General features: G+C 66.8%; 59 protein-coding genes, 3 tRNA genes and 2 pseudogenes (1 of these 64 running past the window's edge). 22 read left to right on the top strand and 42 right to left on the bottom strand.

Annotated elements, in window-relative coordinates:
* From QM019_RS06715 to QM019_RS06695, 5 genes and pseudogenes are all read right to left on the bottom strand, one after another.
* Window positions 1-226, bottom strand: the 5' portion of a protein-coding gene (locus QM019_RS06715) for a hypothetical protein (RefSeq protein ID WP_282852361.1). 89 nt of this gene lie to the left of the window's left edge; the window shows 226 of its 315 coding nt (coding positions 1-226); the start codon lies at window positions 224-226; the stop codon falls past the left edge of the window.
* A 106-nt stretch (window positions 227-332) separates the two neighbouring features.
* Window positions 333-1,503 (bottom strand): annotated as a pseudogene (locus tag QM019_RS06710) (IS3 family transposase).
* A 60-nt stretch (window positions 1,504-1,563) separates the two neighbouring features.
* Complete coding sequence (locus tag QM019_RS06705; protein WP_282852360.1) at window positions 1,564-1,890, bottom strand: cyclic nucleotide-binding domain-containing protein; 327 nt, start codon at window positions 1,888-1,890, stop codon at window positions 1,564-1,566.
* Window positions 1,891-2,095: 205 nt separating this feature from the next.
* Window positions 2,096-2,533, bottom strand: coding sequence for a cupin domain-containing protein (locus QM019_RS06700; protein WP_282852359.1), 438 nt, complete (start codon window positions 2,531-2,533; stop codon window positions 2,096-2,098).
* Between the two features lie 174 nt (window positions 2,534-2,707).
* Entirely contained in the window at window positions 2,708-3,367 is a 660-nt protein-coding gene (locus QM019_RS06695; RefSeq protein WP_282852358.1) for a helix-turn-helix transcriptional regulator, read from the bottom strand.
* Window positions 3,368-3,499: 132 nt separating this feature from the next.
* Here QM019_RS06695 and QM019_RS06690 point away from each other — a divergent pair, with 132 nt between their 5' ends.
* Window positions 3,500-3,832 (top strand): cupin domain-containing protein, encoded by a 333-nt coding sequence (locus QM019_RS06690; protein WP_125106404.1) that lies wholly within the window; start codon window positions 3,500-3,502, stop codon window positions 3,830-3,832.
* Between the two features lie 149 nt (window positions 3,833-3,981).
* Here QM019_RS06690 and QM019_RS06685 read toward each other — a convergent pair.
* The 6 genes from QM019_RS06685 to galU form a co-directional block, all read right to left on the bottom strand.
* Window positions 3,982-4,054 (bottom strand) — tRNA-Ala (locus QM019_RS06685).
* A 211-nt stretch (window positions 4,055-4,265) separates the two neighbouring features.
* Window positions 4,266-5,231 carry a hypothetical protein gene (locus QM019_RS06680; protein ID WP_282852357.1) on the bottom strand — a complete coding sequence of 322 codons (966 nt, stop codon included), beginning with the start codon at window positions 5,229-5,231 and terminating at the stop codon, window positions 4,266-4,268.
* 81 nt (window positions 5,232-5,312) lie between these two features.
* Complete coding sequence (locus QM019_RS06675; RefSeq protein ID WP_282852355.1) at window positions 5,313-6,572, bottom strand: hypothetical protein; 1,260 nt, start codon at window positions 6,570-6,572, stop codon at window positions 5,313-5,315.
* Between the two features lie 9 nt (window positions 6,573-6,581).
* Window positions 6,582-7,358 (bottom strand): YwaF family protein, encoded by a 777-nt coding sequence (locus QM019_RS06670; protein WP_282852354.1) that lies wholly within the window; start codon window positions 7,356-7,358, stop codon window positions 6,582-6,584.
* A 14-nt stretch (window positions 7,359-7,372) separates the two neighbouring features.
* Window positions 7,373-8,008 carry a GNAT family N-acetyltransferase gene (locus QM019_RS06665; protein WP_282852353.1) on the bottom strand — a complete coding sequence of 212 codons (636 nt, stop codon included), beginning with the start codon at window positions 8,006-8,008 and terminating at the stop codon, window positions 7,373-7,375.
* 2 nt (window positions 8,009-8,010) lie between these two features.
* Window positions 8,011-8,952, bottom strand: coding sequence for a UTP--glucose-1-phosphate uridylyltransferase GalU (gene galU / locus QM019_RS06660; protein ID WP_282852352.1), 942 nt, complete (start codon window positions 8,950-8,952; stop codon window positions 8,011-8,013).
* A gap of 43 nt (window positions 8,953-8,995) precedes the next feature.
* Here galU and QM019_RS06655 point away from each other — a divergent pair, with 43 nt between their 5' ends.
* Together QM019_RS06655 and mscL are read left to right on the top strand one after the other, a co-directional pair.
* Window positions 8,996-9,577, top strand: coding sequence for a 5-formyltetrahydrofolate cyclo-ligase (locus tag QM019_RS06655; protein ID WP_282852351.1), 582 nt, complete (start codon window positions 8,996-8,998; stop codon window positions 9,575-9,577).
* 169 nt (window positions 9,578-9,746) lie between these two features.
* Window positions 9,747-10,142, top strand: a complete 396-nt coding sequence (mscL, locus tag QM019_RS06650; protein WP_282852350.1) for a large conductance mechanosensitive channel protein MscL — start codon at window positions 9,747-9,749, stop codon at window positions 10,140-10,142.
* Window positions 10,143-10,149: 7 nt separating this feature from the next.
* Here mscL and QM019_RS06645 read toward each other — a convergent pair whose 3' ends face one another.
* From QM019_RS06645 to QM019_RS06635, 3 genes are read right to left on the bottom strand one after another with little or no spacing between them, the layout of a single operon-like run.
* A complete protein-coding gene (locus QM019_RS06645; protein WP_282852349.1) occupies window positions 10,150-11,460 on the bottom strand; it encodes an MFS transporter in 1,311 nt (436 codons plus the stop codon).
* A gap of 6 nt (window positions 11,461-11,466) precedes the next feature.
* On the bottom strand, window positions 11,467-11,658 hold the full coding sequence (locus QM019_RS06640) for a hypothetical protein (RefSeq protein ID WP_282852348.1): 192 nt from the start codon (window positions 11,656-11,658) through the stop codon (window positions 11,467-11,469).
* Entirely contained in the window at window positions 11,655-15,713 is a 4,059-nt protein-coding gene (locus QM019_RS06635) for an AAA family ATPase (RefSeq protein WP_282852347.1), read from the bottom strand. Before QM019_RS06635 ends, QM019_RS06640 begins: the two co-directional genes overlap by 4 nt.
* Window positions 15,714-15,800: 87 nt before the next feature.
* Between QM019_RS06635 and QM019_RS06630 the strand changes: the two genes are divergently transcribed.
* Window positions 15,801-15,872 (top strand) — tRNA-Arg (locus QM019_RS06630).
* Between the two features lie 59 nt (window positions 15,873-15,931).
* Here the strand turns inward: QM019_RS06630 and QM019_RS06625 are convergent.
* On the bottom strand, window positions 15,932-17,350 hold the full coding sequence (locus QM019_RS06625; RefSeq protein ID WP_282852345.1) for an aldehyde dehydrogenase family protein: 1,419 nt from the start codon (window positions 17,348-17,350) through the stop codon (window positions 15,932-15,934).
* A gap of 155 nt (window positions 17,351-17,505) precedes the next feature.
* On the opposite strand from QM019_RS06625, the gene QM019_RS06620 reads away from it, so the two are divergent.
* A complete protein-coding gene (locus QM019_RS06620; RefSeq protein WP_125106416.1) occupies window positions 17,506-18,174 on the top strand; it encodes an AIM24 family protein in 669 nt (222 codons plus the stop codon).
* Between the two features lie 9 nt (window positions 18,175-18,183).
* The gene (locus QM019_RS06615; protein ID WP_282852344.1) at window positions 18,184-18,693 is read left to right on the top strand and encodes an SRPBCC family protein; all 510 of its coding nucleotides are present in this window, start codon (window positions 18,184-18,186) and stop codon (window positions 18,691-18,693) included.
* On the opposite strand, the gene QM019_RS06610 is transcribed toward QM019_RS06615, so the two are convergent.
* From QM019_RS06610 to QM019_RS06595, 4 genes are all read right to left on the bottom strand, one after another.
* Window positions 18,690-19,184 (bottom strand): HNH endonuclease, encoded by a 495-nt coding sequence (locus tag QM019_RS06610; RefSeq protein ID WP_282852343.1) that lies wholly within the window; start codon window positions 19,182-19,184, stop codon window positions 18,690-18,692. The genes QM019_RS06615 and QM019_RS06610 overlap by 4 nt on opposite strands.
* A gap of 356 nt (window positions 19,185-19,540) precedes the next feature.
* On the bottom strand, window positions 19,541-20,593 hold the full coding sequence (locus QM019_RS06605) for an NlpC/P60 family protein (RefSeq protein ID WP_282852342.1): 1,053 nt from the start codon (window positions 20,591-20,593) through the stop codon (window positions 19,541-19,543).
* Between the two features lie 205 nt (window positions 20,594-20,798).
* Window positions 20,799-21,824: a C40 family peptidase gene (locus QM019_RS06600; protein ID WP_282852341.1), complete on the bottom strand. Its 1,026-nt coding sequence runs from the start codon at window positions 21,822-21,824 to the stop codon at window positions 20,799-20,801.
* A gap of 226 nt (window positions 21,825-22,050) precedes the next feature.
* Window positions 22,051-22,740 (bottom strand): metal-dependent transcriptional regulator, encoded by a 690-nt coding sequence (locus tag QM019_RS06595; RefSeq protein ID WP_125107402.1) that lies wholly within the window; start codon window positions 22,738-22,740, stop codon window positions 22,051-22,053.
* Between the two features lie 99 nt (window positions 22,741-22,839).
* Between QM019_RS06595 and serC the strand changes: the two genes are divergently transcribed.
* Complete coding sequence (gene serC / locus QM019_RS06590; RefSeq protein WP_282852340.1) at window positions 22,840-23,949, top strand: phosphoserine transaminase; 1,110 nt, start codon at window positions 22,840-22,842, stop codon at window positions 23,947-23,949.
* Here the strand turns inward: serC and QM019_RS06585 are convergent, their stop codons facing one another.
* Window positions 23,950-24,432 carry a DUF3027 domain-containing protein gene (locus tag QM019_RS06585; RefSeq protein WP_282852339.1) on the bottom strand — a complete coding sequence of 161 codons (483 nt, stop codon included), beginning with the start codon at window positions 24,430-24,432 and terminating at the stop codon, window positions 23,950-23,952.
* Window positions 24,425-24,808, bottom strand: coding sequence for a cold-shock protein (locus QM019_RS06580; RefSeq protein WP_125106423.1), 384 nt, complete (start codon window positions 24,806-24,808; stop codon window positions 24,425-24,427). Before QM019_RS06580 ends, QM019_RS06585 begins: the two co-directional genes overlap by 8 nt.
* Before the next feature lie 90 nt (window positions 24,809-24,898).
* Between QM019_RS06580 and QM019_RS06575 the strand changes: the two genes are divergently transcribed.
* From QM019_RS06575 to QM019_RS06560, 4 genes are all read left to right on the top strand, one after another.
* Window positions 24,899-25,159 carry a hypothetical protein gene (locus QM019_RS06575; protein WP_164509715.1) on the top strand — a complete coding sequence of 87 codons (261 nt, stop codon included), beginning with the start codon at window positions 24,899-24,901 and terminating at the stop codon, window positions 25,157-25,159.
* Window positions 25,160-25,227: 68 nt separating this feature from the next.
* Window positions 25,228-26,835 (top strand): helicase-associated domain-containing protein, encoded by a 1,608-nt coding sequence (locus QM019_RS06570; protein WP_282852338.1) that lies wholly within the window; start codon window positions 25,228-25,230, stop codon window positions 26,833-26,835.
* 11 nt (window positions 26,836-26,846) lie between these two features.
* Entirely contained in the window at window positions 26,847-28,490 is a 1,644-nt protein-coding gene (locus tag QM019_RS06565; protein ID WP_282852337.1) for a DNA repair helicase XPB, read from the top strand.
* Between the two features lie 7 nt (window positions 28,491-28,497).
* Window positions 28,498-29,496 (top strand): LLM class flavin-dependent oxidoreductase, encoded by a 999-nt coding sequence (locus QM019_RS06560; RefSeq protein ID WP_282852336.1) that lies wholly within the window; start codon window positions 28,498-28,500, stop codon window positions 29,494-29,496.
* Window positions 29,497-29,507: 11 nt separating this feature from the next.
* On the opposite strand, the gene QM019_RS06555 is transcribed toward QM019_RS06560, so the two are convergent.
* Window positions 29,508-30,317, bottom strand: a complete 810-nt coding sequence (locus QM019_RS06555) for a class I SAM-dependent methyltransferase (RefSeq protein ID WP_282852335.1) — start codon at window positions 30,315-30,317, stop codon at window positions 29,508-29,510.
* 80 nt (window positions 30,318-30,397) lie between these two features.
* Between QM019_RS06555 and QM019_RS06550 the strand changes: the two genes are divergently transcribed.
* From QM019_RS06550 to QM019_RS06540, 3 genes are all read left to right on the top strand, one after another.
* On the top strand, window positions 30,398-31,099 hold the full coding sequence (locus QM019_RS06550) for a response regulator transcription factor (RefSeq protein ID WP_125106428.1): 702 nt from the start codon (window positions 30,398-30,400) through the stop codon (window positions 31,097-31,099).
* A gap of 5 nt (window positions 31,100-31,104) precedes the next feature.
* Complete coding sequence (locus tag QM019_RS06545) at window positions 31,105-32,856, top strand: sensor histidine kinase (protein WP_282852334.1); 1,752 nt, start codon at window positions 31,105-31,107, stop codon at window positions 32,854-32,856.
* Window positions 32,857-32,948: 92 nt separating this feature from the next.
* Window positions 32,949-33,239 (top strand): WXG100 family type VII secretion target, encoded by a 291-nt coding sequence (locus QM019_RS06540; RefSeq protein WP_282826637.1) that lies wholly within the window; start codon window positions 32,949-32,951, stop codon window positions 33,237-33,239.
* 64 nt (window positions 33,240-33,303) lie between these two features.
* On the opposite strand, the gene groL is transcribed toward QM019_RS06540, so the two are convergent.
* From groL to QM019_RS06520, 4 genes are all read right to left on the bottom strand, one after another.
* Window positions 33,304-34,923 (bottom strand): chaperonin GroEL, encoded by a 1,620-nt coding sequence (gene groL, locus QM019_RS06535; RefSeq protein ID WP_125106431.1) that lies wholly within the window; start codon window positions 34,921-34,923, stop codon window positions 33,304-33,306.
* A gap of 110 nt (window positions 34,924-35,033) precedes the next feature.
* Window positions 35,034-35,246 carry a cold-shock protein gene (locus QM019_RS06530; protein WP_282852333.1) on the bottom strand — a complete coding sequence of 71 codons (213 nt, stop codon included), beginning with the start codon at window positions 35,244-35,246 and terminating at the stop codon, window positions 35,034-35,036.
* 68 nt (window positions 35,247-35,314) lie between these two features.
* Window positions 35,315-35,890 (bottom strand): LytR C-terminal domain-containing protein, encoded by a 576-nt coding sequence (locus tag QM019_RS06525; protein ID WP_282852332.1) that lies wholly within the window; start codon window positions 35,888-35,890, stop codon window positions 35,315-35,317.
* Window positions 35,891-35,919: 29 nt separating this feature from the next.
* Window positions 35,920-36,207, bottom strand: coding sequence for a DUF3263 domain-containing protein (locus QM019_RS06520; protein ID WP_282826641.1), 288 nt, complete (start codon window positions 36,205-36,207; stop codon window positions 35,920-35,922).
* A 112-nt stretch (window positions 36,208-36,319) separates the two neighbouring features.
* Here QM019_RS06520 and msrB point away from each other — a divergent pair, with 112 nt between their 5' ends.
* Window positions 36,320-36,724 carry a peptide-methionine (R)-S-oxide reductase MsrB gene (gene msrB / locus QM019_RS06515; RefSeq protein ID WP_125106435.1) on the top strand — a complete coding sequence of 135 codons (405 nt, stop codon included), beginning with the start codon at window positions 36,320-36,322 and terminating at the stop codon, window positions 36,722-36,724.
* Here msrB and QM019_RS06510 read toward each other — a convergent pair.
* The 3 genes from QM019_RS06510 to QM019_RS06500 form a co-directional block, all read right to left on the bottom strand.
* Complete coding sequence (locus QM019_RS06510) at window positions 36,714-37,259, bottom strand: YceI family protein (protein WP_282852330.1); 546 nt, start codon at window positions 37,257-37,259, stop codon at window positions 36,714-36,716. The two genes, msrB and QM019_RS06510, sit on opposite strands and share 11 nt — an antisense overlap.
* Window positions 37,260-37,316: 57 nt before the next feature.
* Window positions 37,317-37,392 (bottom strand) — tRNA-Thr (locus QM019_RS06505).
* Window positions 37,393-37,437: 45 nt separating this feature from the next.
* Entirely contained in the window at window positions 37,438-38,190 is a 753-nt protein-coding gene (locus tag QM019_RS06500; RefSeq protein WP_282826645.1) for an SDR family NAD(P)-dependent oxidoreductase, read from the bottom strand.
* 83 nt (window positions 38,191-38,273) lie between these two features.
* Between QM019_RS06500 and QM019_RS06495 the strand changes: the two genes are divergently transcribed.
* Window positions 38,274-39,272, top strand: coding sequence for an ABC transporter ATP-binding protein (locus QM019_RS06495; protein WP_282852328.1), 999 nt, complete (start codon window positions 38,274-38,276; stop codon window positions 39,270-39,272).
* Here the strand turns inward: QM019_RS06495 and rlmB are convergent.
* The 4 genes from rlmB to QM019_RS06475 are packed head-to-tail and all read right to left on the bottom strand — an operon-like array spanning window position 39,269 to window position 43,362.
* Window positions 39,269-40,240, bottom strand: a complete 972-nt coding sequence (gene rlmB, locus QM019_RS06490; protein ID WP_282852327.1) for a 23S rRNA (guanosine(2251)-2'-O)-methyltransferase RlmB — start codon at window positions 40,238-40,240, stop codon at window positions 39,269-39,271. The two genes, QM019_RS06495 and rlmB, sit on opposite strands and share 4 nt — an antisense overlap.
* Complete coding sequence (gene cysS / locus QM019_RS06485) at window positions 40,237-41,643, bottom strand: cysteine--tRNA ligase (RefSeq protein ID WP_282852326.1); 1,407 nt, start codon at window positions 41,641-41,643, stop codon at window positions 40,237-40,239. Before cysS ends, rlmB begins: the two co-directional genes overlap by 4 nt.
* Before the next feature lie 5 nt (window positions 41,644-41,648).
* Window positions 41,649-42,863 (bottom strand): 2-C-methyl-D-erythritol 4-phosphate cytidylyltransferase, encoded by a 1,215-nt coding sequence (gene ispD / locus QM019_RS06480; RefSeq protein WP_282852363.1) that lies wholly within the window; start codon window positions 42,861-42,863, stop codon window positions 41,649-41,651.
* 16 nt (window positions 42,864-42,879) lie between these two features.
* The gene (locus tag QM019_RS06475) at window positions 42,880-43,362 is read right to left on the bottom strand and encodes a CarD family transcriptional regulator (RefSeq protein WP_282826654.1); all 483 of its coding nucleotides are present in this window, start codon (window positions 43,360-43,362) and stop codon (window positions 42,880-42,882) included.
* Window positions 43,363-43,524: 162 nt separating this feature from the next.
* Here QM019_RS06475 and QM019_RS06470 point away from each other — a divergent pair, with 162 nt between their 5' ends.
* Complete coding sequence (locus tag QM019_RS06470) at window positions 43,525-44,064, top strand: hypothetical protein (protein WP_282852325.1); 540 nt, start codon at window positions 43,525-43,527, stop codon at window positions 44,062-44,064.
* Window positions 44,065-44,133: 69 nt separating this feature from the next.
* Here the strand turns inward: QM019_RS06470 and QM019_RS06465 are convergent, their stop codons facing one another.
* Together QM019_RS06465 and QM019_RS06460 are read right to left on the bottom strand one after the other, a co-directional pair.
* Entirely contained in the window at window positions 44,134-44,817 is a 684-nt protein-coding gene (locus QM019_RS06465; RefSeq protein WP_249387464.1) for a response regulator transcription factor, read from the bottom strand.
* Window positions 44,818-44,882: 65 nt separating this feature from the next.
* Window positions 44,883-46,067, bottom strand: coding sequence for a sensor histidine kinase (locus QM019_RS06460; RefSeq protein ID WP_282852324.1), 1,185 nt, complete (start codon window positions 46,065-46,067; stop codon window positions 44,883-44,885).
* A gap of 180 nt (window positions 46,068-46,247) precedes the next feature.
* Here QM019_RS06460 and phoU point away from each other — a divergent pair, with 180 nt between their 5' ends.
* Entirely contained in the window at window positions 46,248-46,907 is a 660-nt protein-coding gene (gene phoU, locus QM019_RS06455; protein ID WP_282852323.1) for a phosphate signaling complex protein PhoU, read from the top strand.
* A 70-nt stretch (window positions 46,908-46,977) separates the two neighbouring features.
* On the opposite strand, the gene QM019_RS06450 is transcribed toward phoU, so the two are convergent.
* From QM019_RS06450 to QM019_RS06420, 7 genes are all read right to left on the bottom strand, one after another.
* On the bottom strand, window positions 46,978-47,733 hold the full coding sequence (locus QM019_RS06450; protein WP_282852322.1) for a phosphoglyceromutase: 756 nt from the start codon (window positions 47,731-47,733) through the stop codon (window positions 46,978-46,980).
* An 18-nt stretch (window positions 47,734-47,751) separates the two neighbouring features.
* Entirely contained in the window at window positions 47,752-48,369 is a 618-nt protein-coding gene (locus tag QM019_RS06445; RefSeq protein WP_282852321.1) for a response regulator transcription factor, read from the bottom strand.
* Window positions 48,366-49,463: a sensor histidine kinase gene (locus QM019_RS06440; protein WP_282852319.1), complete on the bottom strand. Its 1,098-nt coding sequence runs from the start codon at window positions 49,461-49,463 to the stop codon at window positions 48,366-48,368. The genes QM019_RS06445 and QM019_RS06440 overlap by 4 nt, the downstream gene beginning before the upstream one ends.
* 25 nt (window positions 49,464-49,488) lie before the next feature.
* Complete coding sequence (locus QM019_RS06435; protein ID WP_282852318.1) at window positions 49,489-50,316, bottom strand: ABC transporter permease; 828 nt, start codon at window positions 50,314-50,316, stop codon at window positions 49,489-49,491.
* A 9-nt stretch (window positions 50,317-50,325) separates the two neighbouring features.
* A complete protein-coding gene (locus QM019_RS06430) occupies window positions 50,326-51,261 on the bottom strand; it encodes an ABC transporter ATP-binding protein (RefSeq protein WP_282852317.1) in 936 nt (311 codons plus the stop codon).
* An 89-nt stretch (window positions 51,262-51,350) separates the two neighbouring features.
* Window positions 51,351-52,412 (bottom strand): CAF17-like 4Fe-4S cluster assembly/insertion protein YgfZ, encoded by a 1,062-nt coding sequence (gene ygfZ, locus QM019_RS06425; protein WP_282852316.1) that lies wholly within the window; start codon window positions 52,410-52,412, stop codon window positions 51,351-51,353.
* Window positions 52,409-53,032 (bottom strand): heme-binding beta-barrel domain-containing protein, encoded by a 624-nt coding sequence (locus QM019_RS06420; protein ID WP_282852315.1) that lies wholly within the window; start codon window positions 53,030-53,032, stop codon window positions 52,409-52,411. The genes ygfZ and QM019_RS06420 overlap by 4 nt, the downstream gene beginning before the upstream one ends.
* Window positions 53,033-53,268: 236 nt before the next feature.
* On the opposite strand from QM019_RS06420, the gene QM019_RS06415 reads away from it, so the two are divergent.
* The 4 genes and pseudogenes from QM019_RS06415 to QM019_RS06400 all read left to right on the top strand — a co-directional run.
* Window positions 53,269-53,850, top strand: a complete 582-nt coding sequence (locus QM019_RS06415) for a hypothetical protein (protein WP_282852314.1) — start codon at window positions 53,269-53,271, stop codon at window positions 53,848-53,850.
* A 248-nt stretch (window positions 53,851-54,098) separates the two neighbouring features.
* A complete protein-coding gene (locus QM019_RS06410; RefSeq protein ID WP_282852313.1) occupies window positions 54,099-54,647 on the top strand; it encodes a hypothetical protein in 549 nt (182 codons plus the stop codon).
* A 272-nt stretch (window positions 54,648-54,919) separates the two neighbouring features.
* Window positions 54,920-55,174 (top strand): hypothetical protein, encoded by a 255-nt coding sequence (locus tag QM019_RS06405; protein ID WP_282852312.1) that lies wholly within the window; start codon window positions 54,920-54,922, stop codon window positions 55,172-55,174.
* Window positions 55,175-55,203: 29 nt separating this feature from the next.
* A pseudogene (locus QM019_RS06400) lies at window positions 55,204-55,529 on the top strand (M3 family metallopeptidase); the annotation flags it as partial.

The raw sequence follows: 55,529 nt of genomic DNA, 5'->3' as shown, positions 1-55,529 counted from the left end.
AAACATCCCGAGCGATGCCCATTCCTGCCGGCGCAGGACGGATTCCGTCCTCCCGCGTCATCCCCGGCGTCTTCAGATACACCCGCATCAGGGCCCCCGAGAACCCGGCCAGACCGGCCGCAGCCGCCCACGTGGGCACTACCGGCGCGATCAAAGCCGCACCCAGGAGGATCTCACCACCCGATAGCAGCTTCCCGAAAAGCACCGGGTCGACTCTCTTGAGCACAGGAAACGCGTTGGCCGCCTGGTCCCGCAGACCGGTCGCCCCCTCCACATCCAGTGAACGCTTCGTTAATCCGGGGGTCTGCTGAGGGTTTAGTTGGGTCCGGGGTTTATGCCGCCAGAGCGACGGCATCCATCATTATGGTCTCGAACTCGACCGGTGTCAGCTTCCCGAGCCGGCGCTGTCTCCGTTTCCGGTGATACTTCCCCTCGATCCACGACACGATCGCGAGGCGCAGCTCCTGCCGGCTCCGCCAGGGCCGCCGGTCGAGCACGTTCTTCTGCAACAGCGAGAAGAAACTCTCCATCGCCGCGTTGTCCCCACACGCCCCGACTCTGCCCATCGACCCCTGAAGCCCATACTGTTTCAGAGCCTTCTGGAATTTCCGGCTTCGAAATTGGCCCCCACGATCAGAATGTACGATCACACCCTTCGGGTAGCCGCGCTGCAAGAGCGCATTCTCGAGCGCACGAACCGCGAGCGACGCCTTCATTCGCTTATCGATCGCGTACCCCACGATCCGGTTCGAACAGACATCCTTGATCGCGCAGAGGTAGAGCTTGCCCTCCCCGGTCCAATGCTCGGTGATGTCGGTCAACCACTTCTGGCCGAGAGCATCTGCGGTGAAATCACGCCCCACAAGATCGTCCCCCACGGGCTCCCCGGCCTTCTGATAGCGGCGCTTCCGCCTCGAGATCACGGACTGGATGCCAGCGACCTTGCACAGCCGCCACACCCGCCGCTCCGAGACCTGAGAGCCAAGATCGTGGAGGTCATCGGCAAGGACCCGATACCCACCCTCGAGGTCGTCTTCGTGCAACTCCCGTAGCACCCCGATCAGATGCTGCTCCTCGGCCTCACGGGCCGACACTGGCTGCTTAAGCCACTGGTAGTACGCCTGCTCACTGAACCCCAGCACCCGGCACGCCACCGCGACCGGCACCCTGACACGGGCGCCGGCCGCAGCCATCTCACGGACGAGCGGGTAGATCATTTTGGGGGCGTGATGTGCACGTGTGACAGGTACGCTGCCGCACGGCGCAGCACCTCGTTCTCCATCTCGAGCTCACGGATACGCTTCAACGCTTGCCGCATTTCGCGCTGCTCGTCAGGATCCTTCGACGGGGTCATCCCATAGGTTTTGAATCTGGAATCTTGGATCCACGCGCCGAGCGCGGACTTCGAGATCCCAAGGTCTTTGCACACGGTTTTCTGTGCGATACCGGACTCCACCAGCGCGACAGCGCACGCTTGAACTCCTCGCTGTACTTGATCGGCATGGCCATTATCCTTTCAGCTCTGCTCTCCCGAGCGGAGCAGTCTTGGACTCAACCAAACCCTCAGCAGACCCTGACGTCGTTGAAGACATCGCTCGATATTTCCAGTGCACACGATACTGTCATGGCTTCCGCGGTGTCCGGGTAGGTGGAATCGCCCAAAGTCCCTAGTGTTCCGAAACCTTCGCCCGGCCCCAGAATATTCGTGACAACATTTTGGCCGTGCACGGAGGACCGTAGGAGCTTCACCGTGCCGGACGCCACTACAAACAGACTGTTGGCCATATCGCCGGCCCGGTGGACCATTTCCCCGGCGCGGTAGCCACGCGAGCGCACGAGCGGCTCAATATCCCGGATGTCCGCATAGGTGAGTTCCGCAAACAACGGCATACGGCTCGATACTTCAAGACGCACCGAAGATGAGCAGGTATGCGGAGCGGCAGAACGCTCAGTTAGAGGAAGGTGACGCCTCTCTCCACTCATCATATTCTTCCAACGGTTAGCTGCGTTCGTTGAAAACGCGGTTTCGTCCCTTCACCTGGCGCTCACTTCCTGGCGGTTGCTGCAGGACAGCGGCCCAGGTCCGCGGGGTTTCTTAGCGAGGTTGATTGACTCCGTCCCCCACCGGTGGCTGCGGTGGGTTAGGGGCCGCGTCCTGCGCGGTCGAAGTGGGCCAACTGGCAAGCGCCTCGATGAAGCCGGCGGGGGCGAACACCCCGAGCATGGAGACAGGATGGCTGGTTTCGTTGGCAACGCTGACCCGCTCGCCCTGGTCGAGCAGGACGACGATGCCCGGAGCCACCCTCTCCTCGTGCTGACCGCTGCGGATCAACAGTTCGCCAGTGAACGGAACGACCAAGGCGGTGGACTCCCCGTGCGCATGTTCGGGCATGTTGCCGCCGGCCGGGATCGTCACATACGCGGCCGCCAACTGTCCGCTGGCGCTCTGCTCGTCGACGAGCACTTCGGCGCTTGGCCCGTTCGGGAAAGGTACCTGGTGGACCGGTCCGCTACCGGTTGGGAGGACGTGCATCGTCGCTCCTTTCGTTCAGTCGTTCGATGGGAAGGCCGCGTCGAGCGGGAACGGGAACTCGTCTCCCAGGACCTGGTCCATCACGTCACTGCATGGCTGGGCGGTGACGTAGGGCATCGGTTCTTCTCCCTGGGCGCCGTCTACACCCAATTTAGAGGATAGCGATCCTGTTTACTAGGGAGTCGGTATGTCGGCGACGCACAGTTCAGGTTCGACGAACGGGCGCAAGTCGGCCTCCTCGACGCCGGGGACTCCCAGCCGGTCCAGCGAGCCCCGCAACAGACCAAGATGGGCCCTACACACGATCTCGGGGTAGGCCCGGGCGAGGTCGCGGAACGGGCAGGCGTCTAGCTCCAGATGACGTTCCGCGGTGTCGTCGACCAGGCGCGGCGCGAAGCCAATGCGCTCGAATAGATCGCTGATCCGGCGGGTTCCCTCCTCCCAGGACATTGCTTCCTCGACTGGTATCTCCATCTGTGCCCAATGGCGCCCGGCGCGTTCTGCTAATTGGGGTCCGGCGTCGGGGTCGGTGGCCAGCACCTGGGTGAGCGCAGCCGCTAACTGCCGGTACGCCTCGCCAGGCTCGGCGGTGGCGGTCGCGGCGTAGAGCTGACGTGGCCGGCCTGGTCTGCCCGCTCTTCCCGCTGTCCGCCGGATCAGGTCAGCCTGCTGGAGCACGTCAAGGTGAAACCGTGCCGTTGTCACGTGCAGCCCGACCGTTTCGGCAAGCGTAGTTACATCCATGGGGCCGTCGTCGATCAGCACACTAAGCAGACGCCGGCGCGATGCTGCCGAGAGCGCGGCATGCCGCGCTCCATCCTGGGAGCCAGTCATCCTGGTATTTTAGAGGATGACGATGCGTGTAACCCCTCGACGTGCTGAGATCATGGATAGCAGTCCACACCGCTGGGCCGGATAGTCCGACGAGGCGGCTACCGACAGTCCATTCCGAACGGAAGAGGCTCCGTGCAAAAAGTATCCCTACCAGCGTTGATGCGCCACCAACTGGAGATCGCCAGAAACGCGTCAAGCGGGCGCAGTGGCCATACCATTTACGGCGGCCACGAACATATCCTCCGACAAACGATGATCGCTCTGCGTGCCGGCTCCGAGCTTCACGAGCATGAGAACCCAGGCGAAGCAACCGTGCAGGTACTCCACGGACGAGTGACCCTCACTGGTCACGACGCCAGCTGGAACGGCTCCCCGGGCGACCTGATGTTCATACCCGATGCCCCGCACGGGCTGGAAGCAGTCGAAGACTCGGTGGTGGTCTTGACGGTGGCGAAACGGCCATGAGCCTGCCCGTCAACCACTGCCCATAACACTCGGAGAGCCTGCCGCCAGCGTCCTTGCGTCCGGCAGCAGCAGCACCGCAGACGATCCCGGCCCGAACACGAAACTGCCCCGCCATCAGACGGGGCAGGTTTCGATTCTCTCAACTTACGTGGACCTAAGGGGATTCGAACCCCTGACCTTCTCATTGCGAACGAGACGCGCTACCAACTGCGCCATAGGCCCTTACAACAAGAGTCAACGTTACCATCCGTTTCGCGGCAGCGCGAAATCGATGGCGGCCACCCACGCGCCCGGGCGAACTGACACCAACGCCAAGAGGCTCGCGCCGCGCGGGCGAGGCACGAACAATATGGGAATGTTGGCCTACTAAACCCCGCCCAATAGTCCTGCGCCCCTTGGAGACTCGGGCGATTCGACGGACGAGCAGTCAGTCTTAACCGTTGCCCAGGCCGTTGCCGCCGCCGTTACCGGTGTCGTCACTGGTCGGAGTGGGCTCCGGGTCCACCGGGTCCGACGTGGGCTCGGGGTCGCTGCCACCTCCACCGATGCCGCCGGTCTCGGCGGGCTCCTCGGTCTCTTCGGGGGCCTCGGTCTCTTCTGGCTCTTCCGTCTCCTCGGGCGTTGCGCTCGGGGTGGGATCCTGCGTCGCCTTCGGCGAGGGAGCCACATAGGTCACACGGTTCGCGTAGTGCTCGTCGCGAGCGTCACCCAGCGCAGTCGCCAACTGAATCACCGCATTCGCGATCTGGTCGAGTTGCCCCCCACCGAGTGCCGTGTTGACTTGCTCGGCGGCCGTGTCGATCTCGGTCGAGGTGTCCCAGTTCATCGCCGACCAATTGGCCTTGTGCTCGGGCACCATCGACACGAGCTCGGGCGCATAGGTGCCCGTGAAGTACGAAATCGAGTCATCCGAAAGCGACTGCGTCTCGCTAGCATTGTTGTCGATCACCGACGATGATACGGCCTCGATGCGCTTCTGCATCTCGTCGCTCGTCTCGTTGGAAACGAACGCCGACGACATCGCGTAGGCACCGAGCACGGGGCTCGACGAATCTGCCGCCGCCTGCACATCGGCGTCAATGACGACCACGTTCACGGGCTGCACGCCAGCGGCATCCGCCGCGGCGAGCGCCTCTCGCCGGTTCGCACCGACAAACGAGATGAGCATCGGCAGCACAATCACAACAACGAGCACGACGACGAGCAGCGTGACGAGGTTGACGCGGCGCTGCTGCGAAGAACTCCGCCAACGGGCGCCCAGACCACCGGTGGCAGCACGGGCATTCGACGCCCCGGTGCGCCCACGGTCACGGCCCTGGGAGGTGAACAGACCCGACTCAACCTGCAGCGAATCGCCGCTGGTCTGGTCGAACGGATCCGGACCTTCGCGTCGCGCCATCGAGTGCCTGCCAACCTTGTTGCTGATTACGGGAGTTGCCGGTCGCCACGAACGACAACCGTCAACCGCTCATCCTACTGACTAACCCGCGCGACGGCGACGAAGCACGGCATCCAAGTCGTCGTAGTCGCCGACACCTGCATCTTCAACGATCGCGTCGACGTCGCCCATGTGGCTCCACTCGCTCGCACTGCCGACGGTAATCGGGCGGATGCGCTGCACGCCATTCGGCAGGCTCGCAACGTCGCGGTGCGCGTCACGCAGGGCCTGCGTCGAGCGGTCCGACTCCTCACGCAGGAGCTGCGCGAGATCAGCATCCATCTGATCACGCTTGCTGCCGGGGCCATCGGGCCCACCGTCGGGGCCGCCCTGGGGCCCGCCAAGCTCGGCTGACGTCGCCCGGCCAAGATAGAGCGGCTTCGGCAACGGCACGGGCGTCCACGAGTTCGCGGGAGCCGGCGCAGCGTCCGAGCGCGTCTCGACGTCGAAGAAGATGAGGTCGCGCTGCTTGGGCCGCGCCTCCGCGATCTCCTCAAGCTGCTCGGCGATCTCCTGCGCCTCAGGCGCGGGCACGACGACTTCGTCCTGCTGCGCGAGCCACACCGAATTAATGCGAGAAAGCATCCAGCCAGCGCCAACCGCCGCCGTGGCGCCGAACACCAGCAGCGAAATACCGAGCCCACTGAGACCGACGACCAGGCCAATCACGGCAAGCAGCAGACCAGACGCGCCAACGCCGGTCGCCGTGAGGCGGCCCCGCTGGCGACGCTTCGCCGCCTCGCGCGAGCCGGCGAGCCGGGGCACCTGCCCCGTAATCTTGCGCTCGACCGCGCGCTCCGAGCCCGACGAGCCACCGGCCCAGCGCTCCTGCGCAGTTTCGCACGTGCCGCGAATCTCTGCCTCACGCTGCGCCGCGCGAGCCGCCGCCGCCCGCGCCCGAGCAGCGGCCTCACGTCGTGCAATTGCGTCTGCCATCTCCGCCTCCGCTGCCTCTCGTTCTTGCTTGCTTGCTCGTACCTCGGCCAGTTCCAGCCGGGCGGATGCCTCTCGTTCTGCCGCCTCCGCGCGCGCCTGCTCGCGCACCGCGTCGGCCTCGAGCTGACGCGCCCGCTTCAGCTCGCGGCGCTGCGTGCGCACCTCGCGGGCGTTCGCCTCGAGCTCGTAGACCTCGGGGTGAGCGGCCGTCTGCGCGAGCGCGCGAATCGTCTGCTGCAGTCGCACCGCATTTCGTTCGGTCGCCCGAGCGTTGTGCTCGCGCACCCACGTCGGCACGTAAAATCCGACAGCAAGCAGCGCGATCAACGCGAGCGCGAGACTGCTTGCCCCTCCGAATTCCTGCATGCGACCACGCTAGGGGGCCGCCCGATCGTTGCGGCGGATTGTTCTGGGAGTGTCTGGTGTGACGTATGTGGTTTCCCAGGTATTTCGCAGTTTCCCGCGCCCGCGGGCGAACGGCCACGTCATCAGCGCCCACACACCCCCGACGAGCAGCAGCACGATCGGCACGTACCAGGGCCACTCCGGCATCACGTCCAGGGCGGATGCGGTCGCCGGCTTGTGCGCGAGGAACCCATAGTTGCCTCCTGAAACCACATTCCCGACCCCCGCGACGACCGCCCACACCACCGCCGAGCCGAAGGCCCACCAGTACTCGCGCCACGTGGGTCGATACCCATAGCCCCAAACGATCACGATCGCCGCGACCTGCACGAGCAGATGAAAGCTCCAGTAATCGACAAACTCCGCCGAGGCCGACACGTAGTAGTTCAGCGACGGGGTCACGACCGCCTGCAGGTTCAGCGAGAGACCCCAGAAGAACAGCAGCGCAAGCCACAACCTCCGCCGCGTGATCAGTGCCAAAGCGGCAATGAGCCGCAGCGCATCCGAGTAGTGCAGCGGCAGCGACTCCCCCGGGTTCCAGTTCTCGGGCAGCATCCCCCAGCCCCACCACCCGATCGACCAGGCGAGCAGCACCCACCCACACCTGCGATACACGCGCGCCTCGCGCTCAGTACCGCGGATGCGTCGGGCCAGCGGCACGCATACGGCCACGAGGACGACGAGCAATGCCAGCATCAACCAGTGCGCTGCCCCGTAGCTCGGCATCGAGCCGGTAATCTCCCGCACGGCCGCCGCCCAAACTACGCGAGCGGTCCCGTTTCGGGCCGCGCCGCGACCCGCTCGTCGACCTGGCCCGCCCGCCAGCGCGCCAGCACTCCCTCCGGCACCTCATCGCGCACGAGCCCGAAGCAGTAGTGGTCGCGCCAGTCACCATCGATGTGGATGTATCGGTCGCGGCGCCCCTCGTATCGAAACCCCAGTTTTTCGACGACCCGCAGCGACGGACCATTCTCGGGACGAATGCAGATCTCGACCCGGTGCAGGCCCAAAGCGCGAAAGCCGTAGTCGGTGGCCATCGCCACGGCGCTCGGCGTGAACCCGCGACCCGCAACGCTCTGCGCGACCCAGTACCCGATCGTGCCCTGCAGCACGGCGCCCCACTGAATGTTCGACATCGTCAGCTGGCCTACCAACTGCCCTTCAACCTCGAGCACCCACGGCACCGCAACGCGTTGCGCCGACTGCTCGAGCAGCGAGCGCACCGCGCCCCGCACGTTCCAATTACCGGAGCCACCCGGCAGCGTTGCTTCCCAGGCCTGCAGCCACGGCCGGTTCTCGAGCAACACACGTTCGAGCTCCCGCGCATCGCGGGTGCGAAGCGGGCGCAGCGTGAGCTCGCCGTCGTTCAGCGCGGGATGCTCCACCCCGGCGAACATGACTAGTTCCCGTTCTTCGTCTGCTGCGCGAGCTGCTGCGCGTACTGCTGAATCCACTCGCGCACCTCGGGGCCGTGCTCAGCGTTCGCGATCGCGAGCTCGATGTTCGCCTTGAGGTACTCGAACTTGTTGCCGGTGTCGAAGCGGCGGCCACCGTAGACGAGGGCTACGACGCCGCCGGTTTCCTCACGGTTCGCGGCCATCTCGACGAGGGCGTCGGTGAGCTGAATCTCGCCGCCGCGCCCGGGAGGAGTGTTCTCGAGAATCTCGAACGCCTCTGGGCGGAGTACGTAGCGACCAATCACCGCGAAGTTCGACGGCGCATCCTCAACGGCGGGCTTCTCGACGAGCGAGTTCACCCAATAGGTCGGCCACTCGTAGTCGCCGGCACTCTTGAACCCGCCGTCGACGAGCTGCGGCGCGACCACGCCGTATGACGACACCTGTTCCTGCGGCACCTCCTGCACCGCGACGACGCTCGCGCCGGTCTCGCGGTGCACGCGCACCATCTCTCGCAGCAGCTGGCCACCCTCGGCGATGATGTCGTCACCAAGCAGCACCGCGAACGACTCGTCACCGACGTGCTGGTGGGCGCGGTAGACCGCGTGGCCGAGGCCGAGTGGGCTGCCCTGACGCAGGTAGTGCACGTCCGCGAGGTTGCTCGCGTGGCGCACGGCCTCGAGCTTGTGCTGGTCGCCGCGCTCCTCGAGCGCCGACTCGAGCTCAAGGACGCGGTCGAAGTGATTCTCAAGCGGCGTCTTGTTTCGACCGGTCACCATGAGGATGTCGGTCAGTCCCGCCTCGACGGCCTCTTCGACCACGTACTGGATCGCGGGCCGATCGACGACTGGAAGCATCTCCTTCGGCATCGCCTTCGTTGCCGGCAAGAACCGGGTGCCGAGACCAGCAGCGGGAATGACCGCCTTGTTCACCTCAAACGTCATACTGTGCATCCTAACCATCCGCGTTGACCGCTAGCGTTGACCCATGGCCAGCAAATACGAGCTCCGCGCAACGGTGCGCGGCATGCGACGGATGCGCGGGCAGACCGCCACCGCGGCCCTCGCCGACAGCCTTGCCGAGCAGCTGCGCGGCCTCACGCGCAAGTTCGACGCCCGCGTGGTCGCCTGCTTCGCGTCCACCACCCTCGAGCCACCGACCGCCGCGTTCCTGAGTTGGGCCCGCGACCACGACGTGCAGGTGCTCCTCCCCCGCGCCAGCTCCAAAACCACCCTCGAGTGGTGCGTCGACACCGGCGAGTTGGCCGAGCATCCGCGACTGCGCGTGCCCGAACCGGTCGGCCCAGCCCTCGCCTCCGGCCTCGACACCGCCGAGCTCCTCCTGCTGCCAGCCGCCGCAGCCGACCGCAGCGGCACCCGACTCGGCTGGGGCGGCGGCTACTACGACCGTGCCCTCGCCGTGCTTGAACCGGAGCAGCGGGCGCGAATCATCGCGGTCGTGCATGACGACGAAGTGCTCGAACGCTTGCCCCGCGAGCCCCACGATGTGCGCATCGCAGGCATCGTGACACCATCGGTCTACCTCGAAACGCCCGCCAACGCGAATTAACCTGCGCCCCAAATTCCGATGAAATGTGCGGCGTGTCGCACTTGTTTATTCAGCGCAGGGTTATGCTCAGTTCGCTGCTGCGATGATTGCGCCCGGCCGCAAGCGCGGCGGGTGCGCTCTCTCCCCGGTAGCCGGACATGAAGCTAATTCCGACTCACAAGGAGGAGCCATGCAAGGCTTCAAAGAATTCATTATGCGGGGCAATGTCGTCGAACTTGCCGTCGCGGTCATCATCGGCACTGCATTCACTGCGATCGTCAACGCACTCGTTGAGGGCATCTTTAACCCCCTCATCGCCGCAATGTTCAACGCTGACCAGCTCGCCAGCGCCGTGTGGCAGGTTGGCCCCGTCGCCTTCGGTGTCGGCCAGGTCATCGCCGCCGTCATCAACTTCCTGCTCATCGCGCTCGTCGTCTACTTCGTCATCGTTCTGCCGATGAACAAGATGAACGAAGCCATGTACATCCGCAAGCACGGCCACCGCCCAGAAGAGGAAGAGGCCGCGGCGACCGAGACCGACCTGCTCGTCGAGATCCGCGACCTGCTCGCGACCCGTCAGCAGTAGTCACTGCTTACCGCACTGGGCTCGACCGTTGGCCGGGCCCAGTTTCATGTCCGGGCAAGGTGTCGCGCGTGAATGCCCAGGCGATCGCAGGCAGCAACAGCACGACCGCCGCGACGACAAAGGCAAGTTCATAGCTCACGAAGTCGATAAGCAGGCCAGCGATCATCGGCCCCGCGATCTGCCCGAGATCCTGCAGCATCTGGAACAGCGACAGCGCCCGCCCGCCCGAGCGGTTCGGCCCGATGATGTCGCCGACCGCGGCCTGCGACACCGGCCCGCAGAGCCCGCTGCCGATGCCGGCGACGAAGCTGACCAGCAGCACCACCCAAAGTTCGTGCGACCACACCATGGCGACCATCGCGGCCGACGACACGACGAGCCCGGCGAGAATAAGCGGTCGACGACCACGGTGGTCGCTCGCGCGGCCTGACCACTGCAGGATAAGCACCATGCCGATCGCCGCTGCGGCAACCACGAGGCCCGCGGCATACGGCTCGTCATTGACGACCTGGCTTACGAACAGCGGAATCACCGCCGCCCGCATGCCGAGGTTCGCCCAGCCGTTCGCAAATCCGAACAGCAGCGAGGTGCGATAGGCCGGAATCGCCAACGCCTCGGCGAACGTCATCGGCGGCGACTTCACCGCGCCAGCGCTCGCGCGCGACCGGCCGCCGCGCAGCAGCACGGCGACGATCACCGCCGCGACGACGAGCGCGCAGCCATACACAAAGAATGGCACGCTCATACCGGCCTGACCGAGGATGCCACCGAAGATCGGTCCCGAGATGTTGCCGATGAGAAAGGTGCCCGACCACAGCGACGTGACGCGACCGCGGATGCGCGGGGGCGAGAACTTCACGACCATGGCCGATGCCGAGAGGGTAAACAGCGCCGAGCCGATGCCGCCGAGCCCGCGGAAGATGAGCAGTTCGACATAGCTGCTCGCAAAGGCGGATGCGAAGCTCGAAATTGCGACGATGAGCAGGCCGGCGATGTACATCGGCCGCTCGCCAAAGCGGTCGACAAGGATGCCGCCGACGGGCGCCGTGATGAAGCGCATGAACGCAAACGCGCTTACCACTACCGAGACGAGGAACGCGCCGACCCCGAAGCTCTCGGCATACTGCGGCAGCACGGGCACGACGAGCGCGAAGCCCACAGCGACGAAGAACGTCGCGCCGATCAGGATCCAAATCTCGCGCGGGATACGGTCGGCCTGCTTCGCGGCGGCGGCGATCTCATCAAGTGGAATCTGCCCGGTCTCGGCGGCGACGAGATCACGTTCTTCGTCGTCGCGCTCGGGGTGACGCGTGCTCATCGACACCTAAACGTTCACGTTGTGTGGCGGCACGTTGTCGCGCAGCCGGTCATCGTTGGCGGAGTCTTCCGCCTTGCGCGGCGCATCCCCCCACTGCTCGGGACGGTCTTCGCCCGCGAGCTCGCGATAGGTGTCGGCCGGATGCGGATCGCTGCCAGCGGGTGGCTCGGTGATCACCCGCCGATGCTTGCGGGTCACTCCGCCTCCGCTCGAGGCAGCTGCGGCTTGCCGCGCGTGAGCTCGGGCAGATCGGCCGCATCCTCGTCGGGGATCGGCACGTCAAGTGCGATCGCGATGCGCCGGGCGACGGCCTCCGGGTTCGCGAACAGCTCGAATGCGCGCACGCGCAGGTAGTACCAGCCGAGGCGCTTCAGCAGCTCGGGGCGCAAGCGCAGCGACTCGCGCAGCGTCGTGGCCGGTGCCGACTCCCCCGCGGCAACGTCCATGTCGATGACGATCGCCCGGTTGCCGTACGACGCGGCCAGTGGAATCTCGCCTCGGAAGCCCAGTTCGACGCGCATCCCAAACGACGCAAGGCGGCGCGCGAGGTCAACGAGCATCGGCGCCTCGCCGCTGCCGTCGGGGTCGGAGCCGCCGGGCTGCTCGGTACGTTCGCCGAGCTCGGTGAGGATCTCGGCGAGGCCGACGGTGCCGCGGGTCAGGCGCGACACTTCAAACTGGTCGGGTCGCACGCAGGTGACGATGACGAGCGAGCGACGAGCCCGGGTCATCGTCACGGCGAGCGCGCGCTCGCCGAGCGGGCTGCCGAGCACGCCGAAGTCAGAGAGCACGCGACCGTGCGGCGTCACGCCGTAGCCGAGCGAGAAGATGACACGGTCGCGCGCCTGCGCCACCGAGGCCTCGATGGTCGCGACGATGAAGGGCTCGTTCCGCGGCTTGGTGAAGAACTCCGCGAGGTCGCTGCGCTGCGAGACCGCCGACCAGATGGCCTGCTCGACTCGCTCGGCGTGCGCGGCTGAGGCGCTCACAATCATCAGCGACTCGCGCGGGCGGTGGATCGCGTGATCGAGCACGAGCTCCACGACGCGCGTCACCTCGGCATCGGTCGCCTCGACCGTGCCGGTGCGACGATCGGGCAGGCCGGTGCCGCCGGGTACGTACGAATAGGTGAGCGATGAGTGGCCGAGGAACGCGCCGGCCCAGGGCATCGAGTGCAGGCGGCCGCCATAAAAGCGCTCGTTGACGAGCTCAGTGAGGTCTTCACCGCCTGCCCGGTAGGAACGGGTCAGCGAGATGGTTGGCAGGAGCTTCGCGAGCTGCGCGTACGCGGTGTCGTCGATGCTCGCCTCGACCTCGGCCTCGCTGCGGTTCACGCCCGGCTGCGGCTCGCTCGGCGGCAGCACGGCCACGCTGAACGGCGTCGGGTACTGCGTCACAGGGTCGCCAAACGCGATCACCTGCGTGCCGCGGCGGATGGCGCCGACGACCTCGGAGGTCTGCACGGCCGCCGCATCGACGAGCAGCACGGCGTCGAACTTCGCGCGCGGGTCGATGCGCGGCACATCGTAGGGCGTCGTGATCCACACCTGCGACACTGAGCGAGAGAGCCCCGCCGCTTGGTCCACGAGCTGGCGCGAGGTCAGGCCAGGCGTGCGCAGCAACTCGCGCAGTGAGTCCGCCTCCTCGGCGCGGTCGACGAGCGCGACCTTCCACGCCTGGGCGAGCTGCCATGCGAGCTGGTCGGCGCTGGATGCGGTGTGCGCCTCGTCAACGACGCGGAAGTCGCTTTCAAGTCGGGTCAGTACGCGAGTGTTCGCGTTGAGCAGCGCCTTTTCGTTTGCAAGCTGCTCCTCGAGCACCGACTGCCACCACGCGAGCTCGAGCTCGTCCTCAACCTCGTGGGGTTCGAGGTGGCGCTCGCCGAGGTCGTCGAGCAGTTCACCGAGGCCCTGGCCTCGCAGCTGTTCGTTGAGCGCGAGCCGATCCACGGCGTTGTCGAGCACCTCCGACTTCGCGGCGAACTGCTGCAGCCGCTCCTCGAGCTCGTCAAGCTTCGTATCGGCTAGCGTGGTCCGGCCCGCATCGCCGAGGGGCGCGTCGACGATCTGCACGAGCGCACTCACGTCGCGCCATTCCGAACGCATCCGGTCGATGCCGGTCGGCACATTCGGCTGGGCCGCGTCGCGAACGTAGCGGTGCCACATGATGCGCTGGCGCTGCACGTACTTCAGCGATTCGTGCAGCTCGTTCACGGTCACGCCAGGGCGCACAAACTCGCGCGAGTAGTTGCGCAGCTCGCGACGGCGCGAGGCCGACATGTCGCTGCCCTCGCGGCGCGGTCCGGTCGCCTCGATGAGCTCCGACAGGTCGGCGTCGAAGATCTCAGGCGTAAAGCGGTCGAGCGTTTCGCGGATGTCGGCGAGCAGCCGCAGGTAAATACCGAGCTCAGCGAAGGTCTCGGGAGCACGGAGGTTGGTCTGCTCGATGAGTTTCTCGCCCGAGCGCAGCAACTCGCTCGTGCGGCCGTCGGCGAGGCGCACGGCGGTCGAGTGCACATGTTCGACCTCGTCGGTGCTCTGGAAGCACAGGCCGTACCAGGGCGATTCATCATGCGAGAAGCGGAACTCGCCGAGCTCGGCGAGGTCGCGCATCTGCTCGGCAGCCGCGGCACGTTTGGCGGGTTCGCGCAGTGCGACGAGCTGCTCGTGGCCGAGGCGCGCGGTCGTCGACGGCGGCACATCCCGGAGCTCGAGTCGGCTGAGTGCCTCGAGCGCGTCGAGCGGCGACACCCCAAACTCGGGGTGGTCGGTCGTCAGCGCGCTACGGTAGTCGGCGAGCACGCGACGCAGGCGCACGAGCGCGTCGTCAAGGTCGGCGGTGTTCGGGCGATCGGCACGCTCGTTGCGCGAGATCGCGGCGATGACGTCGCGGCGCAGCGTACGCGGCGTCACCGCGAGGCCCTCGAGCCCCACGTGCTTGAGCCGCGCGCGGATGGCCCGAATCGAGGCGATGCGAGGCGTCACGACGAGCACGCGACGGTCGCGGTCGACGAGGTGGCCGATCGCGTTGACGACAGTCTGAGTGACACCGGTGCCGGGCAGGGTCTCGACGACGAAGCTCGAGCCGCCGAGGATCGCGTCGACGACGCGCTCCTGCTCGGTGTCGGCGTCGAGCAGCAGCCGGTCGGATGCTGGGTCGCGGCGGTCGGGGTCGATCGACGTCTCGGCGCTGATCGGCCGCGCGAGCCGCCCGCGCGCATCCCGGTCGCCCGCAAGCGCGTCGAGCACCGGGTGCCGCAGTTGCTTGGCGTCGTCGAGCATGGCGCCCGAGAAGTCGGCAAAGGTCGAGAGCGCCGCCATCGAGTCAATCTCGAACTTCGGCAGCTTCGCCCCGGCCTCACGCACGTACTCGAACGCCGCGTCGGGGAACAGCGAGCCCGAGTCGCCGACCCGGGTCTGCAACTCGCTCGCGCGCACGGTCACGCCGTCGTCGAATAGCGCACGCAGCAGCGCGATGTTCGGCTGCAGCTTGCCCCGCAGGCGAATCTCATAGTCGCGGCCGAGGCGACGCAGGGTCGCGGTGCGCAGGAAGATCGGGGCGTGGAGCTCGCCGTCGCTCGAAAGCCAGCTCGCAAACCCGATCGCGAGTTGCACGCAGCTCAGCCCGCGCCCCGCCTCGAGCTCGGCGCCGCGACGCGCGACGAGACCCGCTGCCTCGAGGGCGGTGCGGAAAGCGATCGGCTCGCGCACGAGACTCGAGAGCATGACGGGGCGCCGCGCAAGCAGCGTCGCGATGCCCGAGGGGTGCGCCGTCGTCAGGTCGATGTAGGTGCCCCGGCGAGCCGCGAAGTTGCGCAGCGGCGAGGTGCCGCCGAGCTCGGCAATTTCTTCGCGCCAGCGCACGTGCGTGTCGCCGATGTTGACCGGCTGCGCCGCGACGGGTGACGTCTCGGGTGCGGCAAACTCGCTGTCGGCCGGCGCTTCGGAGCTCGCTTCCGCTTCCTGCTCCTCTACCTCGACCGCCGGCAGCGTCGGCATCGGCGCAAACGCGGTGGTGTCGGTCGGCTCGGGCGTCTCGTCGGCAGGCTTGGTCGCCCGGGTCGCGCGCGCCTGGTTAATCCACTCGGTCGGGCGATCACCAACCGCGACGCCGTCCTCGAGTTCTCGCGCGCGCTGCTCGCGTTCGAGAATGGGTTCAGTCGCGCTCGCCTCCTTGCGATCGCGCTCCACCGAGACGTCGACGGTTGCTTCGTCGTTGTTCTTGGCGTTCTGCCTCCGGAAAATGCCCCACACAGGTTTCAACCTAGGCGACGTTGCCCGGTGATTGCCGCAGTGCCCGTGGAGTTTCATGCATTCGCGGGCCCGCTACGATTGCAGTGCGCCTTCGTAGCTCAGTGGATAGAGCATCCCTCTCCTAAAGGGTGCGCGCGGGTTCGATTCCCGCCGAGGGCACACAGCGAAACCGCGGCCCCACTCAAACGAGTGGAGCCGCGGTTTGTTCATGACGGCGATTACGCCTTGGGGATCGTGATGACGTGCGGCTGGCCGAGCGCCTTGAGACCGGCGGTGCCGAACTCGAGGCCGTAGCCCGACGCCTTCGCGCCGCCAAACGGGATGCGCGGGTCGATCGCGCCGTGCGCGTTGATCCACGTCGTGCCGGCCTCGAGCTGGCGGGCGACCTCGACGGCCTTCGCCGTGTCGGAGCTCCACACGCTCGAGCCGAGGCCAACCTCGAGGCTGTTCGCCCACTCGATCGCCTGGTCGAGCGAGTCGTACTTGATGATCGGCAGGGCCGGGCCGAACTGCTCTTCGGCCACGAGCGGGCTGTCGTTGCTGATGTTCGACACGATCGTGGTCGGGTAGAAATAGCCGGGCGCCGACGCATCCGGGTCGCCGCCGACGTTGATCGTCGCGCCGCCGTCGCGGGCTGCGTTGACGAGGCGGTCCACGACCTCGTACTGGCCCTGGTTCTGCAGCGGGCCGAGCACGTTCTGCTCGTCCAGGCCGTTGCCCATCGGCATGTTCTTCGCGACCTCAACGAGTGCCTCAACGACGTCGTCATAGATCTCGGTTGGCACGTAGAGGCGCTTCAGTGCAGCGCAGGTCTGGCCGGTGTTGATGAACGCGCCCCAGAAGAGGTCCTCTGCGATTGCCTTGGCATCAACATCGGGCAGCACGATGCCCGCGTCGTTGCCGCCGAGCTCGAGGGTGACCCGGGCGATGTTCTCGGCCGCGTCGCGCGCAATGATGCGGCCGACCTCGGTCGAACCGGTGAACATGACCTTGCCGATCTTCGGGTGGCCCGTGAGCGCCGCGCCGATCTTGCTGTTCGCCGGCACGACGATGAGCACGTCCTCGGGCAGCGCCTCGTTCATGACCTTCGCAAGCGCGAGGACCGACAGCGTGGTCGAGCTTGCGGGCTTCGAGACAACCGTGTTGCCCATGCGCAGCGACGGCGCGAACTGCCAGATGGCGATCATCATCGGCCAGTTCCACGGGTTGATCGCGGCGACGACGCCGATCGGGTCGTAGTGGAGCTCGGCACGCTGCGTGTCGTCCTCCATGACGACCTCGGGCTCAAGCTCAAAGGCCGCGGTCGCGCGCAGCCAGCTCACGCACGCGCCGACTTCGAAGCGGGCGTTTGGGCCGTTGAGCGGCTTGCCCTGCTCGCGCGACAGGAGCACGGCGAGTGCCTCGCTCGACGCCTCGATCGCATCCGCCGCCTTGTTCAGGTAGTCGCTGCGCTCGGCATGGGACAGCTTGGCCCACGACTTCTGCGCAGCTTCGGCACGGTCGATCGCCGCATCGAGGTCTTCCGACGTGGCAACGGGCACCTGGGTGAATGCCGCACCGGTGCTCGGATCGATAACGTCTCGACCGCCGCTTGCGGGCTGCAGCGCGGCAATGAGTTCGTCAGCAGTAGAGAACATGGACCCTCGTTTCATCGACGTTGATGGTGTTTGGCCAGCCTATGTCCGCCCCCTGGAGTAATCCGCCTCCACCGCAAGGGGTGCACCGGCGGGCAAGCAGTGAGCGCACCTGGTCAACGCGTGTATAACTTGGTGCAGAACGAAAGGAATGCACCATGCGCAGCCCAATCTTTGACAAGGACAACTTTCGCGACCCGTCGACCGACCGTTGGGTGCTCGAGAGCAGCCGACTGCTGCGCACGGGCTTCGGCCCCGGTGTGATCGCGCGCAAGGGCGTCATGGTTGCTTACCGCGGCGGGCTCGACTTCGCCCACCAGGGCTCGAAGTCGGTGGGCCAGTTCTTCAAGAAGCAGTTCACGGGCGAGGGCAAGGGCCTCATGCACGTGACCGGCCAGGGCGAGGCATGGTTCGCGAACCGCGCCCAGCAGGTCTTCATGATGGAGCTCGAGAACGAGGGCATCACCCTCAATACCGACCACCTGCTCGCGTTCGACGACACCCTTCAGTACGAGCCGCGGATGCTCGGCAACGCTGGCTTGCTCGCCGGCGGCCTCTTCAATCTCGAGATCGGCGGCAGCGGTACCGTTGCGCTGACATCTGACGGCACGCCCTTCGTGCTCGACGCAAGCCAGGGTCCGGTGTTCACCGATCCGCAGGCCACCGTCGCGTGGTCGGCCAACCTCCAGCCGACGCTGAAGAACGACTTCAAGATGGGCTCGCTCATCGGCCGCGGCAGCGGCGAGGCGTTCCAATTGGCTTTCCACGGCCAGGGATTTGTCGTGATCCAGCCCTCCGAGGGGTGGCCCGTGCAGGCCGCTTCGTAGACTGGGGGCATGTCGCAGTCGTACGAAGTCACGGCCACCGTTCCACTCACTCCCGAAGAAGCGTTCGCGCTCGCGCACACGCTCGGTCCCGACCGCACGGCGTGGGACACGCGTGTCGTCAAGCAGCTTCTGCTGCGCGATGCGACGAGACTCGGCAGCGGCGCGCAGGTGTTCGTGCGGCTCGACGATGGGCTGCGATTGATCCAGGAGTACGACCACTGGATGCCCGGCCAGCTCTCGAGCACGCGGCTCGTCAAGGGGCCGTGGTGGCTCGAGAGCTACGGTGAGGGCTGGCACTTCGCCCCGACTGACGGTGGCACCCGAGTGACCTGGAAGACGACCTTCCGTCACCGACTCCCCGTGTTCGGGCCGCAGGCCGAGCAAGTCATGCTCGTGAAGCTCCGCGCGCTGCTCGAAGCACGCATGGACGACTTCTGCGCCGCCGCCCGCGACGTCGAGCTCGTCGAGCGCGCGACCGCGGGGTCGCTCCCCCACGGCGCGCGCCACCGCGACCGCTAAGCCGCGAGGTACGGGGCCCACTCCTCCGAGGAGTCCCGGTCGACCCCACGCACGTGCCAGCCGTGGCTCAGTGGCGCCGCCGGGCGACACAGTAGCTGCCAGCCCATCTCCTCGGGCGTACGGTCTCCCTTGACGTTATTGCAGCGCAGGCAGCACGCTACGAGGTTCTCCCACGAGTCGCGACCCCCACGTGAGCGAGGCTGCACGTGGTCGATCGTGTTCGCGAAGCGACCGCAGTAGGCGCAACTGTTGTCGTCGCGACGTAGTACGCCCTTGCGTGACACGGGCATCCGTCGCGCCATGGGGATGCGCACGTAGCGCTTGAGCAGGATCACCCGCGGCCGGGAGAACTGCTGGTTCGTGGAACGTAGCGGCACCGTATCGTCGGCCTCGAGCAGGGCGGCTTTACCACCCAGCACCAGGACGAGCGCGCGGCGGTCTGAAACCACGGCGATTGGTTCGTACCCGGCGTTCAAAACGAGAGTTCGCATGCTTGCTCCTGGAATGCAGACAAAAAATGGCACTGCCACAAGGCAGTGCCATAACTAGACGCAGGCGCGATTATTCCATGGTGGAAATGGCGCTCGAAACCGGAGCAGGCACGCGCCTGCGGCCTGACCTGACGACGTTGCAAGGTCATGACTGCTCCTTTCGGACTCGAGTCACCGGGGTGATCTGTGGAAGATGCTACTGCCCAACGGGCCGGAGTTGCCGATCTTGCCTCGGCGACGCGCGAGCTCGTCACGCAGAGTTCACGCGTTCGACACCTCGACTGCGCGCTGGGGCGAAAACGCAAACGGGCGGGCACCACTCGAAGAGTGCTGCCCGCCCGCATGCGATACCGGTACTAGCCGTTGACGCGGATGATGACGTCGTAGAAGTACGGGTCGCCCTGGTACGAGGTGAGGACGTTGTCGTTCGCAGCGCCGTTCCAGCCACCGTGGTAGGCCTGGCCGCCACCGGCGTAGACCGAGACGTGGTAGTCGTACTTGATCATGATGTCGCCGGCCTGCGCCTGGCTCGGGTCGATCTGCGTGCCGAACTGCGTGAAGTCGCCAACACCGTAGTCGTAGCCGCCGTCGAGGCGAGCGGTCGTGAGGCCGGCCGCGGCGAGCGCGTTCTGCACGTAGTCGGTGCAGTCCATGCCGTACGAACCAAGCATCGACTGGAGGTAGCTCAGCATGACCTGCTGCACGTTGCCGGTCGCCGGGGCGGGAGCCGGAGTCGACGCGGAGCTGCTGCTGCCGGTGCTGTCGGACGACGAGGCCTCAGTCGAGCTCGAGCTCGTGTCGGCGGCAGTCGTGGTCTCTTCGGGCTCTTCGGTCGGCACGGCCACGGCCGCCGAAGCGACGGTTGCCGAGTCGAACGACTCGATCTCGGTTGCCTCGGCAGCGGGAGCCGACTGCTCCTGCGCGGCGGCCTCTTCGGCCTTCTTGTCTTCGGCAGCCTGGGTCGCGGCGTCGGCGGTTGCGCCGGTGACCTGCGAGTTTACGGCCGAGAGGAGGTCGGCCTGGTGCTGCGTGTCAGCGACCACGGCACCCTGACCAGCAACCGTGGTGAGACCAACGGCAGCAAGGGCGGTCACCGAGGCCGCGGCGGCGAAGCCACCCGCGGTACGACGACGACGCTGCGCGATGAGCGCTGCAGGGCGGGCGGCGCGGACCGTGAGGCCGCGGGGCGCCTCGGCCCCGGCAGCCGGCTCGCTGAGCTGGTTAATGAGTTCGGTCGGCAGCACCGAGATGAGCGCGGTCATCTCGTTGCGCTCGATGCGACCGGTGTCCTCGCGGTGGAACGACGAGCCGGGCTCGGCATTTGCCACGGGGCGGACGCCGGTACGGCGCTCGATCTCACGTGCCTGACGGCGGGTGAGCGTTGCGCCATTCTGAGTGGTGTTGTCCAATTTCGACCCTCCGCACCGCGGATATTTCCCCGCCCACCGAGACTTTGGTGAGTGTACCGAGGGGGCGGGTTTGCGGTGCCTCGGTATGACCTGAACACGGTCGTGTTCGTCGACAAAAATGAGCGTAACGAAAGATCACGGGAATGTCACGCCCATGTGACAGAAATCTCACAAAAAGATAACGAGATTTGTCACGGAGCCCGATTTAACCGAGGTGCACGAAGTAGTGCGAGCCCCAGTCAATGGTGCCGTAGCGGACGACATCGCCTGCGTACGGAGCGTGCAGCATCGAGTTCGGGCCGGCGTAGAAGCCGATGTGCCCGTCGTAGATCACGAGGTCGCCAGGCTGCGGATCGGTCGTCACGGTGCCCATCGACGCGAGCTGCGCGATCGAGGTCGTAGCGCTGTAGCCCGCCTCGTTGAGCACCCAGGCGACGAAGCCTGCGCAATCGAAGCCCGACGGCGTGGTGCCGCCCCAGACATAGGGAGTGCCCATGTACTGCTCGGCGATCGACATGACCGAGCTGCCCGAGGTGCTCGCGGATGCGGTGGCACTCGAGTCGGCGGCGGCCGTGGTGTCATCGGTCGCGGTCTCGCTGGAGCCTTCGGCGCTCACTTCGGTGACCGAGGCCTCGGGCTCCTCGACCTCGGTGGCCGCGGCGGCGGACGACACCGAACCGGCGTCAAACGACTCGATCTCGGTCAGCTCGCTCGACTCAGCGGCAGGATTGCTCGACTCGGCAGTGGTGTCCTTTTTAGTGTCGTCCGACTTCACGATGCCGTCGGACTGCTTGAGGGCCTCATTGGCACCAACGCGGGCCAGCAGGTCGGCTTCGTGGTTCGAGCTGTCGGCCACGACGGCACCCTGGCCAACGACCGAGGTAAGACCGACGGCAGCGAGCGCGGTGATGGATGCGGCGGCAGCGAATCCGCCGGCAGTGCGGCGGCGACCGCGGGTGACGAGGGCGGCGGGGCGCTCGGCACGAACGGTGAGCCCGCGTCCATTACGGCTCGACGCTGCCGCAGTCTCGGCCTCGGCAGCAAGCTCGGTGGGGATCACCGAGAGCAGCGCGGCCATTTCATTGCGATCGATGCGACCGGTGTCCCACACGTTCGACGTGGTGGGGCACGGGGAGACGGTCGTCGACGCGACAGGCCGGACGCCAGTGCGGCGCTCGATCTCGCGGGCTTCCCGACGAGTAAGTGCGCCAGTGGGGGTGGTGTTCTGCAAAGTTTCGACCCTCCGCACCGCGGACGCTCCCCCGCCCACCGAGATCTAGGTGAGAAGTACTGAGGGGGCGGGTTCGCGGTGCCTCGGTACATCGTGAACGCGAGTGCGTTCGTCGATACACCAACGGTAACGAAAGATCACGAAAATGTCACGATAATGTAACGAATTCGGATACTTTAGATAACGTTTCCCTGGTCAGGGCCACTTTTTAATTGTAACGGCGCGTCTACTCCGCCGTGATGTAGACGTGGCGAGCGAGCTGGATCGGCACGTCGACCTTCGTCGACCCTCCCACCGGCGAGAGACGAATGTCGTCGCCGAGATACTCGACCACGACCCGGCTGCCAGGCAGCACGCCCTGCTCCCGGAACATCCGCATCGACTCGAGGTCGGCCTGGAGTGGCTCGCCGAGGCGGCGCACCTCGGCAACATCGCCCGAAGAGATCTCGGCCTGGTCGAGCGAGGCTACGCCGCGAAAAAACTCCACGTCGGGCTGCAGCCCGCAGTCGACCTCCGAAGGGATCGGCGTGCCGTACGGTGACTCGGTCGGCTCCCCCAGCAGCTTGTAGATGCGTTCCTCGGCCTCGTCACTCATGACGTGCTCCCACCGGCAGGCCTCGTCGTGCACGATGGCGAGGTCGAGGCCGATCACGTTCGCCAGCAGCGACTCGGCGATGCGGTGCTTGCGCAGCACCCGAATCGCTTTTTCCCGACCCGTCGTGGTGAGCACGAGTCGTCGGTCTGCGGCTACTTCAACGAGGCCATCGCGCTCCATGCGCGCAATCGTCTGCGACACCGTTGGCCCCGAGTGTCCCAGTCGCTCCGAAATTCGGGCACGCAGCGGCGTGATGTCCTCTTCTTCGAGGTCAAGAATCGTTCGGAGGTACATCTCCGTTGTGTCCACCAGGTTCGACACCATGCACCCCCTTCCGCTGTTCGCAAGGCACGTTATTCAAATATATCGGCTCTGCCCTGATGCGATGCGCAGGCTCACGCCGCACGTAGTCTTATTGTCATGACAGACATGCGCATCCCCGTCGATCTTCTGCCCGCAGACGGCCGTTTCGGCTCGGGCCCCTCGAGGATCCGCGAAGCGCAGCTCGACGAACTCGTGGCCCGCGGCCGCGACGTGCTCGGCACCTCGCACCGCCAGGCGCCGGTGAAACAGTTGGTGGCATCGGTGCGCGCACAGCTCGCCGAGCTCTACGCCCTGCCCGACGGTTACGAGGTCGTACTCGGTAACGGCGGGTCGACGGCGTTTTGGGACGCGGCGGCATTCGGGCTGATCGAAACGCGCGCACAGGTCGCATCGTTCGGCGAGTTCGGCGGCAAGTTCGCGAAGGCGGCAGCGGCACCTTGGCTGCAAGCGCCGGATGTTCGGCAAGCGCCGGGCGGCGAGGTCGCGCTGCTCGAGGCTGCCGAGGGCATCGACCTCTATGCGACGCCCCACAACGAGACGTCGACGGGCGCGATGATCACCCCGAAGCGGGTCGATGCGCCGGGCGCACTCACGATGATCGACGCGACGAGCTCCGCCGGCGGCACCGAAACCTCGCCCGCCGAATGGGACGTCTACTACTTCGCCCCGCAGAAGAACTTCGGCAGCGACGGCGGCCTCTGGTTTGCCCTGATGAGCCCGGCCGCGATCGCGCGCATCGACCGCGTTGGCGCATCCGGGCGGTACATCCCCGAGTCGTTGAGCCTGACGCAGGCCGTGGCGAACTCGCGCAAGGAGCAGACGCTGAACACGCCTGCGGTCGCAACGCTCTCGCTGCTCGACTCACAGCTGCGCTGGATGCTTGAGTTCGGCGGGCTGCCCGCCCTGTCGGCGCGCACGAAGGCCTCGAGCGACCACCTCTACGCCTGGGCCGAAGGGCGCGGCTGGGTCACCCCGTTCGTGCAGCGGCCCGAGTACCGCTCGCAGGTCGTCGCGACACTCGACCTCGCGCCCGAGGTCGACAGCGCACAGCTCCGCGCGATTCTGCGCGAGAACGGCGTCGTCGACATCGACCCGTACCGCAAGCTGGGCCGCAACCAGCTTCGAGTCGGCACGTTTGCGTCCGTGCCGACCTCCGATGTTGAGCGCCTCGCCGCCGCGATCGATTACGTCGCCGAGCGCCTCTAGCTAGGAACTCCGGCGGCGACGCCGACGCCGTGTGCGGCGCTGTGTCCGCGTCGAGGACTTGCCGCGCGAGCTGCGGGGCTCTTCCGACTCGGCGTCGGCGTCGGCGGCCTCGGGTTCGGGTTCGGGTTCTTCGCCCTCGTCATCGAGATCCTCGTCGTCGTCCTCGTCAACGAGCTTGCCGCTGCGGTCGTGCGTCGCGCGGAACTCGGCCAGACGCTCGGCCCACGGAATCCACGCGGGCGCGAGCAGGGCATCCTCACCGGGCAGCAGGTCGCACTCGAGCACCGTGGGCTCGTCGTCGTCGACCTGCGTCGTCCAGACGGTCCAGAACCAGTCCGGGTGGCCGGGCACGGCCGAAGCGAAGCGAAGCGTGCGTACGCCCTCCTCATTGGGCTCGCTCATCGAAATGAGCTCGCCAATCTGCTCGGCGGGTGCGACCTCACCGAGCGCGACGAGCGCGAGCTGGGTCAGCGCGTCAGGCATCGAAGTCATCCGCGACGCGGCGCAGCATGGCCGCAATCTTGGCGCCGGTCGCGCCCTCAGGGTATTTGCCGTGGCGCAGTTGCCCGGCCGAGCGGTCGAGCACCTTGATGAGGTCTTCGACCACGATCGCCATGTCATCGGCCGACTTGCGCTTCATGCGCGTCACCGACGCGGGCGCCTCCACAACACGCACCGACAGGGCCTGCGGGCCCCGACGACCGTCCGCGATGCCGTACTCGAGCTTGGTGCCGGCCCGCAACTGCGTCACGTCGGCGGGCAGCGCGGTGACGTGGAGGAAGACTTCCTGTCCGTCGTCGCCCTGCACGAACCCAAAGCCCTTGTCGGCGTCATAAAACTTGACCTTGCCCGTTGGCATGGCACATCTCCTTGTGCAGCGCGGTCGCGGCTGCGTCGAATCGAACGAACCCCTATTCTACCGACGCCCGCGGTGGCTTAGGCTTGTTCGGTGACCAAGTCCCAGAACCAGGCTCCGGTGGGTCGCGGCGAGCGCGTTCTCGCCAACGCCACCGCGACGCTCGCGATCGTGGCATTCATCTGCCTCCTCGCCGTGCTCATCGCCCCGCTGATGGGCGTCGATTTCGCAACCGACGCGACGTGGTTCTGGCCCGTGGCGTTGCTCGTCGCCTGGTGGGGCTTCCCCATCGCCCTCATCGGCGTCACCGCGGTGATCGTCTGGCGCATCATCGCGAACCGCAGGTACAAGTGACTCAAGTCCCCGACTCGCTACGAATTCTCGCTGCACTCCGACAGCTTGATGAGTCGGGGTTTGTCCGTTTGCTGCGCGCACGGCGGGTGCCGACGCGCGGGCTGACCGACCCGATCGACCTTGCCGAGTGGCTCTGCGACGACGCGAATGTCACGAGCGGTCTTCGCCGCCTGCACTGGCGGCTGCTGCGCGGGATGCGACTCGGGCACGAGAGTGCCCTCGAGGCCGCCGCCCGGCTACAGCTCGCGGTGCGCGGCGACCACATCGAGCTGTTGCCGCACGCACGAGCCGAACTCGAGCGCCTGCTGCCCGAAGTTCCCACTTACACCGACGCGCTCGCGCACGACGCCCCCAGCGGCAGTGACCGCGCCCAGGAGGGCGCCCAACTTGCGCTCGACGCGCTCTGGCAATTGGATGCGCGCCGCCGAGCCGTGCAGCACGCGCGCACCGGCGTTCGGCTTAGCGCGATCGAGCTGCGGCGTCTCGCCGTCGAGGTCGAGCGCCCGGTCGAGGTCGTTTCCGCCGTGTACGCCTGGCTCGCCCACGCCGAGCTCATTGGTCCCGCCGGAGAGATCTGGGCGCCCACCGCATCCGGCCGCGAATTCTCCTCTCGCCCGATCGAGCAGCGGTGGCTGACGCTCGCGCAGGCGTGGCTGGCCGAACTCTCGCTCGACGAGGTGCGCGAGGCGACCTGGCTGCGCGACCCCGAGCATCCGGCGGTTGCGCTCGGCCTCGCCGACGCCGCACACGGCTCACTCACGAAGCTCGGCGCGCTCGTGCTCGACGGGCGCGCGGACGACGCCCGAGACCTCCTCGCCGGCGAACTCACGCCGCCAGTGCACGGCGTCTACGTGCAGCCCGACCAAACGATCATCGCGCCGGGCCCGCTCAGCGCCGCCGACGATGCCGCTTTGCGCGGGGTCGCCGACCTCGAACACCGCGCCCTCGCGAGCCAGTTTCGGCTGACCCAGGCCTCGATCGAGCGAGCCCTGCTCGCTGGCGACACGCTCGCCGGCATCCGCGGGCAGCTCGAGCGACTCTCGCTCACGGGCATCCCGCAGCCGGTCGCCTACCTGCTCGAGTCGAGCGCCGAGCGCTTCGGCCGGGTGCGCGTGCGTGCGCACGTTGACGATCTGGGCCGCATTAGCTCGCGAGTGCGCGCCGAGTCGCCGCAGCTGCTCGATACCCTGCGCATCGACACCGCGCTGAGTTCGCTCGCCCTGCGCCCGGCCGACTCTGAGCTCGCCTCGGCCGCGAGCCCCGAAACCACGCTGCTCACGCTCATCGAGGCGCGCTACCCGGCGGCGCTCGAGGATCTCGACGGCGAACTGCGTCGCGGCGTCGACCCAGTCACGGCCCCCGTATACCGGCCGGACCCGAGCGCGACCCTGCGCGCCGCCGCCGCCGCCCTCGCCGAACACACCGCGGGCGAACCCGAGCGCGACGACGAGGCGACCTGGCTGCGCCGGCGGCTCGAGCTGGCGCGCCGCGATCGGGCTGAGCTCCGCCTCGAGATCGCGCTCGGCGGCGATCGCACCGCGCAGCTCGAACTCGTGCCGATTTCGGTCACCGAGCAGCGGCTGCGGGCCCGCGATACCGAAGCCGAGGTCGAGCGCACGGTTCCGCTTCGCGCGATCGTCGCGGTCGAGGGCACCCGGGTCGCCGGACGCGACTAAACTTGCAGGTTATGGCTGACGGACCCCTCATCGTTCAAAGCGACCGCACGGTGCTGCTCGAAGTCGCGCACCCAGACGCGGATGCGGCTCGTCACGAACTCGCGGTGTTTGCCGAACTCGAGCGGGCCCCCGAGCACATCCACACGTATCGCATTACGCGGCTCGGCCTCTGGAACGCGCGGGCGGCCGGTCACGACGCCGACGAGATGCTCGGCACGCTGAACCGGTACGCGAAGTTCCCGGTGCCCGACGCCGTCGCAATCGACCTCCGCGAGACCGTGAACCGTTACGGCCGCCTCACGGTCGACCGCGACGATGACGGCGGGCTCGTGCTGCGCAGCAACGACGAATCGGTGCTGCGGCAGGTCTCGTCAAACAAGAAGATCGCGCCGCTGCTGCACGGCGAGCTCGCGCCGGGCGTGATGCGGGTCGAAGACTGGGCACGCGGCGAGCTCAAACAGCAGCTCGTCAAGCTCGGCTGGCCGGCAGAAGACCTCGCGGGCTACACGCCGGGCACGCCCCACGAGATCGACCTCAATGAGGACGGCTGGAGCTTGCGTGACTACCAGCGTGACGCGGTCGACCACTTCTTCACCGGTGGCTCGGGCGTCGTCGTGCTCCCCTGCGGCGCGGGCAAGACCATCGTCGGCGCCGGCGCGATGGCGGCGGCCGACACGAACACCCTGATTCTCGTGACGAACACCGTCTCGGCGCGCCAGTGGCGCAGCGAGCTGCTCGCCCGCACCTCACTCACCGAGGACGAGATCGGCGAGTACTCGGGCGAGGTGAAAGAGGTCAAGCCGGTGACGATCGCCACGTATCAGATCCTCACCGCGAAGCGGAAGGGCCAGTACGCGCACCTGTCGCTGCTCAACGCGCTCGATTGGGGCCTCATCGTCTACGACGAGGTACACCTGCTCCCGGCCCCTGTGTTCAAGCTCACGGCCGAGCTGCAGGCGCGCCGCCGCCTCGGCCTTACCGCGACCCTCGTGCGCGAGGACGGTCGCGAGGGCGACGTGTTCTCACTCATCGGCCCAAAGCGCTTCGATGCGCCCTGGAAAGAGATCGAGGCGCAGGGGTACATCTCGCCCGCCGAGTGCTTCGAGGTGCGCGTCGACCTGCCCTACGAGGCCCGCATGGAGTACGCCGGCGCGAGCGACGAAGACCGCTACCGCATCGCGGCGAGCGCCGAGGTGAAGCACGATGTCGCCCGCCGGCTCGTGAAGAAGCACGCGGGCGAGCGCATCCTGATCATCGGCCAGTACCTCGACCAGCTCGACGCGATCGCCGAGGAGCTCCACGCACCGAAGGTGACGGGCCAGACACCGGTCGCCGAGCGCGAGAAGCTGTTCAACGCCTTCCGCTCAGGTGCTGAGCCGATCCTCGTCGTATCCAAGGTCGCCAACTTCTCGGTCGATCTGCCGGATGCCTCGGTGGCGGTACAAATCTCAGGCTCGTACGGCTCGCGGCAGGAGGAGGCGCAGCGCCTCGGTCGCCTCCTGCGCCCGTCGTCATCGGGCGTCACCGCGTCGTTCTACACCGTCGTGGCGCGCGACACTGTTGACCAGGACTTCGCGCAGAACCGACAGCGTTTCCTCGCCGAGCAGGGGTATTCCTACTCCATCCTCGACGCGGACGACATCACCGCAAGCTAGGAGCATCATGGCGTTCACCCACCTCGGATTCATCCACCTCGTCCCCTTTGCACGCGACGCCCCGCGCGCCGGGTTCGAGGATGCGATCGACCTGTTCCGCTTCGCCGACGAGCTCGGCCTCGACTCGGGCTGGCTGCGCACGCGCCACATGCAGTACGGCGTGCCCTCGCCCGCGGTGCTCTTCGGCGCCCTCGCGCGTGAAACAACGCACCTCGGGCTCGGCAACGCCGTGATTCCGGTCGAGTTCGAGAACCCGTTCCGGCTCGCGGAGGACCTCGCGACGGCGGATGTGCTCACCGGCGGCCGCGTGTTGCCCGGTCTCAGCGTGCACCCGCCCCGCTACGAGGAGGCGACGAACGACCTCGTCTTCGACACCGGTTGGCGCGAGGAAGACTACGGCTACGGCCGCCTCGAGCGGCTCCGGTCGTTGCTGCGCGGCGAGCCGGTGCGCGAGCTCGAGGCGTACTCGGGCTTCGGCGGCGACTTTGACTCGGAGCGCGTCGAGCCGCACTCCGAGGGGCTCGCGGAGCGGCTCTGGTACGGCGGCGGCTCGCTGAAGTCGGCCGCGTGGGCGGGCGAGGCGGGCCTGAACTGGCTCGTGAGCAACATCTCCTCGTCCGAGAACGGCGTCACCAACTTCTCCGCAGCGCAGCGCAACCAGATCGACGCCTATCGCGCCGCTGGCGGCTCGCGCGTCACGGTCGCCCGCGTCATCGTGCCCACCGACGGGGCGACGGATGCGCAGGTCGAGAAATACCGCGCGTACGCCGAGGGCCGCAACCCGCGCACCGAGGGCATCGTCGGCCGCAATACGATCATCGCGAAGGATGTGCTCGGCTCGCTCGACGACATTCTCGAGTTCGTCGCGAACGACGCCGCGATTCAGGCTGCCGACGACCTCCTGTTCGAGCTGCCGTTCGAGATGGAGCTCGCCGACTGGAAGCAGATGCTCGAGCAGCTCGCGACGCGCGTCGGCCCAGCACTCGGCTGGTCGCCGAAGCGCTAGGTCGCGGGCGGTTAGTTCGCCTGACGGAAGGCGAGCAGTTCCCCGTGCGTCATGATGAACATGGCGCCGGGGTCACTGCCCCACGCCTGCCACGCGCGCGAGATGGCCGCAAGCTCGTCTTGGCTCGCAAGCTCGCGCTCGAGCACCTCCTCGGTGAAGCGCGACGTGAGCGCCCGCTTCTGCCAGAGCTTGCCCCACCACGCGCAGGTCTCCTCGTCGGCGTACGTCCAGGTCGAGGCGCCGAGCTTGATGTTCTCGAGCGCCGCGGCCCGCGCCCACGCGCGCAGGTGACGCGCCGCATCCGGCGTCGCCTCGTTCGCACGCGCGACCGCGAGGTAGAGCTCGCGCCACCGGTCGAGCTCACGCGGCTGCGGGTACCACGACATCTCGGCGTAGTCGGCGTCGCGCGCGGCGAGGACGCCTCCGGGGGCGAGCACGCGCCACATCTCGCGGAGCGCGGCGACCGGATCGGTGAGGTGCTGGAGCACCTGGTGGGCGTGCACGACGTCGAAGCTGCCGTCGTCATAGGGCAGCGCCATGACGTCGGCCGCCTCGAAGCGAGTGCGGTCGTCGCCACGCCTCGAGGCCTCAGCTCGCCCGAGCTCGAGCGTCTCCTCGAACAGTTCGAGGCCCGTCACCTGCCCGCTCGGTCCGACCAGCGCGGCGAGGTCGAGCGTGATGGTCGCTGGGCCGCAGCCGACGTCGAGCACGCGCATCCCCTCCCGCAAATGTGGCAGCAGATAACCGCAAGAATTCTCAGCGGTGCGAACGATGTGCGACGCGAGCACCGAGGGTGCGTGTCCGTGCAGATAACGAGCCATGCGCTCAAAGATATCGACACATAACTTCCGCATAACCGCGCATCAGACGGCATTCAGCAAGCTCGCGCCAAAATAGCTGCATGACTGATGCTGGACCAAAAATCCTGGTGGTAGACGACGAGCCGAACATTCGCGAGCTGCTCTCGACGAGCCTTCGCTTTGCAGGGTTCATGGTGCGCACGGTAGGCAACGGCGCGGGCGCGATTGCGGCCGTCATTGACGAGGAGCCCGACCTGATCGTGCTCGACGTGATGCTGCCCGACATGTCCGGCTTCGCCGTGACCAAGCGCCTTCGTGCCTCTGGGTACGTGTCGCCAATCCTCTTCCTCACTGCCAAGGACGACACCGACGACAAGATCGAGGGCCTCAACTCGGGCGGCGACGACTACGTCACCAAGCCCTTTAGCCTCGACGAGATCGTCGCCCGCATCAAGGCTATTCTTCGCCGCACGATGCACACCGAAGAGGAGGCCGTCATTCGAGTGGGCGACCTCACGATGGACCAGGACACGCACGAGGTGTTCATCAACGACGAGCCGGTGGACCTCTCCCCCACCGAGTTCAAGCTGCTGCGCTACCTCATGCTCAACCCGAACCGAGTGCTGTCGAAGTCGCAGATCCTCGACCACGTGTGGGAGTACGACTTCAACGGTGACGCGGGCATCGTCGAGTCCTACATCTCGTACCTGCGCCGCAAGCTCGACGCGCACACGTCGGAGTCGCTGATTCAGACGAAGCGTGGCTTCGGCTACATGCTCAAGGTTCCCGGGGTCAAGGCGTAACTCGTTTGACCTCCGGCCCCTCGCGGTGGGATCAGTTTTCCCTCCGAAACCAGCTCACGATCGTCAACGTGGTGCTGCTCGCCCTCTCTCTGGTGATTGCGGGCAGCGGCACCACGTTGCTGCTGCGACCCACGCTCGTGGGGCAGCTCGACGCGAGCCTACGTTCGATCGCCGCCGACCCGACGCTCGTGCTCGGCGGCGACGCGAGCACGGGCGAGTTCGGTTTCGAGAACATCCGCACGGCGCCGCAGCCGTACTACGTCGCGGTCGTCGATGACTCGGGCCAGGTCATGGTCGACAACTGGGAGTGGCAGCCGCGTTCAGTGGCGCCCGACCTGTCGACCATGGAGCTCAAGTTCGACAGCAATAGCGGCGCTGGCTTCGCGATCTACGAGTTGAAGGATGGGCTCGGCGCGCCCTGGCGCGCGGTGGTGGTTCCGGAAGACCAATACAACTCGAACCAGGTGTTCGGCACGCTCATCGTCGCGATGCCGATGTCGAGCGTCAACGCGACGATGGCGAGCTTCCTCGCCATCTTCTTCGGCTTCGGCCTCTCGGTGCTCATCTTCGCGGCCGTGCTCACCCGCATGCTCGTCTCGGCGACACTGCGGCCGCTGCGTAAGGTCGAGTCAACCGCCATGAACTTCGCGGCCGGTGACTACGACCAGCGCCTGCCCGAGGCCACCCCCAACACCGAGGTCGGCCGGCTCTCGCGCTCGCTGAACTCGATGCTCGGGCAGATCGACTCGGCGCTGAATGAGCGAGATAGGACGATCAGCCAGATGCGCCGGTTTGTCGGCGATGCCTCGCACGAGCTGCGCACGCCACTCGTCACCGTGCGCGGCTACGCCGAGCTCTACCGCATGGGCGCGCTCGACGAGCCGACCAAGGTCGGCCAGGCAATGGACCGCATCGAGGGCGAGGCAAAGCGCATGGGCGGCCTGGTGGAAGACCTGCTGCAGCTCGCGCGACTCGACGAGAACCGCGAGATGGCGAAGGATGTGCTCGACCTCGAGCCGCTCGTCGAGGATGCGGCGATGGACACCCGCGCGCAGGCGCCCGACCGCACCATCCGCGTGCATCCGACGGTGCTCGTCGCCGATGAGGATCACCCGTACCGGCCCGAGAAGACGGCGTTCACCGACCTGCCGGTCGAGACGGATGCCCCCACCGAACCCGAGCCCGACACCGATGCGCCCGAACCCGTCAAGGGCACCACGCGTGGCCGCCTGGCCCGCGTTCTACGCCTGCGACGACGCTCCTCGCCGGGGGGCCCGAGCGAGCAGCCCGACGCGACCGCCGAGACAGCAAGCGAACCGCTCGAGGGCGGCGAAGAGTTCGCGTCGGACGACGACGTGCCCGCCATGATCTATGGCAACAGCGACAAGGTGCGCCAGGCCATCCAGAACATCGTCGGCAACGCCCTGCGTTACACTCCCGAGGGCACGCCCATCGAGCTCGGGGTCGTCATCGACGTGACCCGCGAGCGCGCCATCGTCGAGATAATCGACCACGGCGACGGTATCCCCGAACAGAGCCGAGCGCAGATCTTCCAGCGATTCTGGCGCGCCGACACCTCGCGTACGCGCGACACCGGCGGCACAGGCCTCGGCCTCGCCATCGTGTCGGCGATCCTACAGACGCACGAGGGCACGGTCGACGTGGTCGAGACTCCCGGTGGCGGTGCCACATTCCGCCTGAGCTTCCCCCTGCTCATGGCGCCACCTGTGGATGAAGAGCCCTCCACAGAATCGTGACATAGAGCCCGGCGCGCAAAACGCCGGGCTCTACCTTTGGGGCCGTGCCTCGCATGAACCAAGGATGTGGGGCCGCAGGAAGGGAGCCCCACATGGCAAAGTTCACCGTCGACAGCGAAATCATTCAGAGCGCGGTCTCGACGGTGCAGACCGACATCGAGTCGGTCCGCACCGCAGCCAATCAGCTCACAACGCACCTCGCGAGCCTCCAGGGCTCGTGGCAGGGCCAGGCACAGGCCCAGTTCCAGAGCGTCGTCGACCAATGGAAGTCGACCCAGGGCCAGGTCGAGACCTCGATCGAGCAGATCAATCAGGCGCTCTCCTCGGCGGGCGTCCACTACGGCAACACCGAGAACGATGTGATTCGCCTGTTCACCGTCTAACAACGGCGAAGGCGGGCGACTCATGGGAGTCGCCCGCCTTCGCGGTATCAGTTGGTGCCAGGGACTAGAAGTCCATGCCACCCGTGGGGTCACCAGCAGCAGCGGCGCCAGCCGGCTGCGGCTTGTCGGCGACAACAGCCTCGGTGGTGAGGAACAGGCCGGCGATCGACGCAGCGTTCTGCAGCGCCGAGCGGGTCACCTTCACCGGGTCGAGGATGCCCTCGGCGATCATGTCGACGTACTCACCCGTCGCAGCGTTGAGGCCGTGACCGGTCTCGAGGCCGCGGACCTTCTCGGCCACAACGCCCGGCTCGAGGCCAGCGTTGAGGGCGATCTGCTTGAGCGCGGCGTCAAGGCTCGACTTGACGATCGCGGCACCGGTCGCCTCGTCAGCAACGAGGTCGAGGGCGTCGATGGCCGAGCCCGACTGGGTCAGCGCAACGCCACCACCAGCGACGATGCCCTCTTCAACCGCAGCCTTCGCGTTGCGGACAGCGTCCTCAATGCGGTGCTTGCGCTCCTTGAGCTCGACCTCGGTGGCCGCGCCCGACTTGATGACGGCAACGCCACCGGCAAGCTTGGCGAGGCGCTCCTGAAGCTTCTCGCGGTCGTAGTCGGAGTCGGTGTTCTGGATCTCCTGCTTGATCTGCGCGACGCGACCCTCGATCTGCGCGGCTTCGCCAGCGCCCTCAACGATGGTGGTCTCATCCTTCGAGATGATGACCTTGCGTGCGCGACCGAGCATGTCGAGGTTCGTGTTCTCGAGCTTGAGGCCGACCTCTTCCGAGATGACCTGGCCGCCGGTGAGGATCGCGATGTCCTGGAGCATCGCCTTGCGGCGGTCGCCGAAGCCGGGAGCCTTGACGGCGACCGACTTGAAGATGCCGCGGATCTTGTTGAGCACGAGGGTCGCGAGTGCTTCGCCCTCGACGTCCTCGGCGATGATGAGGAGCTGCTTGCCAGCCTGCATCACCTTGTCAACGACGGGAAGGAGGTCCTTCACGTTCGAGATCTTGCTGTTGACGATGAGGATGTACGGGTCTTCGAACACCGCTTCCTGGCGGTCGGTGTCGGTGACGAAGTACTGCGACAGGTAGCCCTTGTCGAAGCGCATACCCTCGGTGAGCTCCAGGGTGGTCTCGAAGGTGTTCGACTCTTCGACGGTCACGACGCCTTCGCGGCCGACCTTGTCGATCGCCTCGGCGATGAGCTGACCAATGTGCGGGTCAGCGGCCGAGATCGACGCGGTCGCGGCGATGTGGCCCTTGCTCGAGACCTCGACTGCCGAGTTGAGCAGGTGCTCGACGACGGCGGCGACGGCCTTGTCAATGCCACGGCGGACCGAGATGGGGTCGGCGCCGGCAGCAACATTGCGCAGGCCTTCCTTCACGAGGGCCTGGGCGAGCACGGTTGCGGTGGTCGTACCGTCACCGGCGACGTCATCAGTCTTCTTCGCGACCTCCTTGACGAGCTCCGCACCGATCTTCTCGTACGGGTCCTCAAGCTCGATTTCCTTTGCGATCGAGACACCATCGTTCGTGATGGTGGGGGCGCCCCACTTCTTCTCGAGCACAACGTTGCGGCCGCGCGGGCCGAGGGTCACCTTGACGGTGTCAGCGAGCGTGTTCAGGCCACGCTCGAGACCGCGTCGAGCCTCTTCATCAAAGGCGATCATCTTCGACATAAATGTGTCGTCCTTTCAGGACCTGAGTGGTCTTCGGATTAGCACTCAGTGTCGTGGAGTGCTAATACCAATGTTGGCACTCCCACCCTGAGAGTGCAAGGAGAGTCCGCCTAGAGCGAGCGCACGTGCTCGGCCTGCGGCCCCTTGTCACCCTGCCTCACCTCAAACTCGACCGCCTGGTTCTCCTGCAGAGTGCGGAAACCATTCATGTCGATCGAGCGATAGTGCACGAAAACTTCCTGTGCGGGGGTGGTGTCACCATCAACGGTGATGAACCCAAAACCCTTTTCTGCGTCGAACCATTTCACGATGCCGGTAGCCATAGCGGCACCCTAGGTGGCAAGCGCAACCGGCACGTGAAATTCGCGTGACGGGAAGGGCAACGAGGCCGTTATAGCAGCGCGTCGGCTGCGTCTGCGCCAAGAATCACGACGAGCGTGCCCTCAGCGGCGATATTCGGGTCGACCGAGATCTCGCCGAAGCCGAGCGTCTCCTGCGCGCCCAGCGCCGCGCCGCGCTGGTCTTCGCTCGCCACGACGATGCTCGTGGTCTGGTAGTCGAATCTGTCGGCATCAGCAACGCTGCCGACAGTCCAGCCGCCGCCGGTCATGGCCTCCGAGCCGGCGGTCGCGAGGCCGGACGTGCCGACCCCGTTGAGCACGGTGACGCTGAGCGACGCGTCCACCGTCGCGGTCGGGCCGGTTTCGGTGGGAGTGGTGCTCGGCTCAGCGGTGCTCGACTCGGTCGGCGACGTCGTCTCCTCCTGCCCACCCATGTCAGCCGTGAACTGCACCTGGTTGTCGATCGCCCACATCACGCCGACGCCGATGCCGACGAGCAGCACGAACGCAATGATCGCCACGATCCACGACATGAACTTCGACGCCCAGGTTCGCGGTGCGCGGTGCGCCCCACGGCGCTTAAGCGTGCGGGGGAAGTCGTCGAAGCGATCCTTGGGGTACTTCACGTGTGCTGAATCTTCCTGCAGGGGTGGGGCTAGTTGCGGCCGTCGACCGTACCAAATCGGTGCGCTCGACGTGCCTCGCGCATCCGCCGAAGCCGGTGCACAAGCATCGGATACGCGACGAGCGCCGAGGGCGACTCAATGAGCGTACCGAGTATCTGATAATACCGAGCCGTGGAATAGCCGAACTGGGCGCGAATCGCGTCCTCTTTCCCCCGGCTATGGCGAGGATGCTCCGCCTCGAACTCAAGCAGGGCACGGTCTTCGTCGTGAAGCGGCGGCGGGCTCGAGTGTCGCAGGGCGCCTGCAGCTTCGGGCATATTCGCCTCCTCAGTGGTGTTGAACTAATAGCGGAATGCTCGCCCTGAGCTTACGCGCGCTCGGGTCATTTGCCCCAGCGGCGCGCGTACACTTGCCTAACCAGGAGGTCCCATGTCGTACGAAGTTGAACGCACTGACGCACAGTGGCGCGAGGTGCTCAACCCGCAGGAATTCCAGGTGCTGCGACAGGCTGGTACCGAACGCGCGTTCACCGGTGCGCTGCTGAATGAGGAGCGCCCGGGCACCTACACGTGTCGCGCCTGCGGCAACGAGCTCTTCAACGCGACGACGAAATTCGACGCGGGCTGCGGCTGGCCCAGCTTCTGGGAGCCATTGCGTGAGGGCGCCGTGGAGTATCTCGAAGACAACACGCTCGGCATGCGCCGCGTCGAGGTTCGCTGCGCGAAGTGCGGTTCGCACCTCGGGCACGTGTTCCCCGACGGCTACGGCACCCCCACCGGCGACCGGTTCTGCATGAACTCGGTCAGCCTGGAGTTCGTGCCCGCTACTGCTTAACGAGCGCGAGTTCGAACTCGAGCGTGATCTTGTCGCTGACAAGCACGCCGCCCGAGTCGAGCGGGGTGTTCCACCGAACATTCCAGTCGCGGCGGTCAATGCGTCGCGAGCCCTCGAGGCCCGCGCGCGTTGCGCCCATCGGGTCGTGCTCGATGCCCATGAGCTCGAGCGGGATCGACGTCTGCCGGGTGATGCCGCGAATGGTCAAGTCGCCGGTCACGATGAACTGATTGTCGCCGATCTCGTCGATCGAGCTCGAGACGAACGTGATTTGCGGGAACTCGCCGACGCTGAGAAAGTCGGGGCTCCGCAGGTGATCGTCGCGCTCCGGCTGGCGCGTGTCGATGCTCGCGGCCTCGATCGTGACCTGCACGTTCGACTCGCCCAGGTTTTCAGCGTTGATGTTGGCCTGGCCCTGCACGTTGTTGAACGCGCCGCGAACGCGCGACACCATGGCGTGGCGGGTCGAGAACCCGACGCGCGAGTGCGCATTGTCGATCTGCCAAGTACCGGCAAGCTGCCGATCAATTGCCATGTGCTGGCTCCTTTACTGGGTGCGGTGGTAGCGACTCACCTTAACCCTGCGAAGTCGTGGAGCCGCCTATCGGGTTCGAACCGATGACCTTCTGTTTACAAGACAGATGCTCTACCAACTGAGCTAAGGCGGCAACAGCATCCCATACTACGGGGTGATGGGATGCTGCGGTGACGGCCTAGACAGCCGTGTAGCCGCCGTCGATGAGGTAGTAGCCGCCCGTGACGAACGAGGCGTCCTCGCTGAGCAGGAAGCGCACCACCTTGGCGACCTCTTCGGGCTCACCGAGTCGGCCAAGCGGGTGCTTCGCCGCGAGTGCGTTGTACATCTCGTCAGGCATCTTCTGCAGCAACGGCGTGTTGATGTAGGCCGGGCCCACCGAGTTAATGCGCAGCCCCTGCGCACCGTACTCGGCCGCGGCGTTCTTCGTGAGGCCAACGACGCCGTGCTTGGCCGCCGTGTAGGCGCCGTTGCCGAGGGCTGCGACGGTACCGTGAATCGAGGCCATGTTGACGATGGCGCTCTCGGCCGCGCCGGCCTCGAGCATGGCAGGAATCTGGTAGCGCATGCCGTAGAGCACACCATTGAGGTTGATGTCGATGACGCGATCCCAGTCGTCAAGGTCGACCTGACCGGCGGGAGCGTTCGCGCCGCCGATGCCGGCGTTGTTCACCCCGTAGTTGAGCTTGCCGTAGGTCTCGATCGCGAACGCGACCGACTTCTCGCTGTCTTCCTTCACCGCGGTGTTCGCGACGAACGCGGCGGCGGTTCCACCGGCCCCGGTGATCTCGTCGACCACGCGGTTCGCGCCCTCTTCATTGATGTCCGACACAACGACCTTGGCGCCACGAGCAGCGAGCTCCTTCGCGATGGCTTCGCCAATGCCCGAGCCGGCTCCGGTGACCAGTGCGACGCGACCTGTAAATGACATGAATCTGACCCCTTAGTTCTCGGTTGGAGGTCTTCTCATGGTGACACCGCGCAGTGAACAACACCCGACTACGATTGCTCGGTATGGCCGCAGTTACCTTCGCGAGTGTCTCGCGCCGCTTCCCCGGCGCCACCCGAAATGCCGTTGACGATCTCAGCCTCGAGATTGCCGACGGCGAATTCTTGGTGTTGGTGGGTCCCTCAGGCTGCGGCAAGACGACGACCCTGCGGATGCTGGCGGGCCTCGACCCCGTCGACGCTGGCCAGATTCTGATCGGCGACGACGAGGTGACGAATGTCGCGCCGAAGGATCGCGACATCGCGATGGTGTTCCAGAACTACGCGCTCTACCCGCACCTCACGGTCGAACAGAACATGGGATTCGGCCTCAAGACGCGTGGCGTCTCGAAGGCCGAGCGCAACGAGAAGGTGCGCGAGGCGGCGAAGCTGCTCGACCTCGAACCTCTGCTGCACCGGCGCCCCTCCGAACTCTCGGGTGGCCAGCGCCAGCGCGTCGCCATGGGCCGCGCCATCGTGCGCGAGCCCCAGGTATTCCTCATGGACGAGCCGCTGTCGAACCTCGACGCGAAGCTGCGTGTGCAGACGCGCGCGCAGATCGCCTCACTGCAGCGCCGGCTCGGCACGACGACGGTCTACGTGACTCACGATCAGACCGAGGCGATGACGATGGGCACGCGCATCGCGGTGCTCAACGAGGGCAAGCTGCAACAGCTCGGCACGCCGCAGGAGCTTTATGACCGGCCCGTCAACGAGTTCGTCGCGAGCTTCATCGGCACGCCGGCGATGAACCTCTGGACCGAAAACGGTGAACGCGTCGGCATCCGCGCCGAGGATCTCCGTCTCACGAACGAGGGCGGAATCCTGGCGCGCGTCACGCTCGTCGAGGAACTCGGCTCCGACGGCTACCTGTTCTGCTCCGGCGAGATCGCGGGCGAAGAGATCCAACTCGTCGCGCGCGTTGACGGCCGCGATCACCCGCAGATCGGTGATGAGGTGCGCCTCGAGGCGAACCGGCAGCGCTTGCACCGGTTCCGCCTCGACGACGGCACTCGCCTCAACTAGAGCAATGCTTCCTTCGCCTCGGCGGCGGCCGCACGCAGCTTCGAAATCTCGTAGCAGGTGACGGAGGCGGCGATGCCCGCGTTGAGCGACTCGGTTGCCGCGTCGATCGGAATCGACACGATCGCGTCGCACTGCTCGGCGACAAGGCGCGAAAGTCCCTTGCCCTCCGAACCGACGACGACGAGCAGCGGCGAGGTCGCGAGGTCGAGTCCGGGAAGCTCGACGTCACCGTCGCCATCGAGGCCGATGACGAAAACGCCCTGCTGCTTGAGCGACTTGATCGTGTTCGTGAGGTTGCTCGCGAGCGCGACCGGCAGGCGCGCGGCCGCGCCCGCCGAGGTGCGCCACGCGGTCGCGGTCATACCTGCGGCCCGTCGCTGGGGAACGATGACACCGTGACCGCCGAATGCGGCGACCGAACGGATGATTGCACCGAGGTTCCGGGGGTCGGTGATGCCGTCCAGCGCCACGAACAGCGGCACATCGCCGCGCGAGATCACGCGCTCGGTGAGCTCGATCGGGTCGGAGTACTCGTACGGCGGCACCTTGAGCGCGACGCCCTGGTGTACGGCGTCGAACGGCACCATCCGGTCGAGCTCTTGGCGAGTCACCTCGAGCATGGGAATCTGTCGCTTCGCCGCGAGCTGAATGATCTCTTTAATACGGTCATCCACCTCGATGTTCTGCGCGACGTACACCGTCGTGGCAGGAATCTCGGCGCGCAGTGCCTCGACGGCCGCGTTGCGACCGGTCACCATCTCAGCGTCATTTTGTCCGCTCGACGACGCACGGCGCTGCCGCTGCTGCGGGCGCGCCTGGCGGTTCTTCGCGTCGGCGGCCTGCTTGCGCCGGCGGTCCTTCGCCCAGTGACGGTCCTCCGCGCGCGGCGTTGGACCCTTACCCTCGAGGGCCTTGCGGCCGAGGCCGCCGGTGCCCTTCGCGGGGCCCTTCTTCTGTGACTTGGTCATTCGTTCACGCTCCAGTGTGGTCCTTGCGGGCTGTCTTCAATCGTGATGCCGGCCGCGGCGAGTCCGTCGCGGATCCGGTCGGCGGCGGCCCAGTCTTTGACTGTGCGCGCCGCGGTGCGCTGTTCGAGTAGTTCGCCGACGAGCTTGTCAAGCACGGGCTCAAGCGACGCACCCGCGTTGTCCTGCGCCCATTCGTCGGCGAGCGGATCGAGGCCGAGGATGTCGAGCATCCCGCGCACGAGCGCCACCGACGCCCTCACTCCCTCGGTGTCCCCCGCCGAGACCCCGTTGTTGCCCTCGGAGACGGTGTCGAAGATGACGGCAAGCGCCTGCGGCACCGAGAAGTCGTCGCGCAAGTGCGCCTCGAATGCCTCCGGGAGCTCGGCCGCCGCGTCCACCTCCCCAACGAGGCGCGTCGCACGCTCGAGGAAGTTCTCGATGCGCGAGAACGCGGCCTCCGCCTCGTCGTAGGCGCTGTCACCCGCCTCGATCGTCGAGCGATAGTGGCCGGTGCCGAGCAGGTACCGCACGACGATGGGCCGGCGCGTGTGCACCAGCTCGGTCGCCGAGATGGTGTTGCCGACCGACTTCGACATCTTCGTGCCGCCGAGCGAGACGAGACCGTTGTGCAGCCAGTACTGCGCGAAGTCGTCGCCCGCGGCCTTCGACTGCGCGAGTTCGTTTTCGTGGTGAGGGAAGCGCAGGTCGCGGCCGCCGCCGTGAATGTCGAAGGCGGGGCCGAGATACTTCGTCGACATCGCCGAGCATTCGATGTGCCAGCCCGGGCGCCCCTCACCCCAGGGCGACGCCCACGCCGCAGAGGCGGGCTCGTCGGCCTTGCGCCCCTTCCAGAGCGCGAAGTCGGTCGCATTGCGCTTCGCGCGCGCGGGGCCGTCCGCGGCGTCGACCATGTCGGCCGGCCGCTGATGCGTGAGTTCGCCGTAGGCCGGCCAGCTCGCGGTGTCGAAGTAGACGTCGCCCGAGCCGTCGTTCGCGGCGTAGGCGTGGCCCCGCTCGATGAGGCGGGAGATGAGCTCCTGTATTTCAGGAATCACCCCCGTCGCGCGGGGTTCGTACGTCGGCGGCAGGATGCGCAGCGCGCCATAGACTTCGCCGAACTCGCGCTCGACGCGGTACGCCAGTGCCCACCAGGGTTCCTCCGGCGTCGCGTTCGCGAGCGTCTTGTCGTCGATGTCGGTCACGTTACGCACGAGGGTCACGCGGTACCCCTCGTGCGTGAACCAACGGCGAATCTGGTCATAGATGAGCGCCGAGCGCAGGTGCCCGAGATGGGGTCCCGACTGCACCGTCGGGCCGCAGACGTACAGCGATACCTCGCCCGGGCGGAGCGGAGCAAAGTCGACGAGCGATTGCAGTCGAGTGTCGTAAAGGCGCTGAGTCACGCCCTCTATCTTAGGTTCTCGTTGTCGAGCAGCGCCGTGGCGATCGCGAACACGCCGCCGTCGGTCGTGCGGGCCATGAATCCAAGCCCATCGCTCGTCGTCGCGCTCACCGAAATCGGTGCACCAAGCACCTCACTGAGGAACGCCGAGGCCTCCTCGGCGCGGCGGCCGAACCGGGGACGGCGGCAGATGACCTGCACGCTCGCGTTGAGGATGCGCCACCCGGCCGACTCGAGCAGCTCACGGGTCGCGCGCAGGAAGACCTCGCCGTGCGCGTTCGCGAAGCGCGGGTCGTCGGTGCCGAAGGTGCTGCCGATGTCGCCGAGGCGAGCAGCGCCGAGCAGTGCATCGACGAGCGCGTGACTCGCCGCGTCGCCGTCGCTGTGGCCGGAGAGGCCAGGCTCCCCCGGGAAATGCAGCCCGGCGAGCCAACATGGCGAATGGTCGTCGTAGGCATGAATGTCGGTGCCGACGCCAACGCGCAGTTCGACCGCGACCCCCGCTCGGCGCGCGAGTTCGCGTTCGGCGCGCGCCAGGTCGTGCGGCGTCGTGATCTTGAAGGCGTCCTCGTGACCGGGAATGATCTCGACCCGGCCGCCCGCGGCGGCAAATGTTGCCGCGTCGTCGGTGTCGGCGACGCTCCCCCGCTCGTAGGCGCGACGCAGCGCCTCCGCGGGAAAGCCCTGCGGCGTCTGCATCGCGCGCAGCGGTGCGCGATCAACGGTCTCGAGCACGAGTCCGGCGCCATCGACGCGTTTGATCGTGTCGACGACCGGCAGGCCGGGCACGGCGCCGTGGCCGGTGGCCCGCACCGCACCAGCGACGCGCTCGTGCAGTTCGCCGGGCGTCAAGGCACGGGCCGCGTCGTGCACAAGAATGACGTCGCAGTCGTCAGGCAGCTGCGCGACGGCCGCCTGCACCGAGTCGTAGCGCGTCGCGCCACCTTCAACGACGGCGGCGCTGACGAGTCGGTCGCTGCCGATTCGCCCGGCGAGCCCCGCGAGCAGCCCCTGAGCGTAACCACCGCGCTCGGCATCTGCCGGCGGGGTGGCAATCGCGACGGCCACGCGGCCGGGGAGCGCGTCGAGGGCGCGAACCGTGTGCGCGAGCATGGGCTCACCGGCGAGCTCCACGAAGGCCTTCGGCACCCCAAAACCAAGGCGGGTGCCACTGCCCGCCGCCACAATTACGACGCCGGTACAGGGCACCCCCAGGTGCATAGTTGTCACCGCGGAACTAGGCCGCGAGCACCTTGTCGAGGTGCTCGTTTGCCGCACCCTCGTCAATTTCTTCGGCGAGCGCGAGCTCGCTCACGAGCACCTGTCGCGCCTTCGCGAGCATGCGCTTCTCGCCGGCCGACAGGCCCTTGTCTTGGTCGCGGCGCCACAGGTCGCGCACGACCTCCGACACCTTGAGCACGTCACCCGACGCGAGCTTCTCCTGGTTCGACTTGTAGCGTCGCGACCAGTTCGTGGGCTCCTCGGTGATCGGCGCCTGGAGGACGTCGAAGACCTCCTGGAGGCCACGCTCATCGATAACGTCGCGCACGCCGACAAGTTCGACGTTCTCAGCCGGCACCTCGATCGTCAGGTCGCCCTGCGAAACGTTGAGCTTCAAATAGGTCCGCTCTTCACCCTTGATGATGCGAGTCTTGACTTCTTCGATCGTTGCCGCGCCGTGGTGCGGGTAAACGACGGTCTCGCCGACCTCAAGATTCATAGATGGGCCCCTTTCTCCAACGCCCCATTCTATCACGGAGGAGTGCTAGTATTCCGCGCCGCCGCCGCGGTGCACGGTGTAGCCCCTACAATCCGCTAGGCTTGGCACAGCTTTATTGGGCGAACCGGGAACGGTTCGCAACCACACCGGGAGGCCCCTGCCGTGAAGATCCGTGCCGTCGCCGCATCCGCCCTGGCTCTTGCGCTTGCTGCAGGCCTGACCGGCTGCAACATGTTCAGCCCGCAGCGCACGACCATGGAGTACGCGGCGAGCGATGGCGTCAACATCGACCTCGGCGACGTGCACGCGCGCAACGTGCTGCTGCTCACCAACGACGCTGGCACGGAGGCGAACCTCGTCTTCACCGCAGTCAATACCACCTCCGAGGACGCCCAGCTCACCCTCGACATCGAGGGCACGACGGTGAACGTCCCCCTCACCTACACTCCGGGCCAGCAGCTCACCGACGTCGGCTTCGGCGACCAGGGCCAGCAGCTCGTGCAGGGTGACTTCACCACCGGGACGACGGTCGAGGTGACCTTCCAGGCTTCCTACACCGACTCCGACGGCGCTCGCCAGACGGTCGAAGCGACTCACGCGGTGCCCGTGCTCGGCGACGACGACGCTGCTTCGGTGCACGAGGAATACCAGACGCTCCTGCCGCAGCAGTCGACCGACGCCGAGAACGCACCGGTCGGCTAAGACCACGCAGCCAAAGAGGGAGGGCCCCAAGCGATCGCTTGGGGCCCTCCCTCTTTGCGTGTGGCGCGCCTAGCCCTCGAAGCGGTAGCCGAGCCCTCGCACGGTCACGAGCAGCTTCGGCGACGACGGGGTCACCTCGATGCGCGAGCGGATGCGCTTGATGTGCACATCGAGCGTCTTCGTGTCGCCGTAGTAGTCGGGTCCCCACACGCGGTCGATGAGTTGACTGCGCGTGAGCACGCGCCCCGCGTTGCGCATGAGGTACTCGAGCAACTCGAACTCCTTGAGCGGCATCTGCGTCAGGTTGCCGCGCACGAGCACGGTGTGGCGATCGATGTCCATGCGGATGTCACCGACCTGGACGATGCTCTCGTCTTCGTCCTCCGAGTCGACCTCGCTGCGGCGCAGCACAGCGCGCACGCGGGCGAGCAGCTCGCGCGTCGAGTATGGCTTCGTGACGTAGTCGTCGGCACCGAGTTCGAGGCCGACGATGATGTCGACTTCGGAGTCCTTCGCCGTGAGCATGATGATCGGCACGGTCGAGGTGGCGCGGATGCGCTTGCACACCTCGGTCCCCGGCATCTCGGGCAGCATGAGGTCCAGCAGGATGAGGTCGGCCCCGTCGCGCTCAAACTGTTCGACCGCGTCGGTGCCGGTTTCGGCGATCGCGGTCTCGTAGCCCTCCCGCTTGAGGAGGAATGCGAGCGGTTCGTTCAGGGATGACTCGTCTTCGACGATCAGGATTCGTGTCACGTCTCCATTGTGCATACGGCGGGGAAACGTTTCGTGAACCTGCAGGCGTGCTGCATGTTTGGGTGTTAAGACGTGACCTTGTTGGGCAAGCGGATGCTCTCGGTCGTCTCGTCGCGGCCTGAGCGGCGCGCATCCGCCGATTGCAGGCGCACCGTAAACGTCGAGCCCGAACCGAGCTTCGACCACACACGAATCTCACCGCCGTGGTTTTCGATGATGTGCCGCACGATGCTGAGACCGAGCCCGGTGCCGCCGGTGTTGCGCGAACGCGCGGCGTCAACCCGGTAGAACCGCTCGAAGATGCGTTTCTGGTCGTCCTCCGAGATGCCGATTCCACGGTCGGCCACCGAGACCTCGATGACGTCGCCGAGTCGGCGCGCGCCGACGCCGATATGCGAGCCGACCGGTGAGTACGTGATCGCATTCGTGATGAGGTTCTGGAAGCACATGAGCAACAGTCGCTCGTCGCCCCACACGACGAGCCCCTCGGTGATCTTCGCGTGCACCCGAATGTCTTTGCGCTCGGCGTTGACGCGCGCGAGCTCGATGGCCTGTTCGACGATGTCGGACACCTCGACGTCGTCGGCCTCTTCGAGCGTGTCCATCGCCTGCAGCCTCGAGAGGTCGATGAGTTCGCGTGTGAGGCGCGCGAGCCGTTCCGCTTCGAGCAGCATGCGGTCCGAGAAGTACTGCACCTGGTCGTGATCGTCGGCCGCCTCCTTCACCGCTTCAGCGAGGAGCGTGACCGCGCCGATCGGCGTCTTGAGTTCGTGTGACACGTTCGCGACGAAGTCGCGCCGCGTGGCCTCGACGCGCAGCGACTCGGTGATGTCGGTGGCGAGAATCAGCACATAGCGGGGCTCGAGCAGTGCCGCGCGGACGCGATAGGTCAGTTCGACCGAGCCGAACGGGCCGCGAGGCACCCGCACGACTTCTTCGACGGCGTTGCCGGTCTGCCAGGCCCGCGACGCGATGTCGTGAATGTCGGTCGTCAGCCGGCCAGGTCGCGAGACGAGGCCCGAAGTGTAGGCATTGTCCGAGGCCCGAACGACGTTGTGCGAGGGGTCGGCGACGATCGCGGTCTGCGGCAGCGCCCGCAGCACCTCCTCAACACCTTGGGGCACGTGTGGGTTCCGCAGCGCGGCGACCTCAGCCCGATTTCGTCGCGCGAGAAAGACCACCGAGGTGCCGACGATGCCGATGACAACGCCCGTCAGGATCGCGAGGAAGAAAATCAAGCCGGGACTCACAACGCTTAAGCATAGGAGCCGTCGGTTGTCACTGCCCTGGGTTCGGCAATCACCGGTTTGGCGCGTGCTGTTCACCGCCACGTCACCGGCAGCCACTAGCGTGGAGAACCAAACCCGAGTTCATCGGCCCTTCTTTTTGGCATAAGCCCACTAAGTTCCACTTCCATCGAAGGACAGATCATGCGTGAAATTTTCCAGCAGGAGCTCGCCCAGGTGCAGGGCGGCCTCGTCAACATTGCCAACCACGTGCAGTCGGCCATGACTCGTGCCCTCGCCTCGTTCGCGCACTCCGACGTCGCCGTGGCTGACGAGGTCATCGGTGATGACCTCAAGATCGACGAGCAGACGGCTCAGCTTGACGACCTCACTCTCGAGATCCTGCTCATGCAAGCGCCGGTCGCAAACGACCTTCGCTTCATCGTCTCGACGATGCGCATGAGTGGGTCGCTCGAGCGCATGGGCGACCTCGCCGCGCACATCGCGCAGCTCGCCCGCATGCGCTACCCCGAGGAGTCGGGCGCCTCGCAGGTGCGTCAGCACCTCCTCGAGATGGGTGCGCTCGACGTTGCGCAGGCCGAGCGTCTCGTGCGACTCTTCGAGAGCGAAGAGCCCCACCTCATCGACGAGATCGTTGCGGCTGACGACGAAATCGACGCGAAGCACAAGCAGGTGCTCGACACCCTCGGCGAGCTCGAGCAGGACGGCAACCAGGAGGCCTCGCCGACCCAGGTCGTCGACGCGACCCTCGCGAACCGCTACCTCGAGCGCTTCTCCGACCACGCCGTGTCGATTGCGAAGCGCATCCGCTACCAGCAGGAGGGCACCGAGCAGGAAGCCTAGGCCCGCTCGACGCCACAACGAAGAACGGCCCGTCTCCAATCGGAGACGGGCCGTTCTTTATTGGCGTTCGCTACTTCTGGGCGCCCTGGTTTGCGACGGCTGCGGCACCCGCGGCGGCTGCCTCGGGGTCGAGGTAGGCGGCCGGGGCGACGGGCTGCAGCGTCTCGGGGTCGAGCTGATAGACGAGCGGAATGCCCGTGGGGATGTTCAGCCCGGCGATCTCGTCGTCCGAGATACCGTCGAGGTGCTTCACGAGCGCGCGCAGCGAGTTGCCGTGCGCTGCGACGAGTACGGTCTTGCCAGCCTTGAGGTCACCGGTGATGTCGGACTCCCAGAAGGGCAGGAGTCGCTCGAGCACGTCCTTGAGGCACTCGGTGCGCGGAGCATCGTCACCGAGGGCGGCGTAGCGGCGGTCGCCGATCTGCGAGAACTCGTTGTCGTCGGCAATGGCGGGCGGCGGCGTGTCATACGAGCGGCGCCAGGTCATGAACTGCTCCTCGCCGAACTCGTCGCGCACCTGCGCCTTGTTCTTGCCTTGCAGCGCGCCGTAGTGGCGCTCGTTGAGGCGCCAGTCGCGCTTCACCGGAATCCAGTTGAACCCGGCCTCCTTCAGCGCGATGTTCGCGGTCTCGATGGCGCGCGTGAGCAGCGAGGTGTAAAGGATGTCGGGTGCGAGCTCGGCGTCGCGGATCAGCTCGCCGGCGCGCTTGGCCTCCGCGCGACCCTGGTCCGTGAGGTCGACGTCGACCCAACCGGTGAAGAGATTCTTTTCGTTCCAGTCACTCTGACCGTGGCGGACGAGGATGAGCGTGAGCGGTGCGTTCATGACTTCAGCGTAGCGAGGTCACGTGTCCAATAACCATCCGCGATCCCGAGCAATCCGCGCGGCCTCGGCACGGTTGCCGGCGCCGGTCTTGCCGATGGCCGCCGAGAGGTGATTTCGCACGGTGCCTGCCGAAAGATGCACCCGCGCGGCAACCTCGCGCACGCTCGCCCCGTCGGCCGCGGCGGCGAGCACCTCGGCCTCACGCGGGCTGAACGGGCTCTCCCCCACACCCATCGACTCGGCCGCGAGCACGGGGTCGACGACGCGGCGCCCCGCGGCGACCTCGCGGATCGTCTTCGCGAGTTGCTCGGCCGGAGTGTCCTTCACAACGAAGCCCCGTGCCCCCGCGGCCATGGCGCGGCGAAGGTAGCCCGGGCGGCCGAACGTCGTGACGATGAGGGCGCGGCACGCCGAGCCCGAGTTCGTGAGCTCGGCCGCGACGTCAATGCCGTTGCGTCCGGGCATCTCGATGTCGAGCAGGGCCACGTCGACGTTGTGCTCGGCCACGAGCGCGGCAACCTCGTCGCCCCGCCCTGTCTGCGCAACGATCTCGAGGTCCTCCTCGAGCCCGAGCAGGGCGGCGAGGGCACCTCGAATGAGGTCCTGGTCGTCGGCAATAAGGATGCGGATGCTCATGACTCGTACTCCACGATGAGTTGGGTGCCAGGGCGCTCGAGCGCCGCGTTCGTGGGTCGCAGGCGCAGGGTGGCCCCAGCCTCCTCGATGCGGCGACGCAGCCCGGTCAGCCCGTGGCCCTCCTCTGCGCAGATGCCGCGGCCGTCGTCGGCGACCTCGAGGCGGTCCGGCTCGAGGGTGATCGTCACGTTCGCGGCCTGCGCGTGGCGCACGACGTTCGTGGTGCCCTCTCGCAGGGCCCAGGCGAACATGGCGCGGCGCGGCGCGGGCACCCGCTCGCTCGCGCCGCGCACCTCGACGTGAACCTCGGCGGCCTCGAGCACCTCGCGCGCCGCGGCGAGCTGCGACGCCAGGTCGGGCGTGCTCATGCGCCCCACGACACCACGCACCTCCTCGAGCGAACACTGCGTGAGCTGCAAGAGCTCTTCGAGCTCGGCCTCGGCGCGGTCCGGTTCGGTGCGCAGAAAGCGACTCGCCACCTGTGCCTTGAGCGACACCGCCGTGAGCGAGTGGCCGAGCAGGTCGTGCACATCGCGCGAGATCTCCTCGCGTTCACGTGCCGTCGCGAGCTCGGTCGCGAGCGACTCCTCGCGCGCCGCGCGCTCGTTGAAGAAGCGGAAGAAGCAGATGAACAGGAGCGCCATGGTCGGGCCGATCCAGACGCTCGCCATGTCGGGGCCGAGGTAGAGCCAGATGAACCCCATCGACACGAACCACCACACCGCCGCCGCGAACATCGCGAGGCCCATCGGCAGTGCCCACATCCACAGCGCCGCGAGGAACGGCATCATCGCGGTCGCGTTGGGGCCAAGCGAGGGCACCGTGATCGCGATGCAGCCGAGCAGCAGCACCGTGCCGATGCTCGCCAAGCCGAGGTTGGGGCGAGCACCGGCAACGATCGACGGCATGTCACGGGCGATCATGCACCGGAAGACCACGATGTAGATCACCGCGAACGCGGCAATGGCGACGTAGGCCCCGACGTCCCACCACACGCCGGCGTCTGAATAGAGCGCGACGAACAGCACCGGGAGGAGCAGGAATACCAGCCACACCCCGGCGTAGAGATCTTCGTATCGCAGGATTCGCTTCACAGTGCCATCAGCCTAGAGGCTGGAGTCAGCGGCGGCTCGTGCCGCGGCGCGCCCCGAGTACGGCTAGCCCGGCGAAGATGACGCCCCACACCACGACGTTGGTGATCGGCTGCCAGACCTCGTACTGCGTGAGGTTGTCGGTGCTGAGCACCGTGCCCTCCTGCAGCGGCCACAGGGCGAGCTGCATGACGCCCCAAACCGGGGTGAAGGGCGAGAGGTCGAAGAGGAAGCCCGACAGCGGCATGAACGCGTTGCCGAGGAACATGAAGATCACGATCATGCCGCTCGCGGCGCCCACCGCCGTCTCGCTGCGGAACAGCGTGCCGATCGCGAGCCCGTAGAGCGAGAACACGACAGCCGGCACGAGCACGAGCACGCCACACGCGACCCAGATCCAACCGTCGAGGCGGGCCGTGGTCAGGGCACCGGCGAGGAAGATGACGCCGACCGGCAGCAGCGCGAGCACCATCGCCACGATCGTCTTCGAGACGAGGAAGTGCGTGCCGCGGAACGGGGTGATGCCGAGCTGGCGGCCCCAGCCCTGCTGCAGCTCAATCGCAGCCGAGCCGGCCAGCCCTGCGGTGGCGGTGATCGCACCGTACGACGCGAACGACACCATGATCGACGCCGACACGTTGCCGTTGCCGTTCGGGAGTTCGGTCGTCGAATACTCCTGCATGGCGCCGAAGATGAAGAAGAGCATGAGCGGCAGGCCGACCATGAACACGAGGTTCGAAACCTGGCGGAGCTGACGCACGAGCTCGATGCGCACATAGGTGCCGATCATGTTGGTGCCAGAAACCTTGGTGGCGTTGCGGGGTGTGGATGCGGGGGCGGCGGCAGTTGCAGACATCTCTGGCTCCTACTTGGTCGTGGCTGGCGTGCGGTCGGTCGATGTGAGGGCGCTGAAGGCGTCGTCGAGGCTGGCCGCGACGATTTCGAGGTCGGATGCGGTGGTCTCGGTGAGGAGGTAGCGGGCTGTCGCGTCGGCATCGCCCGATTCAAAGGTGACGCGCTCGCCAGTGCGGCGAAGGACCCGCTCGGCGCCCGCGACCCCCGCGAGCTCCTCGTCGCGCGCATCCGCCCACCTGGCCGACACGTGCTTGCGGCCCGCGAGGGCGCGGATTTCGGAGACGCTGCCGTCGGCGACGATCTCGCCGCCCGCCATCATGACGATGCGCTGGGCGAACTCGTCGGCCTCCTGCAGGTAGTGCGTCGCGAAGATGATGGTGCGGCCCTCGAGCGCCTCTTTGCGCATGGTGCCCCAGAACTCGCGGCGGGCGTTGACGTCCATGCCCGCGGTCGGCTCGTCGAGAATGAGCAGTTCGGGCTCCGAGAGCAGCGAGAGCGCGAAGCGCAGCCGCTGCTGCTCGCCGCCGGAGCACTTCGAGACCATGCGATTCGCGAGCCGTTCGAGGCCGGTGCGACGCATCACCTCGTCCACGTCGAGGTGGTGGCGGTACGTGCTCGCGATGAGCTTCACGGTCTCGCCGACCTTGAGGTCGCGCAGCAGGCCGCCGGTCTGCAGCACGGCCGAGATGCGGCCGCCTGCGACCGCGTGCTCGGCGGTGTCACCAAGCACACGCACCTCGCCCGAGGTGGGCGGGGTGAGGCCCAGCACCATGTCGAGCGTCGTGGTCTTGCCGGCGCCGTTCGCACCGAGAAGCGCGACGATCTCGCCGCGTTGAATGGAGAGGTCGATGCCTCGGACGGCGCGGACCGTTTCGGTGCCTACGCGGAAGGATTTCGTGACGCCCGTGAGTTGCAGTGCGGTGCCGGAGCTGCGTTCGGTGTTCATGCCACCAGCATGCGTCGCAGGCCAACGCCCAGGCTCGCTGAAGCGTCACGACTTCGCCGTGACATTCGTCACAGCGTGCGCGGGCTTGATTAGCGGCCGCGGAAGGCGCTGAGGTCGACCGTGCTGCCGGCGCCCTGTGGCACGATCACTGTCTGTGCCGCCGCGATGCGCGCGTCGTCGCCGTCGGCGACCTCGAGCTGCGCGTCGACGTCGGTGCCGCGTTTCACGATCGCGAGCGCGATGGGGCCGTCTTCGAAGTGGTTCGCGCACGACGTCACCCTGCCGATGGGCTTGTCGTTGCCGGGCACGTACACGAGGGCGTCCGGCTGGGCAAGCGTGCCGTCGAGGTCGAGCTGCACGAGGCGCCGCGGCGGGTGGCCGAGGTTGTGCACCTTCGCGACCGTCTCTTGACCGCGGTAGCAGCCCTTCGTCAGGTGCACGGCGCTGCGCAGCAGGTCGAGTTCGTGCGGCAGCACGCGATCGTCGAACTCGCGGCCCTCGCGCGGTCGCCACGCGGCGATGCGGAGGGTCTCAAGCGCGTCGACGCCGGCGACCTGCTCGGCCTGCGCGGCGGCGCGGTAGGCGTCGGCCTCGAGCAGGTGCAGTTGCAGGGTGAAGGCGGTGCCGGGGTGGGTGCCGGTCGCGGCGTAGGTCACGCCGCCGATCGCTCCCTGCGCCCACGGGTCGCGCCACACGAGGGTGGCCCCGAGGTCGCGGTCGGCCAGTGTTCCGACGGGGAAGATGTCGTCGCTGCGGTCGAGCACCTCGACGCGCATCATGAACCGCATCTTCGTGAACCACGCGGCCAGGTCGGCGGCCGCGGCCGCCTCGGTGATGAGCCAGGCGCTGCTGCCGTCGTCGAGCATCCCAAACTCGTGCTCGATGCGGCCCTGCACCGAGAGGAGCAGGTCGTCGGCACTCACGCCGTCAGCGAGATTGACGACGTGCTGGCTGGTGAGCGAGTTGATCCAGGTGAGGCGGTCGGCGCCGCGCACCTCGACGACGCCGAGGTGGCCGAGGTCGACGATGGCGTCGCCCGCCGCGAGCGCGCGCTGCTCAGGTAGCGGCTGACCGTAATGGGCTGCGACACCGACGTCGGGGCCGGACTCGACGGCGACCGCGCCGGGGCGATCGAGGAAGGGGGAGGTCACGATTGGTCCGATTCGTTTGAAACTCGGCTGAGCTGGCCGGACGCGTGGCTCGCGAGTTCCTGCCCGAGTGCCGCGATGTCCCACGCCCAGAACAGCATGTTGTTGACGAGCCCATACATGCGCGTCGCGGACTCGTAGGCGTGCGCGCCCTCGGCGAGCTGCACCGAGTTCGTTGCGAGGTCGATGCGCGGGCCGGTGATGGTGCCGGTGTAGATCTCGGTGAGGCCGGTCGGATGCGCCAGGGTCACCTCGAGGTCGAACCCGCCGGTCGCGTTGCGCAGCGCCTCGACGTCATCAACACCCTGAACGGGTGCAACTCCGGAGGGCGGCAGAATGCCCGGACCGACGTCGCCGTCGGTGCGCGGGCGCGCGAGCCGCCAGTATCCGGACTCCGCGGTGAGCGGCGTCTCGTCGCCCGACTCGTCGTCAAGCAGCCACAGCTGCGAGCGGTACTCGAGGAACGGCAGCTCGCGGTGCGTGAATTCGAGTTGCTGGCGGAACGCGTGTTCGCGGAGTTGCTCGTCGACCGAGTATTCGATCATGCCGGTGCCCTCCCAGGTGCCAATCACCCAGGCCAGCGGAACCAGTTCGGGTTGCAGCCCGACCGGAATCTCGATCATGTGGTTTAGCTCTGGCCCTTGAAGAGGCGGCGGAGCACGACGACGCTGACGCCCAGGATGCCGATAACCGCAGCGCTGAGCAGACCCAGGAAGAGAATCTCGAAGAACATTTCCATGGCCCTAGCCTATCCGGTGTTTCGCCCGCCGCGCGACGATCGCGCGCCTGTGGATAAGTCGGATACGCGATTGCCAAAGTTTCGTACCCTCAGCGGGTTGCTTCATTTTGAGGAGGGCGGATGCGCACACCAGGTTCACGCAGCGAAGGCCGGCACGCCATCGCGTTGGTCGCGGCCGCAGCGCTGCTCGCGCTGAGCGGATGCGCCGGCAGCGGCGACGCGGCCCCGACCGGCTCCGCCTCGGCAACAACCTCGGGGGCTGACCCGACGCCCGCGCCTACCGAACTCACCGAGTCGGAGGCCCTCGACATCGCGGTTGCGACCTACGAAGAGTTTCTTTACGCAGAACGCGACGTACTTGCTTCGGGCGGCGTCGAGACGGAAGCGTTTGAGTTGCTGACGACAGAGAACATGGAGGGCTACCTCAATGACCTCGTGGAGGTAGCGACATCTGACGAACTCACTGTTGAGGGTGACCTCTCTGTCGTGCACGCAGATATACAGCAATACAAAAACAACGAAATCAGCGTGTATGTGTGCATCGACCTTGGCGATAGCCAGGTCTATGACGGCACGGGCGCTGAGTATGGCGAGGAACGCTCCGGAGTTATTCAACCTGCAGAGGTTCGCATTGTGAATTTGACCGATACCCCGCAGATAGATGCACAGAAGCTATGGCCAGAACTCGATCTCTGTCAGTAACGCTACTCTTCGGAGTTCTCGCAAGCCTGATCGCTCCCCAGGGTGCAGTCGCAGCATCCAGCTGTGATTCGTCGTCTCCTTGGTTAACCACTTGCGCAGACAGTGACGGGGCGTCGGTGGATGTTTCGATCGACTATTCGCAGGGCGGCGGGGGCTCGGGCGGGTCGGGAGGCGGCTCCGGTGGTGGCGGGTCCGGTGGCTCTGGTGGCTCGGGTGGTGGCACGTCATACGTGCCGGACGGTCCGTGCGTGAACGGCACCGCCGAGGAGCGTTGCCTGGACGGCCTCGACTTCGGCGACCCTGCCCCGGTCGACACCAACACATCGGGCCCGGCACCGCTGCCCGACGTCATCCAGGTCACCGATCTCGCGAACGTCGCCCCGTCGCAGGCACAGCTCTTCATGGAGCCGAATGGCTGGGCGATCCTCGGCCAGCCGGTGAACTTCTGGACCACCGCATCCACCCACTCGGTCGGCGCGACCGTGCTCGGGCACCAGGTCACTGTCACCTTCACACCCGTCTCGACCACGTACGACTACGGCGACGGTACCTCGCAGACGCTCGAGACGCCCGGCTCGTCGTGGGCCGATCAGGGGCTCCCCGAACTCAGCGACACCCACACGAGCCACCGCTATAACAGGCAGGACGCCGTCACCGTCGTCGCAACGATCAACTATTCGGCCACCGTCACCGCCGACGGCCGCACGATCACGGTCAACGGAACCGTCCAGAACCTCACCGGCACGCTCGCATTCGACCTCTACGAGTCCGACACGTACCTCTCCACGAACCCGTGACGGCGCACCACCCGATCGGCGCAGGAAATGAGTGAACCGGGTGGCGGCGTTCCCCCTGAACACCACCACCCGGCGATTCCCTCCCCAGGGTCCCGGCAAGAAATACCGGGAGTGCCACGCAGAGCGCGGCACAAATTCAATCTAAGAGGAACACCGTCCAGACACCATCACCCGCTTCGCCTATCCTCATGTACAACTCACTGATGACTTCTGCGACGCAGGCCAAGTTGTCACCCGAGCACGTTCGTTTTCGTCGCCGAATCGGAGGCAGCATGCAGATCGGCACCCGCTGGTCGGTCGGTTCGCCCGCGCCGAGCAGCATCCCGGCCCCGGTGGCCGAGGCCTGCTCGGAGCTCGAGTCGGACGGCGACTTCGCCGGCGACTGGACCCTCACCTGGCTCGAGGGGCGCGCGATCGCGACCCACGCATCCGGGCTCCGCGTGCTCGAACGCGAGGATGGCACCGCCGCCACACTCGCGCCCGGCGAGACCGAGCTCGACCTCGACGACGACGACTGGCTCGGTTAACCCAGACGGCGACGCGTAGGGTGAGGCGCATGACTGCTGCGCTGTCGTCCGAGAATCCGTTCGCCGCCCCTTCCCCGCTCCCCTACGAGCTTCCCGACTTTGAGCGCATTTTGCCCGAGCACTTCGCTCCGGCAATTGAGCAGGGTTTCCGCGACCGCGAGGCCGCGATCGACGCCATCGCGAGCAACCCCGAGCCCGCCACCTTCGCGAACACGCTCGAGGCGCTCGAGGCCTCGGGCGAACTACTCTGGCGCGTGGGTTCGGTGCTGTTCGCCCTCGCGTCGTCCGACGCCACACCCGAGATCGAGGCGCTCGAAGAGGAGTACGCCCCCAAGTTCGCCGCACATGAAGACCG

Origin of the sequence: Gulosibacter sediminis (assembly GCF_030011715.1) — a bacterium.
Lineage (GTDB): Bacteria > Actinomycetota > Actinomycetes > Actinomycetales > Microbacteriaceae > Gulosibacter > Gulosibacter sediminis.
Note: the sequence above shows the minus strand (reverse complement) of the source record. Positions and strands in the feature narration are given on the sequence as shown.

Bases quoted from the DNA above. Each gene is read 5' to 3' on its own strand.
- QM019_RS06705 (WP_282852360.1), bottom strand. From the start codon at position 1,890: ATGCCGTTGTTTGCGGAACTCACCTATGCGGACATCCGGGATATTGAG.
- QM019_RS06700 (WP_282852359.1), bottom strand. From the start codon at position 2,533: ATGCACGTCCTCCCAACCGGTAGCGGACCGGTCCACCAGGTACCTTTC.
- QM019_RS06695 (WP_282852358.1), bottom strand. From the start codon at position 3,367: ATGACTGGCTCCCAGGATGGAGCGCGGCATGCCGCGCTCTCGGCAGCA.
- QM019_RS06680 (WP_282852357.1), bottom strand. From the start codon at position 5,231: ATGGCGCGACGCGAAGGTCCGGATCCGTTCGACCAGACCAGCGGCGAT.
- QM019_RS06675 (WP_282852355.1), bottom strand. From the start codon at position 6,572: ATGCAGGAATTCGGAGGGGCAAGCAGTCTCGCGCTCGCGTTGATCGCG.
- QM019_RS06665 (WP_282852353.1), bottom strand. From the start codon at position 8,008: ATGTTCGCCGGGGTGGAGCATCCCGCGCTGAACGACGGCGAGCTCACG.
- galU (WP_282852352.1), bottom strand. From the start codon at position 8,952: ATGACGTTTGAGGTGAACAAGGCGGTCATTCCCGCTGCTGGTCTCGGC.
- QM019_RS06655 (WP_282852351.1), top strand. From the start codon at position 8,996: ATGGCCAGCAAATACGAGCTCCGCGCAACGGTGCGCGGCATGCGACGG.
- mscL (WP_282852350.1), top strand. From the start codon at position 9,747: ATGCAAGGCTTCAAAGAATTCATTATGCGGGGCAATGTCGTCGAACTT.
- QM019_RS06645 (WP_282852349.1), bottom strand. From the start codon at position 11,460: ATGAGCACGCGTCACCCCGAGCGCGACGACGAAGAACGTGATCTCGTC.
- QM019_RS06625 (WP_282852345.1), bottom strand. From the start codon at position 17,350: ATGTTCTCTACTGCTGACGAACTCATTGCCGCGCTGCAGCCCGCAAGC.
- QM019_RS06620 (WP_125106416.1), top strand. From the start codon at position 17,506: ATGCGCAGCCCAATCTTTGACAAGGACAACTTTCGCGACCCGTCGACC.
- QM019_RS06615 (WP_282852344.1), top strand. From the start codon at position 18,184: ATGTCGCAGTCGTACGAAGTCACGGCCACCGTTCCACTCACTCCCGAA.
- QM019_RS06610 (WP_282852343.1), bottom strand. From the start codon at position 19,184: ATGCGAACTCTCGTTTTGAACGCCGGGTACGAACCAATCGCCGTGGTT.
- serC (WP_282852340.1), top strand. From the start codon at position 22,840: ATGACAGACATGCGCATCCCCGTCGATCTTCTGCCCGCAGACGGCCGT.
- QM019_RS06585 (WP_282852339.1), bottom strand. From the start codon at position 24,432: ATGCCTGACGCGCTGACCCAGCTCGCGCTCGTCGCGCTCGGTGAGGTC.
- QM019_RS06580 (WP_125106423.1), bottom strand. From the start codon at position 24,808: ATGCCAACGGGCAAGGTCAAGTTTTATGACGCCGACAAGGGCTTTGGG.
- QM019_RS06565 (WP_282852337.1), top strand. From the start codon at position 26,847: ATGGCTGACGGACCCCTCATCGTTCAAAGCGACCGCACGGTGCTGCTC.
- QM019_RS06560 (WP_282852336.1), top strand. From the start codon at position 28,498: ATGGCGTTCACCCACCTCGGATTCATCCACCTCGTCCCCTTTGCACGC.
- QM019_RS06555 (WP_282852335.1), bottom strand. From the start codon at position 30,317: ATGGCTCGTTATCTGCACGGACACGCACCCTCGGTGCTCGCGTCGCAC.
- QM019_RS06550 (WP_125106428.1), top strand. From the start codon at position 30,398: ATGACTGATGCTGGACCAAAAATCCTGGTGGTAGACGACGAGCCGAAC.
- QM019_RS06540 (WP_282826637.1), top strand. From the start codon at position 32,949: ATGGCAAAGTTCACCGTCGACAGCGAAATCATTCAGAGCGCGGTCTCG.
- groL (WP_125106431.1), bottom strand. From the start codon at position 34,923: ATGTCGAAGATGATCGCCTTTGATGAAGAGGCTCGACGCGGTCTCGAG.
- QM019_RS06530 (WP_282852333.1), bottom strand. From the start codon at position 35,246: ATGGCTACCGGCATCGTGAAATGGTTCGACGCAGAAAAGGGTTTTGGG.
- QM019_RS06520 (WP_282826641.1), bottom strand. From the start codon at position 36,207: ATGCCCGAAGCTGCAGGCGCCCTGCGACACTCGAGCCCGCCGCCGCTT.
- msrB (WP_125106435.1), top strand. From the start codon at position 36,320: ATGTCGTACGAAGTTGAACGCACTGACGCACAGTGGCGCGAGGTGCTC.
- QM019_RS06510 (WP_282852330.1), bottom strand. From the start codon at position 37,259: ATGGCAATTGATCGGCAGCTTGCCGGTACTTGGCAGATCGACAATGCG.
- QM019_RS06500 (WP_282826645.1), bottom strand. From the start codon at position 38,190: ATGTCATTTACAGGTCGCGTCGCACTGGTCACCGGAGCCGGCTCGGGC.
- QM019_RS06495 (WP_282852328.1), top strand. From the start codon at position 38,274: ATGGCCGCAGTTACCTTCGCGAGTGTCTCGCGCCGCTTCCCCGGCGCC.
- rlmB (WP_282852327.1), bottom strand. From the start codon at position 40,240: ATGACCAAGTCACAGAAGAAGGGCCCCGCGAAGGGCACCGGCGGCCTC.
- ispD (WP_282852363.1), bottom strand. From the start codon at position 42,863: ATGCACCTGGGGGTGCCCTGTACCGGCGTCGTAATTGTGGCGGCGGGC.
- QM019_RS06475 (WP_282826654.1), bottom strand. From the start codon at position 43,362: ATGAATCTTGAGGTCGGCGAGACCGTCGTTTACCCGCACCACGGCGCG.
- phoU (WP_282852323.1), top strand. From the start codon at position 46,248: ATGCGTGAAATTTTCCAGCAGGAGCTCGCCCAGGTGCAGGGCGGCCTC.
- QM019_RS06450 (WP_282852322.1), bottom strand. From the start codon at position 47,733: ATGAACGCACCGCTCACGCTCATCCTCGTCCGCCACGGTCAGAGTGAC.
- QM019_RS06445 (WP_282852321.1), bottom strand. From the start codon at position 48,369: ATGAGCATCCGCATCCTTATTGCCGACGACCAGGACCTCATTCGAGGT.
- QM019_RS06435 (WP_282852318.1), bottom strand. From the start codon at position 50,316: ATGTCTGCAACTGCCGCCGCCCCCGCATCCACACCCCGCAACGCCACC.
- QM019_RS06430 (WP_282852317.1), bottom strand. From the start codon at position 51,261: ATGAACACCGAACGCAGCTCCGGCACCGCACTGCAACTCACGGGCGTC.
- QM019_RS06420 (WP_282852315.1), bottom strand. From the start codon at position 53,032: ATGATCGAGATTCCGGTCGGGCTGCAACCCGAACTGGTTCCGCTGGCC.
- QM019_RS06415 (WP_282852314.1), top strand. From the start codon at position 53,269: ATGCGCACACCAGGTTCACGCAGCGAAGGCCGGCACGCCATCGCGTTG.
- QM019_RS06405 (WP_282852312.1), top strand. From the start codon at position 54,920: ATGCAGATCGGCACCCGCTGGTCGGTCGGTTCGCCCGCGCCGAGCAGC.